Raw genomic sequence first — 57,671 nt, 5'->3', positions numbered from 1 at the left:
GAGGCGTTACCCGATGAAAAAGTAGAAGAGTTAGAGACCCTAACTAGAGATCTTAAAAGAACTTGCGAAGAAATAAGAGCTATTATAAAAACTTAACTTGTTTGATTCAATCAGAAAACCTCTGCCATCTTGACGGTGACAGAGGTTTTCGATAGAATTGGATGAATATTGTTTAAAAGGAGTCATAGCCATGCCAGTCAATTCGTTTGAAGATTATCCGATGTCCTGGAAGCCCATGCTGGATCAACAGAGTAAGCCTTTGTACCTCTCCCTGGCCCGGCAATTGGAGCAAGACATCAAAACCGGGAAGCTGTTACCGGGAACAAAGCTGCCACCGCAGCGGGAACTGGCAGACTTTTTGGATATTAATGTCAGTACCGTTTCCAAGGCCTGCAAGGTTTGTGAGTTAAAAGGCCTTCTCAGTGCGACAGTCGGGAGTGGCACCTTTGTGTCCTTCGATGCTCTGGCTAATGCATATCTGCTGCCAGATGACAAACCCCGGAATCTGATTGAGTTGGGCGCGGTTTTTCCGGATACAGCCACCTTTTCACCACTCATTGGTTGTTTGAAAGATATGCTTAACGAAGCCGATGCCGATAAGCTATTTAATTACAGTCGACCCAACGCAAATATCTGGTTGAAAGATACGGCGGTGAAGCTGATGGAAAAAGGGGGCTTTTATCCAGCACCGGCAAGCATTCTGTTCTCCAACGGTGGTCAAAACGCTGTATCTGCCATTTTGGCAGGACTTTGTCGTCATGGTGATAAAATCGGAGCTGATCCCCACACCTATTCTGGGCTTAAAACGACGGCCTCAATGTTGGGGATACAGCTGGTTCCCATTCGCCATCGTGATGGAGAAATGGATGGTGACGCACTGATGGATAGCTGTCGCAATGAAAATATTAAGGGGATTTATCTGATTCCGGATCATCACAATCCCACCACCCATACGATGTCCATTGACCGTCGTCGCACTTTGGCAGAGATTGCCAGAGACCAGAAAATTTTTATCATCGAGGATGGGGCCTATCATTTACTAGCAAAAAATACCCGACCGGCTGTGGCATCCTTCGCCCTGGAGCAGACCATTTATATCGCCAGTATGTCAAAAACCTTAGCCCCTGGTTTACGAATGGCCTATCTGTCGGTACCCCAGGCTTACCGCAAACAGATATCGAAGGCTTTGTATAACCTCAATATTTCCGTTTCGCCGTTAATGGCCGTGCTGGCGGCGCGGGTTATCGTCTCGGGACAGCTGGACCAATTTATCAAAAGCCATCAGCAAAATGCCAGACAGCGCAATCAATTGGTGAACCGCACCCTCAGCGACTATAACTGTCGCGGCGATGAAACCAGCATCTTTCGGTGGCTGGAGTTGCCGGATACGATAACCGGATCAGCTTTTGAGGCGTTGGCAATGGAGCAAGGTGTTCGGGTTTACGGTGCCGAGCGATTTACCGTTGGCAATAGTCTCCCCAGTCGGGCGGTACGGATGTCGGTCTGTGCCCCGGAAACCCTGGCTGAACTGGAACAGGGACTAATCATATTAAAAAACCTTCTGGATAATTGTAGCTAATTTGTACGCCATACATTTAATTTATTGTATGGCGTATTTTTGCGTGGTAAAATAAGGCAAAAATCACACCACAGGAAGGAAGTGTCTTATGAAGAGTTTTATTTTTGCCTTTAAACAAGCAATTCCGGTGCTGTTTCCATATTTGTTTATTGGGATCGCTTTTGGCGTTTTAATGGATGAGGCCGGTTATACCGCTGGGTGGTCATTCATCTCAGGTCTTTTTATTTATGCCGGATCGATGCAGATCGTGATGGTTTCACTGCTTACCGCCGGTGCTTCACTGAGTACCATTGCGCTGATGACTTTTTTTGTCAATGCCCGGCATATTTTTTACGGCCTTGCCTTTATTGATCGATTCAGGAAGATGGGACGAAAGTATCCATATATGGTTGTGACCTTGACCGATGAAGTTTACTCCATTTTTTGTAATATGCAATATCCAGAGGATGTGGATGCCCGACAGAGTGATTTTTATTTAACCCTGATTCTGCATCTGGTCTGGATTTTAAGCTGTGTAGCAGGTGCCCTATTTGGACAGTTGATTCCCTACGATTTAACTGGAATCGAATTTTCTGCGACGGCTTTTTTTATTACCGTTTGCATGAATCAGTGGAAATCGATGAACACGCATGGGCCCGCAATTATCGGGTTAATCAGCGCCGTGGTATTTTATTTTATTCTGGGCCCCAGTCAGTTTATTTTGCCAGCCTTAACCCTCAGCGTGCTGGTGCTGATTATGGTGAAATCGAGATTAACAGATGCGCAAAAAAAGCCACCGGTTCAAGAGTGCAAACAAGTGTCAATTGATGGGGTGGAGGAGATCACCTATGAGTATTAACTGGATCAGTACCATCGAAGCTTTGGCAATAGTGACGCTGGTAACAATTATTACCCGAGCACTACCGTTCATATTTTTTGGAGGCAAAAAAAAATTGCCAGATACGGTAAGTTATCTCGGAACGGTTTTACCTGCAGCAATCATGATTATCCTGGTGGTTTTTTGTTTGCGAAATACGATCCTGACTGCCTATCCCTATGGATTACCAGAGTTATTAAGCGTGGCAGCTGTAATTGTTGTTCATTGGCTCAGAAAAAACGTTTTTCTAAGCATTGCTGCTGGAACGGGATTGTATATGGTGTTAATTCGAACGCTGTTTTTAGTCGGCAGCTGACTGCTTGGTCACTTCGTTTTAAGGCTGATAAAGAAAAATGTGTAAATTAATCTGTATCAAGTCGTTTTAATATTTATTAACTGCTCTCGATACGATATAATAAACCTTAATTCTTGATTAGCTGAGACAGCAGAAAAGGATGCATTAGAAATAGGGGGATCAAATGAGAACAAGAATGATTTCAAGATTAGTTGCGTTATTAATGGTGTCAGGTCTGCTGTTAACAACCAGTGGCTGCGTACGTACCCATACTTTTGGTGGTGGAGTCTATACCGGAGAATGGAAAAATGGCATGCCGAATGGTTATGGTAAGTTTGAATACTCTGAGGACGTGATCTATGAAGGCGAATGGAAGGATGGCAAGCTTCATGGTCAGGGGACAGCAACTGGATATGAGGGAACAAAATTCCAGGGTGAATGGAAGTATGGCAAACTGGATGGTTACGGAACCAAGACGGATCAGGGTAATACCTATGTGGGGGAATTTAAAGAAGGCATGATGCATGGAAAAGGTACACTGACCATGGCTGACGGAACCACCTATGTGGGAACCTTTGCCAATGATCAATACGTGGGGCCGTAAGTAACCTGGACAGGGATTTAAAACAGCATGATTTTTTCATGCTGTTTTTTTTATAATCATTCTTGACAGCAGTGAAAAACTAGTGTAGACTTACTAAGTAGGAACACTATAAATTACACGCGTTAAAAACGGAACTGGTGATTAAGGTGTTTAGGTGAAAGTGCCAACTGACTAGTAATAAGGACTGATGATTATGGAAATAGTTGAACGATTGACACAATTTGGGCTGACCCGTCATGAGGCGGTGATTTATTTAACCCTGCTGGCCGAAGGCGATTTGAATGGTTACGAGGTGGCCAAGACGACTGGTATCTCACGATCCAATGCCTATACCTCGCTGGCGTCCCTGGTGGAAAAGGGGGGGGCCTATGTGATTGAAGAAGCGACCATCCGTTATACTCCGGTAGCTATATCAGAATTCTGTGACAATAAGATCCGAAAGCTCCAGGCTGCCAGGCAGGAGCTGATTGATACCATTCCCCGCAAACGGGATACGGTGGAAGGTTATATCACCATCAAAGGGGAAGGGAATATTCTTAATAAACTGCGCAATATGATTTTGGAAGCCCGTGAGCGGGTATACATTTCGGTACCAGGTCAAATTCTGGAAACCGTAACCCCGGATATAAAAGCAGCGGTTGACCGAGGCATCAAGATGGTGATCATTACCAATGGCGCCTGGGTATTGTCAGGAACGATTATTCATCGTTCTGATCAACCCCTCCAGCAGATTCGGCTGATTGCCGATTCTACCAATGTCCTCACTGGCGATATCAATAATGGCGAGTATTCCACCTGCCTTTACTCCCGAAAGCAGAATCTGGTGGATTTGTTTAAAGATGCTATGAAAAATGAAATAAAGCTGATTGAAATGACGAAAGGAAATCAATAATATGAAAAAAACGTTTGTTAACAAAGAAAAGTTAGAAGCAATTGTTAAACAATACCCAACTCCCTTCCATCTTTATGATGAAAAGGGCATCCGCGAAAATGTGCGTAAGCTACAGGAGGCATTTTCCTGGAACAAGGGTTATAAAGAGTACTTTGCAGTCAAAGCGACTCCCAACCCGACCATTTTGCAGATATTAAAAGAAGAAGGCTGTGGAGTGGACTGCTCATCTTATACAGAGCTGATGATGTCAGATACTGTTGGTTTTGCTGGTGAGGATATTATGTTTACCTCCAATGTTACGCCTCGGGAAGATTTTGTTTTAGCACGAAAGCTCAATGCCCTGATTACACTGGATGATATTACTCATATTGACTTTTTAGAAGAGGTGGCGGGACTGCCAGAAACGATCAGTTGCCGATTTAATCCCGGTGGTGATTTTGTTATCGATAACGCCATTATGGATACACCCCAAGTGGCCAAATATGGTTTCACCCGGGAACAGATGACGGAAGGATTCAAGATTTTAAAAAGTAAAGGAGTCAAGCATTTTGGAATTCATGCCTTTTTAGCCAGCAATACCATTGCCAATGAATATTATCCGGCTTTGGCCCGAATTCTGTTCCAGACTGCGGTAGAGCTGAATCAGGAAACGGGTGCTCACATTGCCTTTATCAATCTCTCTGGTGGGGTCGGGATTCCTTACCTGCCCGATCAGCAACCCACTGATATTTACGAAGTGGGCCGGGGGGTTCAAAAAGCCTTTGAAGAAATACTGGTGCCTGCTGGTATGGATGATATTGCCATTTATACCGAACTCGGCCGTTTTGTGTTGGGTCCATTTGGCCATCTGGTCACTACTGCCCTGCATGAAAAACATACCCACAAAGAATATATTGGTCTTGATGCCTGTGCTGCCAACCTGATGCGCCCGGCCATGTATGGGGCCTATCATCACATCACCGTGATGGGTAAGGAAGATGCTCCCTTGGATCACGTCTACGATGTCACGGGTGGCTTATGTGAAAACAATGATAAGTTCGCCATCGACCGCAAGCTTCCCAAAATCGATATCGGCGATCTGGTGGTTCTTCACGATACTGGGGCCCACGGTTTTGCTATGGGCTATAACTACAACGGCAAGTTGCGTTCCGCAGAAGTATTGCTAAAAGAAGATGGCAGCACCGAACTGATCCGTCGGGCTGAAACCCCAGCCGACTATTTTGCCACCTTGGATTTTTCCAAGTGGGAAAAGTAGTATCATCAGATAAAAAGTTCATGCAATCAGTATAAATCAACGAAAAATGATTGCTTAATCGGTGGTTTCTCAAACAATTCTTTAACGTGTAGGCGAACAGTCGATAGACTGTTCACCGTGCAGTGTAAGAATTGTTTCGTGTAACTGCCAATTAAGCGCATGGTAGTATTTTAATAAAGAAGACGATAACGAAAGGAAAAAATAAAATGGCATTAATTAATGAAAATTATCTGAAATTACCTGGTTCCTACCTGTTCTCTGAAATAGCCAGACGGGTGGAAGCTTACAAAACGGTTAATCCGGAGGCAAACATCATTCGATTGGGGATTGGCGATGTGACAAAACCGCTGCCTGAAGCAGTCATTACCGGCTTACATTACGCAGTTGACGAAATGGCCAGCGAAAAAACATTTAAGGGCTATGGCCCGGAACAGGGTTATGATTTTCTGTTGGAAAAAATCATCGAGTTTGATTTTAAAGCCCGGGGCGTTGATTTGGCGGTGGACGAGATTTTTGTCAGTGATGGTTCTAAAAGCGATACCGCAAATTTCCAGGAAATCTTCAGCCAGAATACCAGAATCGCTATCACTGATCCGGTATACCCGGTCTATGTGGACAGTAACGTGATGGCTGGTCGAAGTGGCACCTTGGGGGCTGATGGCAAGTGGAGCGACATGGTCTACATTCCCTGTACTGCTGAAAATGGCTTTGTTCCTCAATTGCCAACCGAAAAGGTCGATTTAATCTATCTGTGTTTTCCCAATAACCCCACTGGCACGACGATTAATAAAACGGAACTGAAAAAATGGGTGGATTATGCCAAAGCCAATCAGGCCATTATTCTGTACGATGCTGCTTATGAAGCCTATATTCAGGAAGATGATGTCCCCCATAGTATCTATGAGATCGAAGGTGCCAAAGCGGTTGCCATTGAATTCCGCAGTTTTTCTAAGAATGCCGGCTTCACTGGAACCCGTTGCTCCTATGTCGTGGTGCCCAAAGAAGTGATGGGCTATACCGAAGCCGGGGAACCAGTTGAAATCAATAAACTGTGGAACCGCCGCCACTGCACCAAATTTAATGGGGTACCTTATATTATTCAAAAAGGTGCTGAAGCGGTGTATACCGAAGCCGGTCAGGCTCAGATCAAGGCTCTCGTGGCATATTATATGAATAACGCCAAGATGATCCGGGAAGGGGTTGCCAGTACTGGCATTGAAGTTTTTGGCGGGGTCAATGCTCCCTATATTTGGCTGAAAACACCGGAAGGTATGGATTCCTGGACTTTCTTTGACAAACTCCTCACCGAGGTCAACATTGTCGGAACCCCTGGAGTGGGCTTTGGCCCCAGCGGTGAAGGCTATTTTAGGCTGACCGCTTTTGGCAGTAAAGAAAACACCGAAGAAGCAATTCGTCGCTTTACCACTGAATTTAAATTGTAAGATACTACTAAACAAAAGATGTCCGGCAACGTTGCTTGTCCGGGCATTTTTAATTGGGAACAGTTACTTAGTTCTGAGCAGTTGTTCAGCCTTAAAAAATCATTAAAAGTGTTGACACTTTTAATAAAGTTACTTACAATATTGTTAGCACTCTTTCTGAAAGAGTGCTAACAATATACAAAATGAAGAAGAGGTATGTTATGGAAAAGAAGCAGTTTAAATCTGAATCCAAGCGTCTGATGGATTTGATGATCAATTCAATTTATACCAATAAAGAAATTTTTCTACGGGAATTGATTTCAAATGCATCGGATGCCATCGACAAGGTTTACTACAAAACATTAACCGACAAAGATAAAACCTTTAATAAAGACGACTACTATATCCGGATTCATCCCGACAAGGACAACCGCACCCTGACCATTGAAGACACTGGGATCGGGATGACCGAAGCGGAATTGGACGACAATCTGGGCACCATTGCCAAAAGCGGCTCCAGCGATTTCAAAAGCGAACAGGAAATGGAAGAAGATTTTGATATCATCGGTCAGTTTGGGGTCGGTTTCTATTCGGCTTTTATGGTGGCTGATAAGGTTACTGTGGAGACCAGGGCGGTTGATTCCGAAGCGTCCTATATATGGGTTTCAGAAGGGGCTGACGGTTATACCATCGAACCGGGAACCCGTAAAACCCATGGCTCTAAAATAACCTTGCATCTTAAGGAAAATACCGAAGACAACAATTATGACGACTATCTGGAACCCTACCGAATCCGTCATCTGGTGGAGCATTACTCCAACTTTATCCGCTACCCGATTAAAATGGTAGTTGAAAACAGCCGTATTAAAGAAGAAACGAAAGACAGTGATAATCCGGAATATGAAACCTATCTATCGGATGATGTGTTAAACTCGATGATCCCGATCTGGCGCAAAAATAAAAATGAACTGACCGATGAAGATTACAACAATTTCTATCATGACAAACGATTGGGCTTTGATGCACCGCTCGCTCATGTCCACCTCAGTATTGAAGGGGCCATGAGCTATAAAGCGATTTTGTACATTCCCGGCCAGGCACCTTTTGACTATTACACCCGGGATTATGAAAAAGGTCTGGAGCTTTATTCCAACGGCGTGCTGATCATGGAAAAATGCAGTGAGCTGCTACCAGATTACTTCAGTTTTGTCAAAGGAGTCGTGGACTCTGAGGATATCTCTTTGAATATTTCCCGGGAAATGCTCCAGCAGGATCGTCAGCTGCGTCTGATCAGCCGAAAAATCGATTCCCGAATTTCAGAAGAACTGAAGAAAATGCAGGAAAACGATCGGGAAACCTATGAAAAATTCTTTAAAGCTTTTGGCAATCAGTTAAAAGTAGGAACCTATGATAAATGGGGCCAGGACAAAGAAAAACTTCAGGACTTCCTGCTCTTCTACTCATCCAAAGAAGGGAAGATGGTCACCCTCAAGGAATACGTCGAGCGGATGCCGGAAGATCAGAAATACATCTATTATGCCACCGGGTCATCGGTCAGTCAGCTTGAAAAGCTGCCCCAGGTTTCCATCATCAAGGATAAAGATTATGAGATCCTGTATTTAACCGAAACCATTGATGAGTTTGTTACCCAGACTTTAAGACAATACGGAGAAAAAGAATTCCGTTCCGTATCCAGCCAGAATCTGGGCTTGGAGGCACCGGAAGAAGATCAGAAAGACGAAACTGAGCAGACTTCCGAAGTGGATGAAAAACTGTTGGCAAAAATGAAAGAACTTATCGGTGATGAGGTGGTCAAGGTTAAAACCACCGCTCATTTAAAAGATGACGTGGCCTATCTGTCCACCGAAGGGGATCTTTCCATCGAAATGGAAATGACCTTAAACACCATGCCTCAGGGCGGCGACGTGAAAGCCAAAAAAGTATTGGAAATCAACAAAAACCATCCAGTTTATCAGAAACTCAAAACTTTCTATGAAGCCGATGAGGAACAGTTTGCCCTTTACACCGAACTGCTTTACAATCAGGCCCGCCTGATTGCCGGCTTGCCACTGGACGATGTGGTGGCCTTTACCAAAAATATCAGCAAACTGATGTAATTCTAATCACAACAATTACTGAGAAGCCAGTGCCGTTCTGGATGAATGGTGCTGGTTTTTTCTGCCATTTGACAAGTCCAGGCAATTTTGCTACACTAATAGCAGTAACGGAAAGGTATAGCAGGATGATTTTAACAATTGATGCAGCTCTGACAATGGGATTATCGATGAGACATTGTTTTGAGCCTAAAGATAAAGTGTAAAACTTTTATGCTCATCGGTCTAAGCGTTTTTTAGTGTAGCATTGCTATACTTTATTTTGCTGCGCTTAAACCGATAACCATAATGAAAAGTTTTAAGGCCATGACGCAATGCTCGTTATGGCCTTTTATAATGACAGAGAGTCAGTATAAAGGTGACTCTCTGTTTTTTTGTGAATTTTTAAAGGAGAAATTTAAATGGGATTATTGGATGTTATCAATTTATCACATTCGTTTGGTGATAAAATTTTATATCAGGAGGCTTCTTTTGAATTGTTCAAAGGCGAGCACATGGGGATTGTCGGCCGCAACGGTACTGGCAAGACGACGTTGTTAAATACCTTAATTGGCGAAATCATTCCCGATGGTGGGGAGATTCGCTGGCAGAAGGGCATTAAGGTTGGTTATCTGGATCAGCATGCCGAAATTGATCAGGACATGACGGTTTTTGACTATTTGAAAACATCGTTTCATGAACTCTACGAAACGGAAGCCCAGCTGACCAGAATTTATGAAAACATGGCCACAGACTGCAGTGAAAAAGCAATGAACCGAGCCGCAGATCTGCAAAGCCTGCTGGAAAACTCGGGATTTTATGAACTGGAAAGCCGTGTTTTAAAGATTGCTGACGGTTTGGGGATTACCGCTTTGGGGATGGACAGCATTCTGGAGAATCTCAGCGGGGGACAGCGGGCCAAGGTTATTCTGGCGAAGTTGCTACTGGAAGAACCCAATGTCCTGCTTTTAGATGAGCCCACCAACTTTCTGGATAAAGAACATGTGGAATGGCTGACCGATTATTTAAAAACCTATGAGGGAACCTTTCTGGTAATCTCTCATGACTTTGATTTTTTGGACAAGATTACCACCTGTGTTTGTGACATTGAATTCTGCACCATCAAGAAATACAGCGGCAACATTTCAAAGTTCATTGAGCTTAAAGGTCTCAGACGGGAAAGCTATATCCGGGAGTTTGAAGCTCAGAAAAAAGAAATCAAGAAATTTGAAGATTATATTTCTAAAAACAAAGCCCGGGCCGCTACCGCCAGCATGGCCAAAAGCCGACAGAAACAATTGGATAAAATCGATCGGCTACCACCACCGGAACTGGTATCCAAACCCAGTTTTCGCTTTAGCTCACTGCATATTTCTGCTCAGCGTTCTTTGAGCACCAAAGATCTGGAAATCGGCTATGATTATCCGCTGCTATCTAAACTCAGTTTCAAAATTGAGTCGGGTCAGAAAACGGTCATTACCGGGTTTAACGGGATTGGCAAATCAACCCTGCTAAAAACCCTGGTTAAACAGATTCCAGCGATTTCCGGGAAATTTAAATTTGCCGATAATATCAAAGTGGCTTATTTTGAACAGGATCTCAACTGGGAAAATCCCATACTGACCCCCATTCAGGTGGTTTCTGATGTTTACCCGAAGCTGTCTCAGAGTCAGGTGCGGCGCTATCTGGCACAGTGTGGTTTAAAAGCAAAAAGTATGCTCCAGAGTATCAACACCCTAAGCGGTGGGGAACAGTCCAAGGTGAAAATCTGTCTGTTGATGTTGACGCCGGCCAATTTTTTAATTCTTGATGAGCCGACCAATCATCTCGATGCGGATGCCAAAGAGGTGCTAAAAAAAGAACTGATTAAATGGAATGGCAGTATGATTCTGGTCTCCCATGAATCGTCGTTTTACAATGACTGGGCTGATGTGATTATTCATATTGAAGGTTAAAAGGAGTTACCTGATTTAAAATAAAATCAAATAATTAAATGAGACATTCGTGGAAATACATTTTTTACAACTACAGTAAAAACCCATCTTCAGAATGTCTACAAAAAACTGGAAGTCAATGGTAAAAATGCTGCTATCAACACGGCTTTTAAAAATGGCTTATTGATAGAAAAAAGTTATACATAGGATCAGTTACAAAAAACCGACTTAATCGAGATTAGGTCGGTTTTGACAAATGTATGAAAAATCAGTCGTAATGAATACCACCCCAGTAAATGGGACCTTTGACGATGGTTCGGGAATCCAGCTCTACGCCGTCCAGAGCCCATTTTTTGAATTCGGAAAAACCGGTACGGTCAATGATATAGCCAATGTGTTCTTTACCGCCGGGGGCTTCCCGATCGATGTAATTCGTCACAAAACCGTAGGTGTTTTTGATAATTTTGATGATCGCGTCTTCGGTGGCCCAAACCAGGAAGTCTTCGGCCAAACGAGGGTTTCGTTTGCCGGTACGTCCCATAATTACAAGTCGGTAGTAGGTTTCCGGGCTGCGGGTCCAGGCCCGGGTGGGGCAATTGATGACGCATTCGCCGCAGCCTACACATTTTTCGGTATTGCGGACAATCCGGTAATTTTCCACCGACAAGGCGTCTACCGATTTTTTCTTACAGGCTTTGACGCAGGCCTGACAACCCATGCAACGTTCTTTTTCATATTGAGGCTCGGTCATACCGATGATCCCAAAATCGTGCATCCGGGTTTTGATGCAGTCATTGGCACAGCCGGTGAAGGACACCTTGAAATGGAGATCATTGGGAAAGATTTCCTGCTCCATCTTTTTGGCAAAATTGGTGGTGTTATAGGTGGCAAAGGGGCAGACATTGCTGCCAATACAGGCCGAAATGTTGCGGGTACCGGCGGAGGTGTAGCCCTTGCCGGGGATTTCCTGATTGATATTGAGCTTTTCGATAATCGGCTGTAGCAGGGCATTAACAGCGTCTATATCCGTGTATTTAATCCCCGGGATCTCAAACCCCTGTCGGGTGGTTAAATGGATTTTGCCGTTGCCATAGGTTTCGGCAATGTTCTGAATCAGCGGCAGCAGCTCGGCGGTCAACAGTCCTCCAGGAACCCGGACTCGGGAAGCTGTTTCTCCACGAACCTTAGTGACGCGATAGGCATTCTTCTTTATCTTTTTGGTGTTCAGATCTAACATGGCGCTCCTCCTAATCCTTTAAGAATTTTCCCTTGGTGTAATTAAATACCGGGCCGTCCAGACAAATATAGGTATCGTCAATTTTGCAGTGGCCGCATTTACCGATGCCACAGCACATCTTTCGTTCCTGGGAGATCCACAGGTTTTCTTCCTTGAAGCCTTTGGCCAGTAGATCGCTGATTGTGCATTTCATCATAATAGGCGGGCCGACGACAATTCCAACGGCATCCGTCAGACCTTTGATCATCAACTCGGGAATATATTGGGTAACCAGGCCGCAGTTTCCGTCATAGTGTTCGTCCGGATAATCCACCGTCATAATGATATTAATGTTCTTCTTCCAGATTTCAAAATCTTTTTTAAAGAGCATATCCTTGGGCGATTTAAAGCCGACCAGCAGGGTAAAGCCTTTGCAGTCGTCCGGGTGGGCCGAGAAATAATCAACGATCCCTTTGACCGGGGAAAGACCGGTACCACCGGCGACCAGTAGAATTTCTTTGTCTTTGTAGTTCGCGATATCAAAGCCGTTGCCGTAGGGTCCTCGCAAAAACAGGGTGTCGCCCACATAATTCTCAAAGATCTCATCGGTCACCTTGCCGACCTTACGGATGGTCAGATCCACGGTGCCATCACCGATGCCGCTGACCGAAATCGGGGCTTCCCCGAATTTTGGCAGGGAGACTTCGAAAAACTGGCCGGGTTTGACATCACCATGGTATGTCATCCGGAAGGTATATTCAATTTTGGTATGTTTGATTACATCAGTAATTTCAGAAAGGAAAGGAATATAAGGATTCTCTGATTTACTTGTATTTAATTCAGTCAAGGCCATTTAATTTTCCTCCTTTGCGGTGTCGTTAACTAAAGCATCGAGCTTATTGATGCAATTGGCAAAAGAAATATACTCGGGACAAACATCGTCGCAGCGACCGCAGCCGATACACATGTGGGTGCCGAAGCGCCGTTTATAATCGTTGACCTTGTGCATGACCTTAAAGCGCATCCGTTGCCCCTTGTCGTTTCGAAACGCATGACCGCCGGCCATGTCGGTGTAGCCATCCACATGACAGGAAGCCCAAACCCGACGCCGTTCGCCAGCTTTGCCGTTGTCGGTGTAGAAGATATCCTGCATGGTGAAACAGGTACAGGTGGGGCAGACAAAATTACAGCGGCCGCAGGCGATGCAGCGATTACCGTAATCCTCCCAGAAGGGTGAATCAAACAGGGTCTGGGGAACGGTCTCGGGAATGGTTACCACCGTATCATTAGCGGTGACGGAATCTGGTATCACCGGAGTTTGAGTTGCACCAGCCAGGGCGGCATCCAGAACATCCCAATGACTGTCTACCAATACGGTTTCGCCAGCCACCTTTAGGTAAGCGTCATAGTCATCGCTTTGTTGTGTGCCCATGGACACACAGAAACAGTTTTCAAAGGAATTTTCACAGCCCATCAGAATAAATTTGGTGTTGTCCCGGAGCCGTTTGTAATAGGTATCCACCGCACCGTTTTCCAGATAAATGGCATCCATCCGTTTAAGACCGTGGAGATCACAGCTGCGCAAAAACACAATCGCTCCCTTTTTCGGGGCATCGGCTTCTTTCATTTCATTTTCGGTAAAGTAAAATAAGGTTTCAGAAATGGGGAGCAAGACCTCTTTAAATGAATAATTTGATTTTTCGGCAAATTCAATTTCAGAGAGATCGGTGATTTCACCGTAACGGATGGTGTCGATATGGACAAAGGTGCCATCGCCGACATACCGTTTGGGGGCATAGATAACATACTCTTTTGACAAGTCAGCGAAAATCGCATTCATTTTCGCTGTGGTTGTTTGGTAACCCATAAACAAGTCCTCCTTCACGTTTTTTGGTGTAAAGATTGAAGTCTGTCAAAAGTCCTTTTTAGGGGATTTTTGACAGACTTTTTATTGGTTTGAAGATGTTAAAAATTGGTTCTTAAATTAAGCTTGACCCAGACATTTTGCCATGTCAGCTTCTGGGGTCGAGATGGGTCCGATGTTGTAGTTTTCAACCAGGACGTTTAATACGTTTGGTGAAACAAAGGCTGGCAGTGATGGTCCCAATAAGATGTTTTTGATACCCAGGTGGAGCAGGGTCAAGAGGATACAAACCGCTTTTTGTTCGTACCAGGACAATACCATCGAGAGTGGTAGTTCATTGACGCCACAGTCGAAGGCTTCAGCCAGGGCAACGGCGACCATAATGGCAGAGTAGGCATCATTACATTGACCCATATCCATCAGTCGAGGAAGACCGCCAATGGTGCCCAGATCCAGATCGTTGAAACGGTATTTACCACAGGCCAGGGTCAGAACAACGGTATCATCCGGGGTTTGTTTAACAAAATCGGTGTAGTAGTTACGGCCAGGTTTTGCGCCGTCACAGCCACCGACCAGGAAGAAGTGTTTGATGGCACCCGCTTTAACGGCATCAATGACCTTATCCGCGACACCCAGCACCGTGCCACGGCCAAATCCGGTCAGGACTTTGGTACCGCCATTGATTCCGGTCATTGGTTTATCTTCTGGATAGCCGCCTAAGGCAAGCGCTTTGGCAATCACAGGAGCAAAGTCTTTTTCTTTGCCAACATGGATCATCCCGGGGTACTGAACCACATCGGTGGTGAAAATACGGTCAGAGTAGCTTTCTTTGACTGGCATAATACAGTTGGTAGTGAACAGAACAGGCGCCGGGACATCTGCAAATTCTTTTTGTTGATTCTGCCATGCGGTTCCGAAGTTTCCTTTTAAGTGCGCATATTTTTTGAGTTCCGGATAAGCATGGGCAGGCAGCATTTCACCATGGGTATAAATGTTAATACCTTTGCCTTCGGTTTGTTCCAGTAATAGTTTTAAGTCATGTAAATCATGACCGGTGATGATGATAAATGGACCTTTTTCGATGGTTAATGGGACTTCAGTTGGTACGGGAGTGCCGTAAGTTTCGGTATTGGCTTTGTCAAGCAGTGCCATGACTTTTAGATTGATTTCTCCGGTTTTAAGAACCAGTGGCAGTAGTGTGTCCATACCCAGATCAGAACCAACTGCGGCTAATGCTTCATAGAAGAAGGCATCAACATCCGCATCTTTATAACCGAGTATTTCAGCATGATGCGCATAGGCAGCAACCCCTTTAACACCTAACAGGATTAGCGTTTTAAGCGATCGGATGTCTTCGTTGTCATCCCAAAGCTTAGCCATGTCATAATCTTCAGCGGTTGGATCCAGATCCGCCTTCATTTTGTCGACACAGTCGACCATTGCTTTGACGCTTTCATCGTCAAAGTTGACATTGGTAACCGTGGTGAATAGGGCTTTTTTAATACAGGCATCGGTTGCGACCGTAGCCGCTGTTTTTAAAACGGCTTTGGATAGTCCAATACAGGCGCCGACTAACTTATCCTGATCGCCAGCAACAACGGGTGTTTTACCACAGACCCCGCTGACCTCACATCCTGTTCCTTTGGCCGTTTGTTCACATTGAAAACAAAACATATCTTTCATCTTTTTACCTCTCTCGTAAAATATTTTAACTTATTTATGTATCACCTGCATTTAACAGGAAATAACCCCGCAAAGACCATCGTTATCTGTTAACTACCCTTAATCTAGGTAATTCTAACAATTTTATTTCTTTTTAATAAAAAAATTGATAAACTGTATTAAACGTATTCATCTGATCAGTTTGATTGATCAGACATGATTGTTGGTGCTGTTGTTTTTTCTCTCACGTCTGATGTTGAGGTAATGATACTACATTATTTTCAAATTGTCGGTTGCAAATGCAACAAAAATAAAAAATATCCAATTTTTTTAAGAAACTATCAATTGGTGTTAAAGGCCCTGTCGATATGGCTGATTTTGAATGGTGATCGTCGAACATAAAAAAACATCGACAAGGTTGCGTTTAGCGTTTCTGATTCTTTTATTTTACAAATACTTATGATATGATTTCTTATAATAGAGAGGCAATTGAGAACCGAAACCCTTGGGTTTAACTGGACCTTGTTATCGTTTTAAAAGAAAAGAGGACAATCGATGAGTCTGAAAATGAGCAATCTGTTAGACGTGGAAAAATATCTACTGCTTGAAATGGTCTATTTTCATCTACCCCCGGCATATAAAAATACGATTACCCGAAATACGCCAATGAAGCTGGATGAATATATTGATCTCATGGATATTTGTGGTTATGCGGTTTATCCGGGCTTTGTCAGTCGATCCAAAAATGGTCGGAAGGTTGCCCGAAAGCGGCAGGCGCATTTCCGAAAAATTTACGCTGCCAGTGAAAATCTGGTCGATGTGATCGTCACCGGGTATATAAACGATAATTATGGACCGTTCGGCAACACCACCGGTAAAAATAAAACCAGCCTGGTGGGACTGGCCTTTGAAGATGGGGAAAACAACGGGGCGGTGATCTTCAGCGGCTGTGAACAGACCCAGCCGTCCAGTGTGGTTCTGGATTGGGGGGGCTGTTTCATTGCTTCCTTGGGCGTCGTGACAACTCATCATCACAAAGCGATGGCGTTTTATGATGATCACATGGCCGGGATCTTGGGTGAACGTAATATTCTGGGGCATTCCAAAGGTGGGAATCTGGCCACTTATGTCTTTATCAACCGGCTGGAAGAAAATACCAATGCCTATTGCGTCAATGCCCAGCCCTATTGCTGGTACACCATGACCGAAACCCAGAAAGAAGCATTAAAAACCGACCGGTTTGAATATATTGTTCACGCCAATGATCCGACCCGCAAGGCCAGCTATGTTTCATACATCAGCCGTACCGCCCCGCTAAACCGCTATGCCGCCCAGCGCTTTATCAATATCCATGGTTTTGAAGAGGTAAATTTTGATGAATTTGGCAATCTCGAAGGCACCCGGGTGATCCGGGAAACCAACAGCCAGCTGCGCTCCCGGATTTTTAAGGATTACAGCGCCGAAAAACGGTTGACTCATGACGAGTGCATGGCAAATTTTCAGGAAAAACTAAAAGAAGTGACCTCACTGCCCCGGCTTTTCAGCACCACTCTGGATGAGATGCTGCTGGTAACCGAAGCCCAGGCGGCGATTATCTGGTTAAAGGATCAGGACCAGAAAGGCGACTTTATTTATCCATTGATTATCAAAAGCCCCGGCGCCGAGGATTTGTATCAGCTGAAACTCCGGGAGGGATACGGCATTGCAGCCCAGTGCGTTTTTGATGGTCTGCCATTATTTATCCGGGATTCCAAACAGTATCAGCTTCATTTTGACGGTCTCGACCGGGCCATGGGTATTACCATCACCTCGGAAATCGCCGTGCCCCTGGGGGTTGACGAAACCGAAGTATTTGGAGCGTTGGAGCTGGTCAATAAAAAAAGCGGCCGCTTCACGCTGGAAGATTTTGCTCTGGTCAACGAGATGACCCTGGCAATGCTTACGGTTTTTAAAAATTCGGGGGAATCCCTGGACCGCTACCGGGATTTTTCGCTGCTGCAGATTCGAAAGAGCGGTAAGCGGCTCTTTGCCATTGAGCGGAACGGCTTTATGGAAAAGACCTTTCACATGGAAAATGAAAAGAAGGCTTTCCTTAAAAAAATCACCGGTCAGCATCTGGAACCCAATGAACGGCTGATCTTTAACCGAAAAACCTTTACCAGCGACAAGCAGGAACAGTTGCACCGGCTACGCAAGCAGGAATACGCCATTATTTTTGAAAAACCCCAGCGGCGCCATGCCAAAATCCGGGTCAGTGCGGTACTGCTCGCTTTGCTGCTCCAGGTTCGGGAGAATCGCATCAATCTGACCACGGTGGCGAAAATGATGGGACTTCAGGATCGGTTGAAGACCCGGATTGCCGATCTTAGCGATGCCGAATACATCCGGCTGGAGTATGGCATCGCCCGAATCCGGCGGCCAAAGCTGATCATTGTCAACACGCCGCCTCCGGGACTCAATCCCCAGGCTTACGGGGTATTGGCCAACCGGCTCAAAAAAGATTGTCAAAAGAAAGCGACCACGGTGATTGTTTTAAAATTGGAAAAATGTGAGGTAAAGAATGATTAATCTGGAAATTCCCGGCCACGAGCCGATTTGCGTGGAGCATGTGACCTTTGATTACAATGGCACCCTGGCGGTGGATGGCTATCTGGTGGAGGGGCTTAAAGAAAGACTGGTGGCTTTGGCCCAGCGGAGGGTGGATGTGTATATTCTGACCGCCGATACCTTTGGGTTGGTTCGGGCTCAGTGCGGCGAGCTGCCATTGACAATTGAGATTTTTGATAAAGATAATATTGCTCTGAAGAAAAAGACCTTTGTTGAAAAAATCGGCGGAGCCACCAATGTGGCCATTGGCAACGGCAATAACGATCGGGAGATGTTTTTGGAAAGCCGTTTATCGGTTGTCGTGCTGGGCAAAGAAGGCTGTTGTGTGCAGTCACTGTTGGTGGCTGATATTGCGGTTGCCAGTCCGCTGGAGGCCCTGGACTTGTTATTAAATACTGATCGGGTCGTGGCGACGCTGCGCACCTGATGTAAAGGCGCGTTGCAGTTTTGTAATGACGAATTAAAAATTTGTGCAGAGGAGAACATGTTATGAGAGAAGATTACATCACATATCAGGACAAAAAGATCTGGTATTCAGTTTACGGCGAAGCGTCGCACAAAACGCCCCTTCTGGTGGTTCACGGTGGCCCGGGATTTGTAAGCATTCCAGATGTGATAGCCGACTTTAGCGACGATCGGCCAGTCTATTTTTATGATCAGTTAGGCAGCGGAAACTCGGATCGGGCGGATGACAAAAACGATTATTCGGTGGCGTACTTTGTCGCCGAGCTCGATGCGGTGATTCAGGGGTTGGCGCTTCGTGAGGTAATTTTGCTGGGGCTGTCCTGGGGCTGTGGCCTGATCGCTGCCTATATGCTGGAGAAACAACCGCCGTTTGTTAAAGCCCTGATTCTTTCGGCACCTTATTTAAGCACTCCGCTGTGGGAGGAATGCGCCATGGAAAATATTTCCAATCTGCCGGAAGCGATTCAAAAAATCATCGTCGATGCTGAAAAAAATCAGGATTTTAATGAAGCCTATGAACAGGCCACCGAGGCTTATTATGCAAATTATCTCTGTCGCCTAAATCCCTGGCCGGATAGCGTTACGGCATCCTTTGGCAAACTGAATATGGATGTTTACTTAACCATGTGGGGCCCCAGCGAGTTCACCGTTAATGGAAAACTGAAGCATTTTGATCTGATGCCCCGGCTCCATGAAATCGAGGTACCCGTGCTGTTGACCTGTGGGGATCACGACGAGGCTGGTGTTAAAATGGTTAAAGATTTTCAGATGGCATTTCCCCTGGGATCGATGGCAGTCATTCCCAGTTCGGCCCATCTCCATCATATTGAGCAGCCGTTGATTTATAAAACGATTGTCAGTGCGTTTTTAAAGGATAAGTAATAATGGCAACCTTCAAAGCGAATCATCGGAAGAGCGCTTGTTAAAAAAATGTTGACGGTTTCATTGCCACTGTGCTATGATCTAGGCAATAAGGAGAAAAAATGAGTTGGATTGATTTTTCAGAATTTCAGGTGATCCCTTCAATTCGTCGGCTGGGTGATCTGGAACTTGCGCTAAACAGCAAGGCCCAGGTGATTTTGCTCACCGAAGCCCATATCGCCAATCTCCAGGAGCTGGTTAGACTGGTACATAGCCGGGATAAAAAGGCGCTGGTAAATCTGGAGTTGCTCGGTGGTTTCGGTAAGGATCAGGTGGGAATGAAGCTGTTAAAAAACTATTACCATGTCGACGGCGTGATGTCAACCGACAGCGGCAAGCTGGGAATGGCTAAACAATGCGGACTGGTGACTTTTCAGCGATTTTTTCTGCATGATTCACGCTCCTTTGAGACGGCCCAGAAAATCATTGATTGCTCCCGGGTTGACGGCGCAGAACTGTTACCGGCAGTGATGGCCATTGACTGTTATCAGGCGCTGTTGGCGGTGGCAAAAATCCCTTTATTGGCCGGTGGCTTTATCCGCGACCGGGAGATGATGAAAAAAATCAGAGCCAGAGGGTTCAAGGGGCTGACGGTTAGTGACAAGACCCTGTGGTAACATGGCGATAATTTTTTTTAAATAAAACAAAATAGACTGTGCAAGATGGTAAGTGTGTGAGTCCTGCTTAATAAATGCGATGTGTGTTGTCGCATTTATTAAGCAGGACTTTTTTTCGTAGCAGGGGGATTGCGGGCAGGTACGACCCGCTCCGATGAATGGTGATTGATGGCGTACCATAGCAACGAACAATGTGACATGTGATCCCGTAGCGGCGAGGTCTGACCCAGTAGTCAGTATCAAGCATATAAAATTGGCACAACGCTCACGGCAATTTTGCAATTACTTTAAAATATAAAATAAATGGAGGTTTTAAAATGGGAAAATATTTATTAGGGCTGGACAATGGCGGCACGATGATTAAAGCGGCTCTGTACGATCTGGCTGGCAATGAGGTGGCCATATCCAGTTCCAAAACGGCGATGTACCAGCCGCAGCCGGGTTTTACCGAACGGGATGTGGAAGAAATGTGGCAGGCCAATGTCACCGCCATCAAAGGGGTGATAAAAAAAGCCGGGATTAATGGCAGCGAGATCATTGGGATTTCAGCAACCGGTCATGGCAATGGCCTTTATCTGGTTCGGGCAGATGGCAGTCAAACCACCAACGGGATGATTTCAACCGACGTTCGGGGTCGGGAATACGTCATCAAATGGCAAAATGATGGCACCCATGACAAGATTTTGCCAAAGACGATGCAGAGTGTATTTGCTGGACAGCCGACCACGCTGTTGCGTTGGTTTATGGATCATAAACCTGAGGTTTTGGAGGAAACCCGCTGGATCTTTATGTGTAAGGATTATATCCGTTTCCGTTTGACCGGGGAAGTTTATGGCGAAATCGCTGATATGTCCGGCTCGAGTTTAATGAATGTCCGCGATGTCAAATACGACCGCGAGCTGCTTTCTGACATGGGTCTTGAAAGCATTTTTGATAAGCTGCCGCCGCTGCGTTATTCCGGCGAGGTCTGCGGGGCAATTACCAACGAAGTAGCGAAACTTACCGGATTGGCGGAGGGCACCCCGGTAGCCGGCGGCTGCATGGACATCCATGCCTCGGCAATGGCCGTAGGGATCACTGATACGGACAAGATGTGTGTGGTGGCCGGAACCTGGAGTATCAACGAATACATCAGCAAAACCCCGGTGGTGGACAAGGAACTGTTTATGACCTCAATCTATCCAATCCCCGGTTATTGGATGATTCTGGAAGGCAGCCCGACCTCGGCTAGTAATCTGGAGTGGTTTTTAACCGAAATTCTCCGAGACATCGATCTGAAAGAGCAGGATGTTTATGATTACTCAAACAATTGCGTAAATTGCGTGGCAGATGACGACTGTGGTGTCGTGTTTTTACCGTTTCTGTACGCAAGTAATGTCAACATCAACGCCAAGGCCTGCTTTGTTGGACTATCCAGCTATCACAACCGCGACAACATGCTCCGGGCGGTTTACGAAGGAATAGTTTTCAGCCACAAATATCACATTGAAAAATTGCTTAAATATCGGGAAGCACCCAAAAGTATCCGGATTGCCGGAGGAGTGGCCAAATCTCGCATCTGGGTGCAGATGTTTGCCGATATCCTTAAGGTGCCCATCGAAGTCACCGAATGCAGTGAGCTTGGCGCCTTGGGTGCTGCCATCTGTGCCGGTGTCGCCACTGGCGCCTACGACAGCTTTAAAACTGCTTCCGATGCGATGGTCAAGATCGCTTTTACAGCAGTTCCCAATCCCGACAAATTGGCCATGTACGACAAGAAATACAACCGCTATCTGAAGGTCATCAATGCTCTTGATGGGATTTGGGACGAGTATTAAGATCAGGAGAAAAAAATGGATTTAAAACTTAAGGGAAAAAACGCGATCATCACCGGGGCTTCCCGGGGAGTGGGCCGAGCGATTGCGTTGGGTCTGGCAGCTGAAGGAGTCAATGTGGTGGTAACTGCCCGCAGTCAATCAGAAGAGCTTCTTGAAGTGGTGGAAACGGCCCAGACGCTGGGGGTTAAAGCCTATCCATTGGCAGCAAGCATGAACAGTGCTGAGGAAGTGGTTTTGATGATGAAGGAAGCAGAGGCCCTGCTTGGTGATCTCGACATCCTCGTTAACAATGCGGGGATATGGTTGACTGGTTGGATTCAGGAGATTCCACTGGAAGACTGGGAGCAGACCCTGAATGTCAATCTGACAGCACCCTTTCTGACCTCCCAATACTTTGCCCAAACCAATCTGGTTAAAAAGCGATCCGGGCGGATCATCAATATCAATTCCCAGGCGGCTTTTAACGGTTCTACTACAGGTCATGCTCACTATGCTGCCAGTAAAGCCGGCATGGTGGCTCTGACTATTTCAATGGCCCGGGAACTGTCGGCAAAAGGGATCACCGTCAACGGGATTGCCTTGGGGGTCGTGGACACCGATATGATCCGTGATCAGCTCAAAGCTCAGCCCGGTTATTATGAAAATCGAATCCCGATTGGTCGGGTGGCTCAACCGGAGGACGTTGCCAACATTGTCGTTTTTATGGCCTCGGAGCCAGCTGCCTATCTGACTGGTACGACAATTGATGCCACCGGCGGGATGCTGATGCGGTAGCCAAAATGGTGGCGGTCAGGATCGCTTATTCTTTACGGGTATCCAAAGATCCTGTACAAACAATATGATGTAACAAGGGTCGGTACCAGTGAAGACCTTATTTTGAAGGATTAATATAAACACCTTTGTAAACTTCTTTATCTAATTTTAAGATACGATTATCGATTGCTTTGATGCTGGTTTTCGCAACAATAAGAAATTGATTCGCATAAACCAGTAGCGAAGCTCACGGTACTTATTCACACCATACACGAAAGGAAAACACATGAATCATTATGACGTGATCATCATCGGCGGCGGAATTACCGGTACCGCCATTGCCCATGAGTTGTCAAAATTTAAGCTGTCGGTGGCATTATTGGAACGGGGAACGGATATTGGGATCGGGGCCACCAAGGGAAATGGCGGCGTTGTTCACCCGGGTTACGATCCGACTCCCGGCAGTCTTAAAGCTAAAATCAATGTTCAGGGCGCTAACGCTTATCCGCAGCTGGCAAAAGAGCTCAATTTCGACATTATCAATCCGGGTATCTTTGTGCTCGGTTTTAACGAGGCTGACCGGGCGGCGCTTTCACATAAGCTGGACTTTGGCATTAAAAATGGTGTTCGGGATCTGGCCATTATCGATGCTCAAACCATCCATGCCCGTGAGCCTCATCTCTCAGAACAGGCTCGCTTTGCCCTGTATGCCCCGACGGCTACGGTGGTCGATCCGTTTGAGGTGGCGATTGCCTTTGCCGAAAACGCTGCGGAAAACGGGGTGGCCATTTTGACTGGTCAACCGGTTACGGCAATAACAAAAACGGCAACCGGGTTTGTGCTTACCACTGTCCGGGCGCAGTTTAGCTGCGGCTACATTGTTAACGCCGCTGGCAACCATGCCGATGACGTCGCCAAACTGGCCGGTATTGCTGAATACACTATGAAACCCCGCCACGGCGATCTGCTGGTGTTTGACAAGGACATGGGTAATAAGCCCCAGACGGTGATGTTTCCCTGTCCCGGTCCGGACACCAAGGGGATTGCCTGTATCCCCACAGTCCACGGCAACACTCTTGTCGGCTCGACGGCAACGATGAAAGACGATAAGGAAGCCGTCAACAATTATGCTCCGGGGATTCAGGCACTGATTGACGGCGCAAAAAAAATAGTACCGGAACTTGACACCAGAAAGATCATTCGCAGTTTTGCCGGCCTGCGGCCTGTGGTGCTTGACCACAATAATGATTTTTTTATTGCCGAATCAGTGACCGTTAAAGGTTTTATCCATGCGGCCGGGATTCAGTCGCCGGGAATTGCCTCAGCTCCGGCGATTGCCGAACTGATCCGGGATCTGCTGGATAATGCTGGACTAAAGATCCTGCCCAAGGCTAATTTCAATCCCTATCGTAAAACAAAGACGGTCTTTTCAAAATTGGGGATCGCCCAGCAAGATGAACTGATAAAAAAAAATCCCGCCTATGGTCGGATTGTCTGTCGCTGCGAAACGGTGACAGAAGGTGAGATTGTCGATGCCATTCACGGCATTATTCCGGCCCAAACCCTTGATGGGATCAAGCGCCGTACCCGGGCCGGAATGGGCCGCTGTCAGGGTGGTTTTTGCCAATACAAGATTATTGCGATTCTGAGTCGGGAACTGGGTTTGCCGAGCGAGGAAATTTTGCTTGAAGATATCGGATCAAATCTGCTGTGTGGCAGTATGAAAGGAGGGGCGCTGACATGAAAAAGCTAAACTACGATGTGGTCGTCATCGGCGGCGGTCCAGCCGGGATGGCGGCGGCTCTTAACGCTAAAGAAGCAGGTGCAACCGTAGCGATCATTGAACGCAACGACGAACTGGGTGGAATCTTAAACCAGTGTATTCATAGCGGTTTCGGACTCAGTTATTTTAAAGCTGAGCTGACCGGGCCGGAATATGCGGAACGTTTTATTAACCGGGTAAATGATACCGATATTGAGGTCTATCTCAACACCATGGTGATTGATTTAGGTCCGGGGTGCCAGATTATAGCAAGTAATCAGTCGGGTATACTGGTTATTTCAGCCGGATCCATTGTTCTGGCGATGGGCTGTCGGGAACGCACCCGGGGGGCGATTAAAATTCCCGGTTCCCGTCCGGCCGGAGTACTGACCGCCGGGCTGGCCCAGCGTTATGTCAATATTGAAAATTGTAAACCCGGGCAGCGGATCGTCATCCTTGGTTCGGGAGACATTGGTCTGATCATGGCCCGGCGGCTAACCCTCGAAGGGATGCAGGTACTCGGTGTCTATGAACTGATGCCCTACGCCAATGGTCTGTACCGTAATATCAAAAATTGTCTGGATGATTTTGATATCCCTCTACACCTGTCGACTACGGTGACCAATATTATTGGTCACCCGCATTTGGAAGCCGTTGAAGTAGCGCAGGTTGACAAAAATTTGGCGGTGATCGATGAAACCCGGGAAGTTATTCCCTGTGACACGCTGCTGCTCTCAATCGGTCTGATTCCTGAAAATGAACTGTCTCAAAGAGTTGGCATCGGCCTCAATCCCCAAACCAACGGCCCGCGGGTAGACGAGTTTCTATCCACCGATCAGCCGGGGATTTTTGCCTGCGGCAATGTTCTCCATGTTCACGATCTGGTCGATAATGTTACCCTGGAGGCCGAAGCGGCCGGGGCAGCAGCGGCGGCCTATGCCCTGGCTGAGCGATCCGGTGAGGTTGGCAATAATGCTTTATTAAAAGATACGTGCGCATTAATCCAACTGGAGGCTGGGGAAAACATCGGTTATACGGTGCCATCGATCCTGCATCAACCCTTCAAACGGGAAGCCAGGCTTTCGTTTCGTGTTAAACGACCGCTGACTCAGGCCCGGGTTGTGATTACGTCTGGCGACCAGATTCTCTATCAAGGCGAGCCCCGGGCATTTAAACCAAGCGTGATGGAAGGCTTATGGCTGGCACCGGATGATGTTAATGGCTGGCCGTCATTGGAGCGGCCAATAACGGTATCGATTCAGGAGGTGTAAAGTGAGTCAAAATCGAACGATAAATAGCACAAATGAAAAGGAGACGACTACGGTCTGCTGTACCACTTGCCCCAAAGAATGTGTCATCACGATTGTTTTAAAACAAGGCGAATTGATAGCTGTGACAGGGCAAGGCTGTAAGCGGGGAAAACAATTTGCTAAAAAGGAGATTAGCAGTCCGGAGCGGACGTTGACCAGCACGGTTATCGTAGACTGTGGGGGAACGGTGCAGTTATTACCAGTTAAAACGGCGGCATCGATTCCTAAAAATGATATGGTTCAGGTCATGAATGTCATTCGCAAAACCCGGTTAACATACCCCTGTCAGTTGGGCGATGTGGTCATTCCGAACATCTGCGGTACTGGGGTGGATTTGGTGGCATGCCGGAGTATCAGGGAGGTCAATCATGCGCGTTAATCTGACGACACTCTTAAAAAACGCCTGTCCCCGGAGTCAGGCTATTGGCGCCTTCAACACCCCCAATCTGGAAAGTGTTCAGGCGGTGATCGCTGCGGCTGAAGCGCAAAACCAGCCGGTGATCATTATGCATGCCCAGATCCATGAAAGCATGATCCCAATGGAAGTCATCGGCCCGGTGATGATCCGGCTGGCCGATCAAGCCCGGGTGGATGTCTGTGTCCATCTCGATCACGGTGAAGACTTGGGCTATCTTCTTCAAGCCATGAAAATGGGTTTCACCTCAGTGATGTACGACGGGTCACGACTGCCCTACGAAAAAAACCTGACAAACACCCGAGAAATTGTCCGGGCGGCCCATTATCTCGGGGTCTCGGTGGAAGCTGAGTTGGGTCGGGTGCTGCGTCCGGAGGGCGGGGGACTCCCTGATGCCGACGAAAAAGAGCTTACTCCGGCAGAATGCTACACCGATCCCGAGCAGGCTAAAAGCTTTGTGGATGCCACCGGAGTGGATGCCCTTGCGATTGCCTTTGGTACCGCCCATGGTCTTTATGAGGCCGAACCCTGTCTCGATTTTAAACGGATCGCCGCAATTCATCAGTGGGTCGATGTCCCATTGGTGATGCATGGCGGTTCAGGAGTCAGTGATAGCGACTTTCGCAAGGCCATCGCCGCCGGGATTACTAAAATCAATTACTTTACGTATATGTCGCTGGCTGGGGGGCAGGCTGTCAAAAATTGGTTTGCACAGCAGCCCGGCCAGACATTGCGCTTTGATGAAATTGTAGAGATTGGCCGGGCTGCCATGCAGGCCGATGTGACCCGGGCTATCAAGGTATTTCAGGGTTAACGTAATCATCTAAAGACGTTTTAGTATATAATAATAAAAAAACCATTTAGTGTGAGATTACTGTTTAAAAAACGGTAATCTCACATCAAAGGTTTTTATTGTAACGAACATTTTTGGATAGTGCATTTAAATTGTGATGGATAGCTAAGCTAAAAATATCAGAGTTTCTTTTTTCCGTTCGGATCAGCCATAAATTGATGGATATCTTCAACGTTTTTTTGCGCTAGCTCTTCGGCCTCACTGTAAATGGATTGGCCGGATTCCTCAATTTCTCTGTCTTTTTCACCTAATTCAGTAGCTTGGGTATAAACACCCTGGGCCTTAGCGGTTGATTTTTGTGAGTCTTCAGGCGATACAGCATCTTCTGGGGTATCGGTGATCTTCTTTTCCGCTTTTGGGTGGCGTCCGTTGGGATCAGCCATGAATTTGTGAATTTCTTCGACATTTTTTTTTGCGAGTTCTTCAGACTCTCCATAAATTTGGGGTTTGCCACTTTCAAGATCTTTATCTTTTTGCCCCAGTTCCTCGGCGATGCCATAAACACCTTTGTCTTCAGTTTCCACGTTTTTACCTCCTAAAAAATAATAATCAGTGAACACAATCAGTTTGATTTGGAAAAGATTTAAATCATTTTTAAGCTGACTCTATTCATTTTTTTTATTACCCTCAAAAAAAGGATTCAAGCATAATTAACAAAAATTAAACAAAAAGGCCAACCTGAAGTCGAAGTTCAGGCTGGCCAAAGAAGAAGAAAATTTATCTTAGCAAAATAACTTTTGCCAGATATCTGAATTAAACAATTGTTTCCAGTTCTGGTACAACGGGATCTGGTGTCAGTACAACCACCGGGGTTTCTGTGGTTGGAGCAGTTGTGCCATCGTCAGCTGGCGTTTCAGAGACCGGATCAATGGTGTTCTCATCAACCGGCGTTTTGGTGACTGGTTCGGTTATGCCCTCATCAACCGGGGGTTCTACGGTAGGATCGATGGTACCATCATCAATGGGAGTATCGGTAGTGGGATCAGTGTTGCCGTCATCGACCGGTGTTTCAACAGCTGGATCATCGACATCGACGATGCTGTTGTCGCTATCGTAGCTGACTTCCAGATTCAGAATTTCAGCTAGCAGATCAAGCGGAATAAAGGTGCGGCCGCAGGTGACCTGAATACGATCAGTGATATCCACAGGGCTGCCATCAATGGTGGCGGTGACGCCAGCAGCTGTGATTTCAATTACGGCCGTATCTTTGGAGATGGTCAGTGTTTTGGTCTCTTCATTAAAGATCACTTCGGCTTCCAGTTTTTCGGTGATGGCTTTTAGCGGCACCATAATGTCACTGCCTTTTAAGTAAACGGGGGCATCAAATTTAATCAGCTGATTGTTGATGGTCACACTGCCGGCATCCAGCGCTTGGGCGTCCGCCATCATCTTTTCAATCAGAGCCGAAACACTTTCAAACTGGGCCAGTTCGGTCTCACTGTACATGGTTTTCACCACCATATAGCGCTGATTGATGATCGCTTTGATTTGCGACTGAAGTCCTGACAGTTCGGACTGGAGGCTGTCCAGCTCGGCTTGCAGGGCAGCTGCACCAGCTGTGTCGCCAGCTGCCAGCAGGTCGGCCAGTTCGGCTTCGAGGGCTTCCTTTTCCGCAGCTAGAAGGCTTTTTTGCTCTTGCAGTTCTTTTTTCTGTTGGTTCAGTTCCTGCTTGAAGACCTGTTGGGGTTTGGTTGGTTTTTTACCGGGTTTGGTGACTTCGTCTGTCGTACCGTCGTCAGTGAGCTCCTCTTCAGTGGGGTTGATGAGTGGTTCGGTGACGGTGGGTTCGCTGCTGACAGGGCTGTCCGGTTCGACCGGAACAACTACCGGTTCAACAGATGGGGCTGGGGCGACAACGGTCTCTTTTTTTGGAGGCGGATTGCCATTACCTTTGTCAGCATTCTTCGGGGCCGCCAGCGCCGTGGCTGGGGCGGAAAGGGCCAGTGCCAGGACCAAAACGAGAAACAATCTTTTTTTCATAAAAGACTCCTTTCAATTGATCTCCATAAAAAAACTGTATGCCTAAAAAGGCATACAGTTAAAGACCCTGCGCCCTCTTCGGCAACCCGGCTGTCATAGCAAAATGCTTTAGACCCGTGGCTTTGCGTCCCTGACTTTCATCAGGTTTGCCATTATCGGAGATATTTGATTTTATTATAAATCAGATCGCAACCGATTGCAAGGATAATTCAAAGTATGAATATAAACCAATGGAAATGGAGCTATTTCGAACACTGGAGGTTGGATTGATCGCATTGTTTAAATGAAACTAAAAAAAACGTTTGTAATGAAATCAATAATGAAAACTGACACCGGATTGACACAGACGCATACTATGATAAGTGTATTAAAAGACCAGACGCCCCGAAGCGGTGCACCGTTTCGCTGACGCCAAAAAATCATAAGGAGATGTGAAAAATGAAATCTATATCAAAAGTATTCGTTGTTCTGCTGCTGGCAGTTAGTTTGATGGGTTCGATGGGTGCAGTGATGGCGGAAGGTAATGGTTTTGGTTCGGCTGGAGCTTTGGCTGACGACAGCCTGACCCTGGATGAAATGTTGACCTATGCGGTCCAAGATGAATACGCCGCTGAAGCCGAGTATGCCAAAATTATCGAGAATTACGGATCGGTTCGACCCTATTCCAACATCGTTAAAGCGGAAACGAAACACATTGCTTCACTACTGCCCTTATTTGAAGCCAACGGATTTGTTGTTCCGGTAAATGATGCCGCCAGTCAGCTGGTCGTACCGGCGTCCCTCAAAGAAAGCTATGCCGTAGGCGTTCAAGCTGAGATTTTAAATATTGAAATGTATAACCGATTTTTGGCCGAGACATTGCCAGATTCCGTCCGAACAACCTTTGAATCCCTGAAAAAAGCTTCGGAAAGTCATCTAGCCGCCTTTTCACGAAAAGCTGAGCGATAATTAGGAATTTCTTGTAGAAAAATGACCCCAACCGGAACAATGGTTACCAATCATTCGGGTTGGGGTCATTTTGACGGGGCAAAAATTATACTTCCGGCCGCAAAATTGTGTTGCGACCCTGTTTTTTTGCCTGATAGAGGAGCTGGTCGGCTGTTTCGATCAGCTCGCTGATACTGTTGTGATCCCACTCGATAATCCCACCGCTGATAGTCAGATCGATACGATCGTGGTAGAAACGGGTGTTTTTTATTTTATCCCGGATCCGCTGGGCAATCTGGTAGCCTTCGTCGAGGGTGGTGTCCGGCATCACAATCAGGAATTCCTCACCACCATATCGCCCCAAAAAATCGCTTTTGCGGAGGTTATCCATGATGATCTGAACGGTTTCCATCAGCACCGCATCGCCAGCCTGATGGCCAAAACGGTCATTGACGGATTTAAAATGATCAAGGTCGATCATCATCACCGAGAAGGTCGTATAGAGTAATGGGGTATTGGCATGGATGTCCTCCAGAATGCCAAAGATACAGCCCCGGTTGCAGGCACCAGTGAGGGCATCGATGGTTGATTGCGTAAGCAGAATCGACTCCTGCTTTTTCAGGAACAGGTTGGATTCTTCCAGTTTTTTTAAGATCTGCTTGGTTTTACTGATGTCTTTAGCATTTAAGATATAGCCAAGGATCAACCCGTCCTCGCTGTGATAGGCAGAAATTGAGGCGATTATGGTGGTTTTCTGATGGTTGTCTTTAGTCATTGTGCCTTCGAGATTTTCCAGGCGGGGGTTTAGAAGCAGCTTTGCCTGTAAATCACACAGGGTGTTACTGCTGTCAAAGAGGGTGTCAATCGGGGTACCGATGATTTCACCACAGGGCTTTCCCAGAAACAACCGGGTATACTGATTGATCCGGAGAATTCTTAAATCCTGATCCATAATAATCAGAATATCACCGACCGAATCGATGACGTTTTCCAGGTAGGTTTTAGTAACCAGGGTCGTATTTAACTTGGCCGACAGCTCATTAAACGACTGGGTCAACTGCCCCAGTTCATTGTTGCCGGAAACTGGCATGAAAAAATCCAGGTTGGAACCGGAGACCTCTTTGATTCGATTGGTCAGGCGGATCAGCGGCTCGGTGATGGAGCGGGTCACCAGGAAATAGATCAATAGTAGGCTAAAGATGGTGTAAGCCAGAAAGACAATCAGGGTGGCGATTCGGGTGCCGTTGATCTGGTGGATGATCGCATCATATTGATAACGGATGGCAATGACTTTCTGGGAATCGTTCATCCCACCGGGGAAGGTGTTGAGATAAATGTATTCCTGATCAAGCAGGCCCAGTTCACCGGTAACCGTCTGATCAGTGCCACTGTTAATGACGGTGTCGATGATGGCGATCCGATCCGGGTCGGTTTCGGTTTCGCCGCTGCCCAGCATGATGCGATGCTTGTCATACACAGTGATATCGGCAATAAAAGGGTTATTGTCCAGAACGGTTTTTTCCATATCGGTATAGTTTAGCTGGGTAACATACTGCGACAGTGATCCGGGCGAAATGCCTACCTCCAGGACATAACGATGATCAACAGTGGGGATATAACCCCACTTACGCAACTCCCCGGTGATTAAATCGGTGGTGACATGGGAGATTTCCGGATCATGCCCCTGGCGCAGCTCGGTGAGGGTCTTAAAAAAATCCGGCACTGTTTTAAAATCAATGCCCTTAGCGCTGGGGAAGGTAGTCCGTATGATGACGCCATTTTCATCAATAATATAAAGATCCAGATTATTATGGTAACGGGTTTTGATGGCATCCAGATCGATGGCAGATACGTCGCCCTGTTTGGCCGTGTATTCGGCATTAAACAGATTAAGACTTTCGGCCATCATTTCATCATAATAGGTGGACACCAGTTCGTAGCTTTTTTCGGTGCTGATGATGGTGTCAATGATGTTAATCCGAGTTTGGTTGATGGCTAGCTGGGTATTATTCAGAATGCCATTGCGGATGCTGTTGTAGTTGATCATCGCAAAAAGAAAATAGAGCGGTGTAATGATCGCAACCAGGACGATCATCATCGAGTATTTAATGGAAAGATTGCGAAATTTCATAAAGTCCTTCCTTTCACGATCGAAACATCCAGAGAATGCAGTAGTGCTGATTAAAAAAAGGCGGCGGCGCCAAAGCAGCCGTCGCCCTTATTGAGGGGAAAATAGAAAGTTGGCAATCATAGCGAAATCCGGGCAAACTGATCCCTGCTGGTGGTCAGATGCTGACATTTCTTTTTGTAGGGGGAATGTTTGTGATTAAATTCCCTGGCCAGGATCAGGGTATTAAGTTCATCCACACAGGTCAGAGAACCCTGATGATATTTCAGAGACTGATAAAGATTATTGCTGACCAGACAGTCGGACAGGGCCCGGTGGGCATTGGTGTTCTGAATGGCGCATTTTTCACACAGTGAGGTCAGTTGCGAATTGAGAACCGAACGCTGCCGTTCCCGGAATAATTCCCGGATATCGATAAAATCGTTGGTGAGATCATGGCCGATGTAAAGTTTACAGTGATCATACAAAAAATTGACGTCGGCATTGACCTTATGGCCAATTAAAATATTGTCACCGATAAAAGCAGTAAAGGAGTCTAGCACCTCAGCGATGGGGGCCGCATCGACAAGCATGTTATTGGTGATCCCCGTCAGGCTGGTGATATAAGAACTGATGGGGTTGCGCGGTTTAATCAGCATCTGAAAAACTGAAACGATTTTATTGTCCCGCACCTTGACGGCGCCGATTTCGATGATTTCACAGTTGTGAGGGCTGAATCCGGTGGTTTCGATGTCAATGATGACATAATTATCGGGAAAGTCAATCAGGCTGTTGCCTTTTTTTTCTCTCAGGGTTCCATATTTGTTCATTGGTATTCTCCTAACAAGTTACGCTTAACTGAATTCGTTTATTTTGTTATATTTATAACCAATCAGAGTACAAATAATCAGCACAGTCACCAAAAATTATAAAAAATTGTGAAATGATAAAAAATTTACCCGGAGGTATTGGCTAAAAAAATATTTTTGAGAAACAACAACAGGTTGGGGTATATAACGATCAAGCCGGTTGGCCTTGTCGCAGCATCAAAACTGGGGCTCGTTTACGATAACATGGAGGAAGAAAGATGGAGATTGTAATGGTACACGGATATTTTTTACGAGGTACCGGCAGTAACCTCTTCGTAGCAAATACCTGTCGGGAATTGTGTAAACTGGGGCATCAGGTAAAGCTGTTCTGTCAAGAAGAAAAGCCCCAGTTATTTGACTTTATCGAAAGCGCCTGGGAATTTGATCGCGATAACCATAATATCACAGCAGTTTTTCAGCAAGCGACCCCCTATCCGGGGAAATGTCAGTTGTATCGACCCAATCTGAATGGTTTTCTACCGGTCTATGTATTTGACTACTACCCGGGCTATGTGGTAAAAACTTATCTCGACTGTACCCCGGCAGAAATTGAGGCCTATATTGAAGATAACCGCCGGGCGCTGGATGCTGTTGTTGATCCGGGGCGGACGGCCCTAGTCTTAAGCAACCATACCATTATGCAGCCAGTCTATGTGGCCCGGAGCCGACTGAGCGACTGCCGCCACGTGATGACCGTTCATGGCAGCTGTTTGAATTTTTCGGTACGCCACAGCCTCTTGCTAAAGGATTACGCCCAGGAAGCTCTGGCCAATGCCGAGTGGGTAGTTTTTGTCAGTCATTATTCTAGACAGGAGTTTCTGGCGTTTTTTAATAATGACCCTTGTCTTTACGCAAAATCGCTGGTGATTTCGGGTGGGGTCGATCTGAAGAATTTCGTCAGCTTAAATGACAGCGGTGAAAAACAGACGGAGATCGATGGTATGCTGGCCAGTCTGGCAGCGTCCCCATTGATCACAGGGCAGCCCATAGCAGCGACGGCGCTCTGGCAGACCGATGCAGACGTAGTCAGTAAACTGGCTCGGATTGACTTTGCCGATGAAAAAATTATCTTGTATTATGGCAAGTATTTATGGACAAAAGGGATACAGCTACTGATTGCGGCGGCACCGCTGGTACTGATGAAAAATCACCGACTACGGATTATTCTAGTGGGCTTTGGGTCATCCCGGGATTATTTCGAAACCTTGGTAAAGGTTCTGGATCAGGGCGACCTGGCAGCCTTTATCACGCTAATCAGGAAACCGGAAACTGTCGATGCCACCATTTCTGCCGATACTACCGTTTATTTTGATGCATTGTTAAATAAATTGAATGACCCGGATTTTGCCAGCGCTTATCAAGCTGCCGCCACCGGAGCCATCCGTGAAGCGATTGTTTTCACCGGCTATCTCGGTCATCAACATTTAAAAAGCCTGATTGCCTGTTGCGAAATTACCGTAGCTCCATCAATTTTTCCCGAGGCATTTGGGTTGGTGGCCGTTGAAGCACTGGCATCGGGGATCATCCCGGTGCTGACCAACCACAGTGGCTTTGCCGAAATGATCAGCATCTATTGCCAGGTTTTTGGAGACATATTTGACCGGGGCGAAGCCGAGGGGGCTTTTAGGCCGCCAGCACTTAATGGTGAGCTGGTTTTTGACCTGGCAGGGTCGCTAAATTATCTGCTTAACTATTATGCGGGGCTCAGCAACAGTGCCCGACAGGAAGTCCGTAACCGGGCCCGGAAAATTTGTGCTGACCACTACACTTGGGAAGCCGTGGCACAGCGCTATCTCCTTTGTAGTAACAGCGATGTTGATCTCGGTCAGAATTGGATATCGCCAGAAGGAGAACGTGATGGAACAAAATACAACCAATGACAAGATCATGATGGTCAATGCCCAGGGAATTGTTTTGGGTGCCAGCGCCGCCTGTGCCGAATTTCTTGAGCAGAAGCTTGAGCAACTAAACGGCATTTATATTTTAGATCTGAATTTCGGCCTAACCTTAACCCAATTTTTGGCATATTTTGAAAAGATAAAAAAGGACCATCACTTTGCTTTTAAAACTTATTTTACCAATCAGGCTAACCACATGATTCACATCGATGTGCGGGGAATTTATATGGATTCTCAGGAGTTGGTGCTACTGAACATCAGTGCAGGTGTTCCGGAAGAAACAAAAAACTATTTTAGCGATCCCAAAAAGCTGCTGATGGAATTCCCGACTACTGCTGTTGAATTGAGTCTGGGGGATGTGATGGACGCCACCCTGTTCCAGAATATCATGGACTATTTTTACGAACTGACCGGGATCCCGGTGGGGATTATTGATCTGAATGGCAATATCATAGTCAAAGAAGGTTGGCAGGATATCTGTGTCAACTTTCATCGGGTTAATCCGGCTTCCTGTAAAAACTGCCTTGAAAGTGATTTTGAAATAACCAGAGGAATCGAAGTGGGGGAATACCGGAGCTATAAGTGTAAAAATAACCTTTGGGACATTGCCACCCCGATTTATCTGGGAAATCAGCGGATGGGGCATATTTACCTAGGTCAGTTTTTTTACACCGATGAATCCATCGATTATGACTATTTTCGAAATCAAGCCAGAGAATTTGGATTTGATGAGGAAGCTTATATGGCGGCATTGGAGCGGGTTCCACGCTTTAGTCATCGACAGGTGGAAACCGCTATGAAGTTTTATACCAAGATGGCCAGCTACATCTCGCAATTGAGTTTTACCAACTTCAAGATCCATGAAACCATGATTGAACTGTATAATGTCATGAATTTTCAAAATGCTCTGATGGATGCGGTACCTTCACCGATTTTTTACAAGAATAAAGATCTGGTCTATCTTGGTGGCAACAAAACTTTCGAAGAGGCGATTGGTTTAGCGCCATCGGATTACATCGGTAAAACGGTGTTTGATATTTCGCCCCGGGAATTGGCAGAGGCTTATCATCAGGCCGATGTCGAACTGTTAAAGACAAAAACACCTCAGGTTTATGATTTCCAAATCGTGTCCTCGACCGGCAAAAATAAAAGTGTTATTTTTAACAAAGCTATCTTTACTGACCAGGCTGGTGAAGTGGCGGGGATCATCGGTGTCATTCAGGACATTACCGAGATGAAACAGGCTCAGGAATATCTGCAGAAGGTGAATGAAGAAATAATTGATACCCAGAAAGAAGTCATCTATACTTTGGGTGAGATCATCGAGACACGTTCTCAGGAGGCTGCCAAACATGTGGTGCGGGTAGCGGAATATTCGCATCTGATCGGGCTTAAGTATGGCTTGAATCAGGAAGACGCTATGCTGTTAAAAATCGCGGCACCGATGCATGACATTGGCAAAATTGGGATACCGGATCATATTCTCAACAAACCGGGCTCCTTGACCCGGGAAGAGTTCGATTGTATTAAAACCCACACGACTATCGGCTATAATATTATGAAAAAATCAAGCCACAAAATTTTAAAAATAGCTGGGATCATTGCCTTAAGCCATCATGAACGCTGGGATGGCACCGGTTATCCCCAGGGAATAGCCGGGGAGCAGATCAATATGTTCAGTCGCATCGTATCGGTAGCTGATGTTTTTGATGCCGTTTCTCACAAGCGCTGCTATAAGGAGGCCTGGCCGTTAGATCAGGTACAAAACTATCTGGTGGAGCAATCCGGGAAGATGTTTGATCCTCGGGTAATCACCTTGTTTCTTGACAACTGGGACGAAATTCTAACGATACGTTCCGAGTATTCCGATACAAACTGACTTAAGCGACCTCTGCGCCCCCAAAAACCCCTTATTTGTAATTGTATTATGAATCAGAACGACAAGATAAGGAGGATGCAAGGAGTAAAGAATAACTGCTTTTATACAGATCAATGCAGTACGCTTGTGGTTTGAATGTTTTTTTTTGAATCACGAATTAGCTTTCGCTTTGATAAAGCATCCGGGAAAACCAGAAACTGATGACATTGGAAAAAATTGCAATCATTAACACGACAATCCAAAGGTTGGTATGCATTACGGGATATAAAAGCAACATCAAGCCCATGGCTGGGAAAAGCGCCAGCGCACCGATAATATCGGCTATCTGGGCCTCAAACAGATAAAAAATCAGAAACTCGAGGGGCACAGCGCCACAAACAATAACCCATCAGGGAGAATACCGGTTTGCACAACCGCAAAGATGTCCGGTTTGATGGCGTGGTTGATTTTAGAAAACAAAATGATCAGTGGGGTGGCAACCAAACAAAAAAGATTAAGGATGATTCCCCGGGCGCCGATGATGATTGTCGGGGTAATCGGGAGGATGTAAAATAGATACTTCGCTTTATGTTTTGCGTCGTTAAAGGCAAAATTCCGTAAGAGCAAATAGGATAGCATCAAAAGTCCTGCCGCGAAAACAATGACATTGGCGCGATCATTGTTAACGTTAATCTGATTAAAATACATGGGGTACAACACAATACAAAGCAGCTGTAGCCAGACAATTTGGCTTAAGGCGCTAAGCTGCGTTTTCGTGAAATAAAAAAAGTTAGAGTTGATCATTGCGGCCTCCTGGCATAATAGCTTAGAATCTCCTCGATTGAAGGGACTTCATAGACTGTTTGGCAAGGCAGTATCTTTTTTAGGTCGGTTTTATTGTCAGTCAGCCCCTCAAAGCCGTAACGGGATTGATTCAGAGGGTTCCTTTTTCCAGTGTCATATTAATCTGCTGCATGCAAAAATTATTATAGTTTTTGCATAGGTTGTTTATTTCTAAAACCACATTCACGTTTATTCCTCCCTGAGTAATACATCAATAAAGTTTTTTAAATCCTCACCTGAAATACCGACAGGTTTTGCATAGTCAAGGATAGCAGTCAGCTTTTTCTCAATTTCCATCAGTCGGGTTTCGCGCAAAAGCTCCATGTTCTGGGGGGCAACAAAAGAGCCTTTACCCATCATATTTATGGTGAATCCTTCAGCCTCGAGGCTATCATATGCTTTTCTGGTTGTAATCACGCTAACATTCAGATCCTTTGCCAAGCCTCTGACAGACGGCAGAATATCGCCTTCTTTTAGTTCACCAGCCAAGATAGCCGATTTAATTTGGTTCATGATCTGTTCGTAAATCGGTACTTCGGCAGAATTTATGATAATGATCTTCAATCTCCGATCACCTCCAGAATTAAATAGTGTGCATGCACGATAAGCGCAGTTTGGCTGATGCGCGTCGTCATGTCAATCAGATTTTAGTTAAAATGGAGAAATTTTTGTTGAAGTGATCAGTGAAAGCGGCGTTAAAAAGTAGACTTCGCTTGCAAAATCGCATTAAATATAATATTATGCATGCATGGGTAAAAAAGTTGGGGGATTTGATTCATCGTGTGAGGGAATAAATGGAATCAGTCAAGACAATCAAAGAAATGAATCATCTGATTCAAAAAAATGACATGTTGCTGATTTATTTTGGTAGCAGTACCTGTTCTGTGTGTCGGGATCTGCAGCCCAAAATTGAGGCAATGATTGACCGCTACCCAAATATCCGGGCGGTTAAGGTTGACGTGCAAAACGTGTCGGAACTGACGGCCAGCTTTCATATCTTTTCAGCGCCGGTTGTCATGCTATTTGTTCAAGGAAAAGAAACCGTCCGCGAAGCAGGTATTATTAGCGTGATTAAGCTTGAAGAAAAAATATCCAGATACGACGCGCTTTTTTATGGAGAACCTAAAAATTAGATTTGCTACATTACAATTATTTTTGTTTAGCCGTCGTGTATCCGAGTTAAAAAGCAGCCAGTGAAACTAAAGAAATTTAGAAATGAAGTACCTTCAAAGAATATTCTGTTGACTGAAAGGTCTTACCGTTGGTAGGAATGATGAGGTAAAAAAAATGAAAGTAGAAATCTGGTCAGACTATGGATGTCCCTTTTGTTATATTGGGGAAAAAAAGCTTAGCTTGGCCCTTGAGAAAACAGGGATGACAGAAGACGTTGAGATCGTCTTTATTGCGTTTGAATTAGATCCGAACGCTAAGAAGCGCTATGATGAGAACATTCATCAACTGCTTGCTAAAAAATATGGGATGAGTATTGAGCAGGCAATTGCCGCGAATACGAATGTCTTCAATGTTGCCAAAGAAGTTGGTCTGGATTTCAATTTTGATAGACTGCAACCGACCAATACCTTTGATGCCCATCGTTTATCCCATTATGCCAAGGTTCAGGGCAAACAGAAGGCCTTTACCGAAGCGGTGATGAAAAGCTACTTTACTGACGGGTTGAACATTTCAGATTTTGACGTGCTTGCGGCCATTGCAGGTGAAGTGGGATTGGATCAAGTCGAAGCACGACGCATTTTAGAATCATCGGCTTATGAAAAAGAAGTCCGGGAAGATGAGGCCAATGCCCGTTCACGCCATATTAATGGGGTACCGTATTTCTTATTTAATGGTAAAGAGGCCGTCAGTGGCGCACAACCAGTGGATACGTTTGTGGCTGTGATTGAAGGTCTATAAGCTCATTCTGACTCATTAGATTTGGTTTAATCCATACCTTTTTGTTTTCTGGCGGATTGAATTTTATTGCTTTCAGACCATACTGACTGTTTGTTCAGTTTCTCCAAGTCATAAGCCAGATAATTTTAGGTAGCAACGTTTTTCCATCAGAGCGCCCTTGTTTAAAATAGTTTGAACTTGTTTACTTGCCAATGTCGAACGACTAATACACCCCCGGCTGATAATCAGCCAGGGGTGTTTAAACTGCAAGGGGATGAAATCAAGATAATGACACAGATCGTTAATCCATATCAGGCCAGGACATCCATATTCACTCGATTGGTTGTACCGGAATCTTGATTGTTCTGATATTGTTGAAACAGAGATAGTAACGATTGGTTGGTCTGGGTGCTTTGACTCAACGCGTTCTCATCAAGGATGCTTAAGCTACCCATTGATTCCCGGATCTCAAGGTAGTTTTGTGAAATACCGCCATTTGGCATGTTGGCTGAAACGGGGACAAGATCCAGAATTTCCTGGAGATCAAAGCCATTTTCTTCAACGGCATCGGCTAAGGCACTACCGGCCGGAATACCGGCGTCGCGCAAAGCCGAAATGATGGTGGTGGCATCATTTTCATCGAGTGAGTCAGCGTCATACTCTTCCAGAAGTGAACTGATTAAATCTTCCTGTTCTGTTGTCAGTGTGGTCGAATCAGTGGATGATTCGCTCCCTTCGGGTGGCGGTGGTGGTGGCGGCCCTTTTGGTGGTGGCATTTTACCATCGATCGGGGTGGTTTCGCTGCTCTCGCTGGTCTCGCTGGCAGCTGTCTGTTGAGCCTGGTATGCCTGCCAGATGCCAGAAGCACTACCACTTTGACTAATTGAATTGATCATAGTTGGTTCTCCTTTCGTAAAATTATCAGCAGGTAAGAGAAACTGCCTTTGGGATGAGGTTGTTGAACGATTAAAGACACCTGTCCGAATGGACACTGAATCCGCAACTGCTGACTGGGAATTACTTTGATAACGATGCAATGCCTCCAAATAACACTGATGGCTTGGCAAAAAGCAAACAGTCCGAAGCATCAAGCACGTGTCAGAAAAGTGTCCCGATTATTTATAGCGAATGGAACTTGAATGGAGCTTGAAAAAAAGTCTTCACGGGAAACGATCGATCCCATGAAGACTTTTTATAACGCAGGTTGAATATTAAAAACCTTTTATTGAATTGATGTAAGAGGTTACAGTTTAAATAAGTCGGTGCTGAGATATTTTTCGCCCCGATCCGGAAAGATGACCACAATCAGGCCGGAATCGATTTTTTTAGCCACCTCGGTGGCAGCATACATGGCAGCACCACTGCTCATACCTACAAAAATCCCTTCTTTTTTGACAATCTGACGGGCAAAATCAAAGGCAATTTCTGATTCGACCATAATATGCTCATCAATGGCATCAGGTTGATAGAGAGCTGGGACGATGGCTTCTTCCATGTTTTTAAGGCCCTGAATATAATGACCAAGCACTGGTTGAGCCTCGACAATTTTGACCTCGGGGTTATGATGGCGCAGGCCCATGCCTACCCCCATAATGGTGCCGGAGGTGCCTAAGGAAGAAACCAGATGGGTCACCTTACCTTCGGTCTGGGCCCAGATTTCTTCGGCGGTGGTGGAGTAGTGGGCCAGCTTATTGTATTTATTACTGAATTGATCAGGATTAAAATAGCGATCCGGGTATTTAGCAATCAGCTCCCGAACCTTGCGGATAGCGCCATCTGTGCCCTCGCTGGGGGAGGTTAACGTCACGGTAGCTCCGAAAGCCTGGATCATTTTTCGGCGTTCGATGGAAACGGCTTCGCTCATGACGATTTCCAGCTGGTAGCCCTTGACAGCGGCGATCATCGCCAGACCAATGCCGGTGTTGCCGCTGGTGGGCTCAATAATAATCTTATCTCTGGTTAAAATTCCTTCGGCCTCGGCCTGTTCCACCATTTTCAGAGCAATCCGATCCTTGATGCTGCCGGTGGGGTTGACACCCTCGTATTTGGCCAGCATTTCCACCTGAGGGTTGGGGTTTAAATGATTAATCCGAACCATCGGCGTATGGCCAATGGTTTCCAAAATATTATTATAAATGCGTGTTTTCAATTTTTTATCCTTTCTGTAATTAATCGCAGTCACGACTTATTATAGTATAAAATTTATCATAAAAACAATCATTTATAAAAAAAGCTGTCAAGAGTCAGTTAATCAGTTGGGGCAGTGGCAGCGACACAGATAACAAAAAACCACCGGGGTTTATGGTAAACCCGGGCGGTTAAATCGTTTAGAGGAGGGTATCCTCCTTGGGAGCAAAATTGGTGTCCATCGTCCAGGTGACGGCGGTACCGCCAGTAAGCTTAAAAACTGCAAAGGTCTGATAAAAATCTGACAGTTCACCGCTTTCTTTCCAGGGTTTTAAAAAAGCCCGGCTGGGATGGCTGGCAATTTCGTCTTTGAGGTTGTTGTCATCGACAATTTCCAATTGGCCTCGCACCCGCAGTTGGCAGTCACTTGGACTGAGGGGGGTGTTGCCCCGGGGTCAGACCTTAGGCCTCGCCACTGGTCAGGGCTTCGTTACAAGCTTCAATCTGACTTTTAAGCCGCTTGATATCGGTGTCAAATTCTTCCATCTGCATCGATATTTTACTGCTGGAAACATGCATGCCGGATTGTTTAAAGATAAAGCTGCGTTCATTTTCAACATCCTGTAATTCTTCCTTCAGGTATGCCAACCGATTTTTTAATTCGTCATTGGTCATTGTGGTAAAGTCTTCCATCTTGTTTCTCCTGTTCATTGATTATTCCAGGCCATTGCAAGAGCAATGACGGTGTTGAATCAGTATAGCACGAACGGTTATTAAAGGCAATTGATTATTGGGTGATGGAATCATGTGATCAGACTATTAAGACACGGATTGACAATCAACTGGTAATCGATTAAACTGTAGTCATGTGAACAAGTTATGCATCTTTGTTGAGTAATGTTATTAGTGCAATGTAGTTTTGGGTAAGAGAGCTGAAAGACTGGGCTAGTCAGACAGCAGATCCAATTGCCCTAGCACCCCGAAAAAAATCAGAAAGGAACAGGCTGATGCTTGCCGCCGTCAAGATCAGCCCGGTGAATTATGAATGAAACGATAAATAAAGAATTGATCCCTTTCCAGAAACACTTTGACGCTTATATTGCGGCGTATTTGACAGAACGTGATCTAAAAAAAACAGCAACCTTGTTTGCCAAATCATTTTTTGGTTTTGGTACCGGTCTGGAGGAACGAACCTATACCAAGGCTGAAGCGATGCTTTTGTACCAGCAGGATATTGAATCGGCCCCCAACCCGATTACGGTGAACTTCCATCAAAAGCAATTCCTGTTGCTGGATGCCGACAACGCCCTGGCAGCAGCGGAACTGGATATGAAAACCGTGATTCTAGAACAGCAGATTAAATTCAACAATTTACGGCTGTTGTTGGTGATGCATCGTTACCAGGATACGGTCGCAATTGTTGGGATGCACCTTTCGTTTCCCACCGATGTCCATGGTGATGATGAGTCCTTTCCGTTAAAAGAACTGGAAGAACGGGCTCATCTGCTTCGGGAAATGGTGGAAAAGCGCACCAAAAGTTTAAAACAGGCCTATGACGAACTAAGCGATCTGATCAACCGGGATCGCCTGACGAAGGTAGCCTCCCGGCATTATTTTGAAGAAGCCCTGCTAAACGAACAGCGGCGTTTTAAAAACTTTCAAAGAGATTACGCTCTGATTTTGCTGGACATTGATGACTTTAAACAGATTAATGACACAAACGGTCATTTGATTGGGGATGATATATTAAAAACAGTGGCCGTCACCATTTCAAATACTGCCAGAAAAACCGATATTGTGGCCCGTTGGGGTGGCGATGAGTTTGTCATCCTATTGCCGGAAACTGGCGTAGATACCGCCTATAAGCTGGCTGAAGCGATGCGACTGGCAGTTCAGAATGGGGATTATCCCATTGCTCTGACAATTACTTTAAGCATCGGTATTGCCGGTTCCCAGGCAGATGATTACACCCGCAATGTCTTTCAACTGGTGGACGATGCCATGTATCGGGCAAAAAAAACGGGTAAGAATCAAATCGTTTGCGTCTGAGTGCTATATCGGTTTAAAACCCAAACAAACCCTCTGGGATCATTCCAGTGGGTTTGTTTGAGTGTGAGACCGGTAGCATTCTTCGTGCGGTTCGTGCTCTTTAAAATCGCTGATTTGCGTATATTCAGAGTGATTGGGTATAAAAAATACAAAGACACGGTCATCAGAGTGGGAAGCGTCACGCAGATCATAATGAGCGCCGACAGAAACAGAAAGGGTGGACAAAATGAATTCGGAACAAGAATCCAAAGCACCGATCTATTTAGGCGAATTCAGGGATGAACGGTTAGAACAGGAATTTTTTCAGGCAGAAATTGTGGCTCATTTCAATTGGATTCGTCTGGGTATTCTGGTGGCGGCATTTTTTTTTCTGGTACTGTTGCTGCCGGTGTATAATCGGATTGTCGATCCCCATGATTTTCGTATTGCTGCCAGTATGATTGTAGTGGTGACCGTGGCGCTGTTGTTTTTGTTTTTCAAGGTCTCCATGGCAACCGTAGGTACCTTACTGAGCTACTGGTTTACGGGATACGAAATTGGCATTGGTCTGGCGCTGCTTTATCTGCTCACCAACCTGATGCCAGTGGCTCAGTTGTTTCAGGTGCTCAGCTTGATTGTGATGATCCTAATGGTTTTTCTGATTAATAGCCGATGGCTGCTGGCTGTTTTTACCACGCTTTTGTTGGGTGTCAGTTATTTTGTGATGGTGGTGGTAAAAAGTGGCCTGAGTGCCGATGTATGGGTCGCTGGTCTAGGAGTACTGCTGACAATTATTATCAGCAGTCTGGCTTCTTACCGTAGCAACTACTACAAGCGCGTTCACTATCTCAATCTACTCGAGTTGATTCGAATGGCTGAATTTGACACTCTGACCGGAATCTATAATAAAGCAAAATTCAATAAAGATTATGACGGACTGACCGAACGGGCCCGTCGTCAACAGGGACATTTATCGGTGGTGATGTTTGACGTTGATAATTTTAAAGAAATCAATACACAACATGGTCATCTGGTGGGGGATGCCATTCTATTGGAGCTGGCCAATTTCATCCAGCAGCATATTCGTAGCTCGGATATTTTTGTGCGTTGGGGCGGCGATAAATTTATTCTGACGTTCCCCGACATCTCTTTGCCTCTGGCGGCCGAAATTGCAGAAAAATTGCGAGTACTCATTGGCGACCATGATTTTGCCGAGGTCGGTCATCTGTCCTGCAGTTTTGGAGTAGCCGCCTTTGAAGAAGGGGATCAACTGGATAGTCTCGTCCGTCGGGCCGACCAGCGTTTGGATATGGCTAAAACCCAGGGCAAAAATAAAGTTGTTCAGGGCTGAACTAGGCTATGTATGGGCAGATCAGTCAGAACCAGTGGTTCTTGGCTCAGTTGATCCCCGGTCGCTACATTTTAAAGAGTGGTCCTTTGATGGCAACCCCAGCGACTTTAGCCAGTCGTTCGATGCCTTCCATGGCAAGGCTAACGGTGCTTTCCACATGGATGAAATCAGTGGCACTACGGTCATAAAGAATATTAGCCTGAGCCGGGAATTCATCATCGCCATCCCAGAACAGAAATTTTAGGGGAATGCTGTCGAACGACTTGACCAGCCCACCGGCATCTGAATGGGACAGTCGGGTACCACCCAGTATTTCATAAGCCTGGGACAAGGTCTCAGTCTGACCGGAAAAGGTCATTGCCAGGGGCTCCAGAACATTTTTCTCAAAGGCTATGGCAAATGGGGAGGCCCCGGATAATTCCCGGAACGGCACCCATTGATCGGTGAAACGGGCCTGTGGGGTAGAAAACCACAGAAAGGTATAAATGTTTAATTGACTGATGATCTCCGCTGGCGAAGAATCGTCAAGGTTGACAATAACACCGGTTTTGGTATCCATCCCAAATTTTCGATCAAATAGTTTCACCGTCAGATAGTTTTCTTCACACTGAAGTTCCGGCAGTTTGTCAAGCAGCTCCGGGATATTCATCTCCAGAATCTTTTGCCGCCAGGTCTCACAGGCTTTCAGGTAATTATTTGTGGTATCATTTAACATCGATGACTCCTTTTAAAATTTACTCCGGTACCATGGCTTATACGCTTTTGCCAGGGTACCAGCTTCAGTTTAACAGGATGGCGGGATTAACACAACCAAAAGTATCGGATTTACTTTTTGCTGTATCAGCGAATCATTGCAAAGTGAACCCTGAATAAAGGATTGCTGAACAAACTGACAAGCACATGGTCACAAAGCTGTTCTTTCTGTCTGAGAGGACGGCTTTGTTTTGGCACCATGTGATAAAGATTGAATTTGTCGGTTTTATCAGTTAAACTTAACTGGGAAAAACACGAAACTCAGATACAGGAGACAAAATGGAAAGAAACAACACACCAAGTAATACCATAAAAAATAATATCAACGATACCGCCCTGATCTTTGAAGGTGGGGGCATGCGGGCCAGCTATACTGCAGGTTTTTTAAACACACTGTTGGAAAATCAGCTTCACTTTGACTATGTGGCCGGGATCTCGGCAGGTTCCAGTCATTGTGTCAATTATTTATCCCGGGATCCGGAACGGGCCCGGCGTTCTTTTGTTGAAATTGCCCTGGATCCCAAGTTTGGCGGCTGGAAATCGTTTATAAAAGGTGAGGGGTTTTTCAGATCTCGCTATCTTTATGAAGAAACCTCCCTGCCGGGGGGCACCTTGCCGCTGGATTTTGACACCTTTATGGCCAATCCAGCGCAGTTGCGGATCGGGCTGTTTGAACGTCGCCTGGGCAAGGTGTTCTATTACCGTAAGGAAGACATCACCGCAATGGAAGACCTGATGAAAATCGTTCGGGGATCTTCATCCCTGCCGATTTTTATGCCGCCTACCAATTACGATGGCCGCTCCTTTGTCGATGGCGGATTAGGTGGCGGGATTGCGTTAGACATAGCCAAACAGGACGGCTATCAGAAATTCTTTGTGGTGCTGACTCGGGAAAAGGGCTACCGGAAATCACCGTTTAAATTTAAACACTCGATTAAAGCCTACTATCGCAATTATCCCAAGGTGGCCAGGGCAATGCTTAACCGTCATGTAATTTATAACAAAACATTGGATGAGCTGGAAGCCTTGGAGCGCCAAGGCAAGGCTTTCCTGGTATACCCCGAGACCATGCCGGTGTCCAACCGAGAGGTCAACTTTGACAAATTGTATGACAGCTACCAAAAGGGCTATGCCCAGGGCCAGCGGGATCTTCCCAAATGGCTGCGCTTTCTGGGAATGGCTAAAAACCCCGCATCCTAAAAGCATTGGATCAACAGAAAACCTGACGACCGCCCTTGTTTTAAGGGCTTGGTTGGGGTAAAATGAAACGATCCGACTCGTTGGCAATGACCGATTCGGATTACCCGAATAATTGCGAAATGAAAAAAAACGAACTTTAATTACCACAAAGGAGTGTAAACCTTGATCGATAAAACCTTTAAAGATAGAAAAAAAACCATGCTCTATACCCTGGGGGTATTTCTGATCCTTAGTTTGGGTTATTTTCTGATCACCCTGGTGATTCAACTCAATGCGGATACCGTCCAGAAGAATAAACTGATGGCCCAGCAGGAACAACTGGTGGCAGTCGAAAAGACGATTATCTCCAATAAGGTCAATCGTTTGGCCACCGATTTGCTTTATGTCACTGATGCACTGGCGCTGGGGGACAACGGCAGGGGAGATTACTCGGATGCCGAGGATCACTGGTTGGCTTTTGCCAACCGCAAAATGATCTATGACCAGATCCGCTTTCTTGACGTTGATGGTAACGAGGTGATCCGGGTCAATTACGATGAAAATGGCGCGACTCTGACTGACAGCGACGAGCTCCAGAATAAGGCCGACCGTTATTATTTTACGGAAGGCATAAATCTGGCCGAAAACCAGATTTATGTGTCACCGATGGATTTAAATAAGGAAAACGATCAGATTGAGCAGCCGATTAAACCGATGATCCGACTGGCAACCCCTTACTATGGTGCCAGAGGTCAGCTGCTGGGGCTGGTGGTGTTGAATTATTCGGCCGCTGACCTGCTGGCTCAGGTGGAAAAAATAGCCACGGCCAGCCAGGGCCAGGTTTTTATGCTCAATGCCGATGGCTATTGGCTGTATAATAGCGCTGAGCCGGACAAAGCCTGGGGCTTTATGTATGACAACCGCCTCAGTGAGAGTTTTAAAAACGATTTTCCGGAGGTTTGGTCGACGATCCAGAGCCAAAAAAATGGTACGCTGACCACTGACGCCGGGGTGTTTGCCTATACCAATATTCTTACCGCCACCGAACTGGAATTGGATTTGAACCATACCCTGGCGCCGGGCCTGGGAGACTGGACAATGGTCTCCTTTATTCCAGCAACGACTCCGGAAGGCCAGCTACTGAACCGAAATCTTGGTGCAACGATGCTGTTGGTACTGCGCAATAATCTCTTTGCCTATCTGCTGATCTTGATGGTGGCAGTGTTTACCGGTGCGCTTCTGACGATTAATCAGGTAAAGAATGACGAAATTAAATATTATTCGGAGTACGACGCTATGACCGGGGTGTTTAACCGTCGCACTGGCTTTGAAAAATTGAAGCAGCTGTACAAAAATCTCGAGAGAAACGAAAGGGTGGTATCGGTCTGTTTTATTGACATCAATGGTCTCAAGGACGTCAATGATTATCTCGGGCATGATGCCGGTGATGAATTGATTGTCGCAGTGACCAGGGGTATCCAAAACAACATCCGCAAAAATGACTTCCTGGCCCGATTGGGTGGGGACGAGTTTTTGATTATTTTTGAAGGGCTCAATGAAGCAGAGGCCGAAGCAGCGTGGCAGCGGATAGTTGCCGAATATGAACAAATCAATGCCAATGAAAACCGCCGCTATCTGATTAGCGCCAGCCATGGAATTGAAACCATTAGTGGCAGCTCCAATGAATACATCGATTCGATTATCAACCAGGCCGATGAAAAAATGTATCGGGAAAAGAAAATACTGAAAAAGAATTTGAAAATCATCCGGGATTATGTCCCCGAAGACGAAGCAGGGTCGCTGGAATGATGCTGTCCATCCGATCCGTTTAGGTGATATTGAAAGAAACCTTAAGAATTTGAACTGGTAAAGGTTTGCAGATAAATTACTACTACTTAACAATTATTTACTGTGCTATACTGGGTGAAAACTTTGAGACAACACAGGAGGGTAAAAAAATGGGTAAGGTAAGTATTATTACTAGCAGCAATGCACGGGATTTTCACCGAAAACTCAGTGAGGCGTTTGAAAGAGGCGGCAAACTAGTGGGTGGGATTAAGTCCATTCCCAAAGGTGATGAATCCCGGATGGATTGTGAATACGATTATGTGACCTTTGTTAGTTATGAACAGGCCAGTTAATTAAATTAAACAAAAAAAGTTCATTGTAAATGCAGTGGACTTTTTTTATTGGTTTTGCTCCAATTGTATGGAAATCGGGATGCATTAACTGGGTGTCAGTTCTCAATCCAACCACCCTCAGCGCCGGTTTCGGCGCTTTTTTTGGTCTTTACGGAATCCGGCGGCTGTCATATAATATGATTAATAGTACTGGTGCCACACATTCTTGTGATTCCCTATAAGCGGAACATAAAAATCTGTGGGATGTTCTGTAGTTTTTACTTTTAGCTGATCCAGAATAGGATGCTGCTGATGTACTAACTCGGAGTGGCGCTCAAACGGTTATGCGCCAAAAGCTGAATGATCACAGAGTAAATGGAGAATTTTATGAAAAAACGCTTAGTAAAGCAATTACTGCTGTTGGTGGCCCTCACTGTATTGGCCGGTCTGTTGCCGTCCGCCATGCTGGCGATGACCGCCCCCCGGGTACTATACCGAACGCATGTTCAAAATGACGGCTGGCAGGATTTTGTCAGTGATGGCACCCTTAGTGGCACCGCCGGCCGTAGCCTGCGGTTGGAAGGAATTGAAATCAAACTGGAAGCTGCGGACTATGACCTCGGGGTCCGCTATCAGACCCACATCCAAAATATTGGCTGGGAAGCGGATACGGAGCGAGGCTTTAAGAATGACGGCTCGATGAGCGGTACCGAAGGACTTAGCTACCGTCTGGAGGCCATCCAAATCAGTCTAACTGGGGGTGCTGCTGATGACTTTGATATCTACTATCAGGTACACGCCCAAAATATCGGCTGGTTGGGCTGGGCCAAAAACGGTGAAAGCGCTGGTACCGCTGGTTATTCCTATCGGTTGGAAGGAATCCATATTGTTATTCTACCCAAGGGCAGCAGCCCGCCAACTGGTATCGTGGATCAGCTGATGCCTTTTATCGAACGCCAGTCAGTACCCGGAAATCTGCTAATCCAGACCACCGCCAGTGACTTTAACGGCAATGCTCTTGGTCTGGATCGGGTTGAGATTGCGCCCAGTTCCGGTGACGGGGCCATTGTCCTCATGGCTGGGAATCAGGCTGGGGTCTATACCTCCAATGTCTTTAATACCAGCCCTTTTACCAAGGTGGTGTTGTCCTGGAATGTTGATACGCCAGCGGGCACCCTGATTCAGGTGGAAGCCCGGGTTTGCGAGAATGCAGTTGATGCCAACGGTCAGTCCACCGAAAACTGGTCTGACTGGCTCTCCTGGGGACACTGGGGAACCAGTATCAACCGAGCCTCCGGCATCGGAACGACCGATAGCCCGCTGGCCAAACTGGACGTCGATACGCTGGTGGTTAAAAATGGTAAAACCGCCAACAAGATTCAATACCGGGTGATTCTTCACTCCGGCAGCCCCGGCGCCAGTCCGACCTTGCGACTGGTAGCTCTGGCTCTGAGAAATCAGAACCCCGGTCAAGAGATTACCAAGGTTTTTTATGACACGCCCGATCTGACCAATTTGGCAGTGCTCAATGTACCCCAACTCTCTCAGATGATTCGGGATCCGGCCATTGCTGATTCCATCTGCAGTCCTACCAGTGTAGCAATGATGCTTGCTTATAATGGCACGGCGGTGACCCCAGAAACGGCGGCCTGGGGGGCCTATGATTATGGCTATCAGGATTTTGGCAACTGGCCTTTTAACACTGCCTATGCGGCCAGTCTCGGGCATCTGGCCTATGTCGATTATACAACAATTGAAGGGCTCAAACGAGAGATTGCCGGAGGGCATCCAGTGGCGGTGGCGGTAGCCTATAAAAATAGTGCATCTGTCAGCGGCAATCTGCCGGTGGTCGATGGCGCCCCAATTCGCCAGACTCCGGGTCACTTGATTGTGGTTTGTGGTTTCGCCCGAGAAAACGGCACTGATTATATCATTATCAATGATCCGGCAGCGTCCAGTAATGCTTCTGTTCGGGTTAAATACCGACTTGATCAGTTTGCCGCTGCCTGGGCCGAATCCGGTAATATTGCCTACATTATTCACTAAAAGGAGATAGAACTCATGACAATGCAAAAAAAGAACACCCCACCCTCTATCGATGCCTGGCTGAAAGAAGCCAAACTTGACCCGCAAGCCCGGCAGGAGGGGATGTATCTGGTTCATAACGGCACGGTTCGCCAGACTCCCAAGGCGCAGGTGCGTCAAGGGCTCGATGACGGCTCTCAGATCACCGGTATGTCCTTTAGCTACGACGAAAAAAAAGTGGCCGATGCCATTGCTGCCACCAAAGTGCGAGAGGGCATCTTTCATGTTCGGGTATGGTTGGCTGATGGGGAACTAGCGGTTGGCGACGACATCATGGTCGTGCTGATCGGTGGCGATATCCGGCCCCGGGTCATCGATGCCCTACAGTTTTTGGTTGAAACCATCAAGACCACCTGTGTCACCGAGATTGAGAAAAAGACCGTGATCAACAGTTAGCGAAACGGCCAGAAAAAGTTATTATTTTGTCGCAAAAATATATTTTGTGACAAAATTGAGCCCAAAACAAAAGCCAGCGGTGACGCTGGCTTTTTAAATGGAAAGCTATTTATTAGAGTGAAGCGGCCTTGGCCTGCTCAAATTCATCCTGAATTTCCTGAGATGGTTCTTTGGTCAGCAGGGAAACCACCACGATAAAGAGGCAGGAGGTCAGGAAGGCGGGCAGCAGTTCATAGATCCCGAAGACGCCACCCATTGGTTTAATCAATAACCGCCAGATAAAGACCATCCCGCCACCGGCAAGCATTCCGGCAATGGCGCCTTCGCGGCTGGTCCGTTTCCAGAACAACGAGAAAAGCATTAGCGGACCGAAGGTTGCCCCAAAACCGGCCCAGGCAAAGGCGACAATTGTAAAGATGACACTGGTTTCATCAAGTGCCAGTAGGACACCAATGATTGAAATAGCAATCAGGGTCAGATGGGACACTCGCATGATCTGTTTTTCGGTAGCATCTTTTTTGAGGATGCCCTCATAAATGTTTTTAGAAAACGCCGAAGCCGCAATCAACAGATAGGAATCCGAGGAACTCATGGTTGCCGCAAGAATTCCGGCCATTACAAAACCGGCCAGTAATGGTGGCAACAGATTAGTAGACAAGACGATAAAGATACTTTCCGCCTGGCTGGCTGTGAGCAGTTCGGTGGGGAAAAGAACCCGACCGATCAGACCGATGATAACGGCGGCAAACAGTGAAATGACACACCATGTCGTAGCAATCTGTCGAGCTTTTGGAATTTCAGCAGCATCGCGGATGGCAATAAACCGCAGTAGAACCTGAGGCATTCCGAAATATCCCAGACCCCAGGACATTGTTGAGATGATCGTTAAAAAGGTGTAGGGTAAGGCAGGTCCAAAAACTGGGTTGCCGGCCAGAACCTGTTGGGTACCGTCTACAACGGTGGGGTTGGCAATGCCAAAGAAATCAAAGAAACCGGGAATCCGTTGGATGTTCTCCATTACCCCGCTGACACCGCCAGCTGCTGTCACGCCGAGGATCAGTACCAGTGCCAGGGCAATAAACATGATGATCCCCTGCAGAAAGTCAGAAACACTTTCCGCCAAAAAACCGCCCAGTAAGGTATATAAAATAACAAAACATGCACCGGCGATCATGACGACCTGGTATTGAATGCCAAACAGTGAATTAAACAACTTGCCGACGGTAACAAAACAGCTGGCGGCATAAACAGTAAAGAAAACCAGAATAAAAACTGAGGCAATCAGCATGATGACCTTGCTTTTTTCTTTGAAACGGTTGCTGAAATATTCGGGTATGGTAATTGCGTCCCCCGCAATGGCCGAATAATTTCTCAATCGTTTAGCAGTAATCTTCCAGTTCAGGTAGGTGCCCAGGGCCAGGCCTAAAGCGGTCCAGAAGGCATCACTAAAGCCACACCAGTATGCCACCCCCGGTAATCCCATGAGCAGCCAGCCGCTCATGTCGGATGCCTCTGCACTCATTGCCGCTACCCAGGGACCCAGGGAACGGCCGCCGATAAAATAATTGTCACTGTTCTCGTTGGCGATCTTTAAAAAATAGACGCCGATTCCGAGTATTGCCACAATGTAGATAATCATGGCAATCAGTATTTGGATGTTATCAGTACTCATTCTTTTCCTCCTCAAATAAATTCCAATGTATTATAGCACAGAATGAATTTATATACAAAGAAATGGATGAAAAAAACTGATGGCAGCGAAGCAATACGGCCCGTATAATTTAATGAGAGCATCAGGATTTTCTTGAGAAAAAACGGATCATGCGGTAAGATAATATAAAAAAAGGGATGAAGGAGATTGGCTTGAATTTACTGCTTATTATCTTAATGCTACTGCTGTGCTTACTGATTTCAGATGTGATTAGTCATTTTATCCCGTTTATTCCCACCGCCCTGATCCAGATTGGCTTGGGCCTGGGAATTGCCTTTATCATGCATAGCCGAGCCATTGAACTCGAAACAGAATGGTTTTTGATTCTGTTTGTGGCCCCACTTTTATATGATGATGGCCGCCATTTCTCCCGGGAAAATCTCTGGAAAATGCGGGAACCGATTTTTGGTAATGCCATTATTCTGGTGCTGCTGACCACCATTCTGGGTGGTTATTTTATTCATTGGCTGATGCCCTATATGCCACTGGCAGCGGCTTTTGCCCTGGCGGCAGTGCTTTCGCCCACCGATCCGGTGGCAGTCAATGGGATTGCCAAACGGGTGCATATTCCCCAAAAGGTGCTGACCCTGGTGCGGGGAGAATCGCTGATCAACGATGCCTCAGGCTTGGTCGCCTTTAACTATGCCATTGCGGCAGTGGTTACCGGTTATTTTTCGCTGCAGGACGCAGCGCTCAACTTCACCTATATGTTTATTGTTGGCGCTGTTCTGGGATTGACGCTGGGTCTGGTAATTGATTGGATTGGCTTTATTCTCCGAAAAAAGGGGATTCGGGATGCCACCTTCCACAGCCTGTTGCAGATTTTAACCCCTTTTATCATTTATATCGTCACGGAAGAATTATTACATGCTTCCGGGGTCATTGCTGTGGTCGTGGCGGGAATCGCTCACGCCGCCATCACCGAACACACGTCGACAATGCTGGCCAAAGAAAAGGTGATTTCTGAAAATGTCTGGTCGGTGCTGTTGTTTGTCCTCAATGGGGTGGTTTTTATTCTTCTGGGCTTAAACATCCCCTTATCAATGGGGGCGGCGGTGGCCAGTGAGGACATCAACACCGGGCTGGCCATTGCCGGGGTTCTGGTGATTTGGTTGGGAATTTTTGGCATTCGCTTTGTGTATTCCTATCTCTCCATGGCAGTCCAATATTGGTTTGCAAAACGTAAGGGGGCCGAGCTTCCCAGTGTTAAAACCAGTCTGTTAATCAGCCTCACCGGGGTTCGAGGGGCGGTGACGATGGTCGCAGTATTGTCGGTGCCGACGTTGCTGGCCAGTGGTGAAGACTTTCCCCAGCGATCACTGATTTTGTTTATCGCCACTGGCGTAATCCTGGTGACCTTGCTAGCGGCTACCCTGTTTTTACCACTACTTTGTAAAACTGCCAAGGAGCCGCTCACTGTTCCCCGGGAACTGGACTTCAATGCCGCCATGATGCGAATATTTTTGGTGACAATCAAGCGGATCAGACAGGAAATCACACCGGAAAACGAGTTTGTTGCCGATGAACTGATTGGCGAATACAAACAGATGGTCAAGCGGATTCAAAATGAAGAAAACTCTCCCGAAACCCAGGCGTATTTGAAAAAGCTCAACGAAATGAAGTACAAGGGACTTCGGGCTGAAGCTGACTATCTCCGTAACGCCCGGGAAAATAATCGCATTGATCCGATTATCTACGAAAAATTTGAAGCCACTCTGGATCGCCGGGAGGAAGCCCTGTCCAGTGATGTCCGTTTTAGCGTACGGTATTTTCTGGCCAAAACCCTGCGGCTCTGGCATCAGTTCCGTCGTCATTTCAAACAGGAACCGGAAAAACTAAAGGCGACCATCAATACGGTCAAGGAACTCCAGATCAATGCGTTTGAGGCCGCGATTGCCAGTCTCTTGCTGGAGCAGCAACAGGCGCAAAACCAGGCCGATGGTGAGATTATTGCCGCCGTCATTCTGGGCTATCAGGGAATGATTCGGCGGCTGGGTCGGGAGCGCGCAGAAGGCAAAGAAGTAAATGAAGTACTAAAAGAAGAATTACGGATTAAAGCGATGGATAGCGAACGTCAGGAAATTCAGCGGATGTATGAGTCGGGTGAGATCACCATCGAGCAATCGAGGAAGCTGCGTCGTCACATCAACTACATCGAAAGTGCGACCCTGGAAGAATCCGAAGAATAAACAATCACCTCAAAAACCGGTTCTCGTAGCGAGCCGTTTTTTTATTGCCCAAAATAGTGGGCGATCGATTTTAAGAATAACTGCGCCACTGATGTAAAAAAAAGCGAAGCCTGTTCTCAGTGAAAACCGCTTCGCTTTTTTATTTGGTATTATGTTGATCAAATCTCAAACAACACGCACCGCAGGTAGATCAGATAGACTGGTAATTATTGATGCCGTCCTAATTAATAAATCCGGCACTCAGATGGCACTGGTAAATCACGTTATGGCCAGCGGTAGTCGGATGGGGATCCAGATTACCGGTGTACCAGTTGAAATTGACCAGGGGTTCACTGCCTTCATAGGTTGCAAAGGCGGTGTAGACATCAGCTACTTTGTAACCGGCACCGGGGGTCGTGATGGCGGTATTGATGGACTGGATGGCTGGATCAAATACGGCGTAGAGGGGATCCTGGGGTGAAATCGGATCGTATAGGGTTGTCACGACAATATCCGCCTCAGGAGCCAGCGTTTTGATGGTTCCGATAATCTGCGGCCAATCACTGCCAAACTGGGTGACACTGGCGGTGACCGCAGTCTGGATCCCGGGGAGGGCAGCGGTGATGATATCCGCAGCTCCGGGTTGCGCTAAAGCGGTGGCGAGATCAGCGGCGAAAGTTGGTGAGCTGGGATCCAGCTGGAAAGCGACGGCCAAACCGGCGATCACGGGTCCGAGAATATTATTTCCACCAATACTGAGGGTAACGACCTTAGCCTGACGTAGTGACGCAATCGTGGTCGGATCGTTCTGGAGCTGGTTCAACAGCTGGCTGGAGGTATAACCGGGTACCCCCAGATTGACCAGCTGTAGATTTTCATTTCCGGTCTGACTGGTTAAATGGTTATAGAACAGATTAACATAACCGGAACCCGGCGTAGCACTCATCCCATAGGCTATGGAATCGCCCAGGGCAGTGTAGTTTTCGGTTTTAACAATTTTTATCTGGATCGATTCCAGCCGCAGGCTTTCACCGGTGGTTCCCAGCTGTGCGCCGTTTTTAACCCAGCCCCAGGACGAATCGACTACCGGGATATCGCCTTTGTTCTGGACGTGGCCCCGGTAATAAACATCATAGCCATCAAGGCCCGTCAAGTTGATTTTAATCGCTTCAATCCGCAGTCCCTGGGCGGTCGTTCCGGCATAAGCACCGTTGGCCACGGGGCCCAGCCAACCTTTATTCTGGACATGAACATCATAGCTGATGCCAGCACCGGCCGGGACATCTCCGGTGAGCTCAATTCGGAGGCCTTCCAGACGGAGTCCTTCGCCCCGGGAGCCCAGTTCATCGGGACCCGTAACAAAGCTGCCAACCGGCAGCGGTACATCGCCCTTATTCTGAACATGGCCGCGATACTGAACACCAATGTCTGCCGTGGCTTGGGTATCAATGGCAGCACCATCGTTTGAATCATTACTGTTAACGTCCACCGCCGCAAAAACCCCGGTGGTAAAAATCATCGACAGCATCAACACAAGAATCACAAGACGGCCGGTAAGGGATTTGAACATACTTTTTTTCATTTTAGATCCTTTCTTTGAATAGACTTTGTTAAGATCTCATCATTGGAAGATCCACGACAGATCTTTGCAAACGTAGGTTATCGCACTAAATCTGGTAATCATAGCTGATCGTATCGCCGTCATCACCGATAAAGACTACATAGGAACCGGCGGTCACAGCCGTTCCCTCGGGGCCGTTAAGCAGGCTGTCATAATGCCCTTCAAGGGTTGGGCTCAGCACCACAAGCCGTCCCTCACGGGGTTTGATCAGGCCGTCTGATGGTAGCTTGCGACAGACATTCTGTGCTCCAATGGTGATCACTTCGCCAGTTTGTAGCTCTGGTACGGTGGCGGTATTGATCAGTTTAAAGCTGCCCACATCGAGCAGGGTCTGGCCCTGTTCCTCAATCAGTTTAAACTCCATGGTATCCCGGGTATATTTCAGATTGGGCAGGGTGGTGCGTTCATCAATGAGCTGATTGATCAGATAGTATCCGTTACCGCCAAACAGCACATCGCCGGGAAATTCATCCATCATCCAGGTTGAACCGGCCAGAAAAACCGCATCCTCTGGCAGGGTATTGATGGTGATCCATTGTTTATTGGCAAACTGGTCCGGGCTGATGCCG

General features: G+C 46.4%; 52 protein-coding genes and 1 riboswitch (2 of these 53 only partly in view). Of the genes, 33 read left to right on the top strand and 19 right to left on the bottom strand.

The annotated features are described in order from the left end of the window. The 10 genes from Q7P33_RS04730 to Q7P33_RS04685 all read left to right on the top strand — a co-directional run. Window positions 1–96, top strand: the 3' end of a protein-coding gene (locus tag Q7P33_RS04730) for an MBL fold metallo-hydrolase RNA specificity domain-containing protein (RefSeq protein WP_303867845.1). The gene continues 1,542 nt to the left of window position 1, outside the view; the window shows 96 of its 1,638 coding nt (coding positions 1,543–1,638); the start codon falls outside the window, past its left edge; it ends in the stop codon at window positions 94–96. A gap of 94 nt (window positions 97–190) precedes the next feature. Then, window positions 191–1,579 carry a PLP-dependent aminotransferase family protein gene (locus tag Q7P33_RS04725; RefSeq protein ID WP_303867842.1) on the top strand — a complete coding sequence of 463 codons (1,389 nt, stop codon included), beginning with the start codon at window positions 191–193 and terminating at the stop codon, window positions 1,577–1,579. Between the two features lie 88 nt (window positions 1,580–1,667). Next, window positions 1,668–2,417, top strand: coding sequence for an AzlC family ABC transporter permease (locus Q7P33_RS04720; RefSeq protein ID WP_303867840.1), 750 nt, complete (start codon window positions 1,668–1,670; stop codon window positions 2,415–2,417). Beyond that, entirely contained in the window at window positions 2,407–2,751 is a 345-nt protein-coding gene (locus tag Q7P33_RS04715; protein ID WP_303867838.1) for a branched-chain amino acid transporter permease, read from the top strand. The genes Q7P33_RS04720 and Q7P33_RS04715 overlap by 11 nt, the downstream gene beginning before the upstream one ends. A 163-nt stretch (window positions 2,752–2,914) precedes the next feature. Then, a complete protein-coding gene (locus Q7P33_RS04710; protein WP_303867835.1) occupies window positions 2,915–3,334 on the top strand; it encodes an MORN repeat-containing protein in 420 nt (139 codons plus the stop codon). 193 nt (window positions 3,335–3,527) lie between these two features. Further along, window positions 3,528–4,226 (top strand): TrmB family transcriptional regulator, encoded by a 699-nt coding sequence (locus Q7P33_RS04705; protein WP_303867833.1) that lies wholly within the window; start codon window positions 3,528–3,530, stop codon window positions 4,224–4,226. A gap of 1 nt (window position 4,227) precedes the next feature. Beyond that, window positions 4,228–5,481 carry a diaminopimelate decarboxylase gene (locus Q7P33_RS04700; RefSeq protein ID WP_303867831.1) on the top strand — a complete coding sequence of 418 codons (1,254 nt, stop codon included), beginning with the start codon at window positions 4,228–4,230 and terminating at the stop codon, window positions 5,479–5,481. Window positions 5,482–5,687: 206 nt separating this feature from the next. After that, window positions 5,688–6,923, top strand: a complete 1,236-nt coding sequence (locus tag Q7P33_RS04695; protein WP_303867828.1) for an LL-diaminopimelate aminotransferase — start codon at window positions 5,688–5,690, stop codon at window positions 6,921–6,923. A gap of 200 nt (window positions 6,924–7,123) precedes the next feature. Then, entirely contained in the window at window positions 7,124–9,019 is a 1,896-nt protein-coding gene (gene htpG / locus Q7P33_RS04690; protein WP_303867826.1) for a molecular chaperone HtpG, read from the top strand. A gap of 398 nt (window positions 9,020–9,417) precedes the next feature. Beyond that, complete coding sequence (locus tag Q7P33_RS04685) at window positions 9,418–10,950, top strand: ABC-F family ATP-binding cassette domain-containing protein (protein WP_303867824.1); 1,533 nt, start codon at window positions 9,418–9,420, stop codon at window positions 10,948–10,950. 247 nt (window positions 10,951–11,197) lie between these two features. On the opposite strand, the gene asrC is transcribed toward Q7P33_RS04685, so the two are convergent. From asrC to hcp, 4 genes are all read right to left on the bottom strand, one after another. Then, window positions 11,198–12,166 carry a sulfite reductase subunit C gene (gene asrC, locus Q7P33_RS04680; RefSeq protein ID WP_303867822.1) on the bottom strand — a complete coding sequence of 323 codons (969 nt, stop codon included), beginning with the start codon at window positions 12,164–12,166 and terminating at the stop codon, window positions 11,198–11,200. 10 nt (window positions 12,167–12,176) lie between these two features. Beyond that, complete coding sequence (asrB, locus tag Q7P33_RS04675) at window positions 12,177–12,998, bottom strand: anaerobic sulfite reductase subunit AsrB (RefSeq protein WP_303867820.1); 822 nt, start codon at window positions 12,996–12,998, stop codon at window positions 12,177–12,179. Next, window positions 12,999–14,012, bottom strand: a complete 1,014-nt coding sequence (asrA, locus tag Q7P33_RS04670; RefSeq protein ID WP_303867817.1) for an anaerobic sulfite reductase subunit AsrA — start codon at window positions 14,010–14,012, stop codon at window positions 12,999–13,001. Window positions 14,013–14,129: 117 nt separating this feature from the next. Then, the gene (gene hcp / locus Q7P33_RS04665) at window positions 14,130–15,692 is read right to left on the bottom strand and encodes a hydroxylamine reductase (RefSeq protein ID WP_303867815.1); all 1,563 of its coding nucleotides are present in this window, start codon (window positions 15,690–15,692) and stop codon (window positions 14,130–14,132) included. 534 nt (window positions 15,693–16,226) lie between these two features. Here hcp and Q7P33_RS04660 point away from each other — a divergent pair. The 10 genes from Q7P33_RS04660 (at window position 16,227) to Q7P33_RS04615 (ending at window position 27,152) form a co-directional block, all read left to right on the top strand. Continuing rightward, a complete protein-coding gene (locus tag Q7P33_RS04660) occupies window positions 16,227–18,239 on the top strand; it encodes a GAF domain-containing protein (protein ID WP_303867813.1) in 2,013 nt (670 codons plus the stop codon). Beyond that, window positions 18,232–18,705 carry an HAD family hydrolase gene (locus Q7P33_RS04655; RefSeq protein ID WP_303867811.1) on the top strand — a complete coding sequence of 158 codons (474 nt, stop codon included), beginning with the start codon at window positions 18,232–18,234 and terminating at the stop codon, window positions 18,703–18,705. Before Q7P33_RS04660 ends, Q7P33_RS04655 begins: the two co-directional genes overlap by 8 nt. A 62-nt stretch (window positions 18,706–18,767) precedes the next feature. After that, window positions 18,768–19,625: a proline iminopeptidase-family hydrolase gene (locus Q7P33_RS04650; RefSeq protein ID WP_303867809.1), complete on the top strand. Its 858-nt coding sequence runs from the start codon at window positions 18,768–18,770 to the stop codon at window positions 19,623–19,625. 101 nt (window positions 19,626–19,726) lie between these two features. Further along, window positions 19,727–20,281 (top strand): glycerol-3-phosphate responsive antiterminator, encoded by a 555-nt coding sequence (locus Q7P33_RS04645; RefSeq protein ID WP_303867807.1) that lies wholly within the window; start codon window positions 19,727–19,729, stop codon window positions 20,279–20,281. A 317-nt stretch (window positions 20,282–20,598) separates the two neighbouring features. Next, on the top strand, window positions 20,599–22,098 hold the full coding sequence (locus tag Q7P33_RS04640) for an FGGY-family carbohydrate kinase (RefSeq protein WP_303867805.1): 1,500 nt from the start codon (window positions 20,599–20,601) through the stop codon (window positions 22,096–22,098). Window positions 22,099–22,113: 15 nt separating this feature from the next. Further along, window positions 22,114–22,872, top strand: coding sequence for an SDR family NAD(P)-dependent oxidoreductase (locus tag Q7P33_RS04635; RefSeq protein WP_303867803.1), 759 nt, complete (start codon window positions 22,114–22,116; stop codon window positions 22,870–22,872). 265 nt (window positions 22,873–23,137) lie between these two features. Then, a complete protein-coding gene (locus Q7P33_RS04630) occupies window positions 23,138–24,595 on the top strand; it encodes an NAD(P)/FAD-dependent oxidoreductase (RefSeq protein ID WP_303867800.1) in 1,458 nt (485 codons plus the stop codon). Then, complete coding sequence (locus Q7P33_RS04625; RefSeq protein WP_303867798.1) at window positions 24,592–25,884, top strand: NAD(P)/FAD-dependent oxidoreductase; 1,293 nt, start codon at window positions 24,592–24,594, stop codon at window positions 25,882–25,884. The genes Q7P33_RS04630 and Q7P33_RS04625 overlap by 4 nt, the downstream gene beginning before the upstream one ends. 1 nt (window position 25,885) lies before the next feature. After that, window positions 25,886–26,302 (top strand): DUF1667 domain-containing protein, encoded by a 417-nt coding sequence (locus Q7P33_RS04620; protein WP_303867795.1) that lies wholly within the window; start codon window positions 25,886–25,888, stop codon window positions 26,300–26,302. Next, complete coding sequence (locus tag Q7P33_RS04615; RefSeq protein WP_303867794.1) at window positions 26,292–27,152, top strand: class II fructose-bisphosphate aldolase; 861 nt, start codon at window positions 26,292–26,294, stop codon at window positions 27,150–27,152. Before Q7P33_RS04620 ends, Q7P33_RS04615 begins: the two co-directional genes overlap by 11 nt. 158 nt (window positions 27,153–27,310) lie before the next feature. Here Q7P33_RS04615 and Q7P33_RS04610 read toward each other — a convergent pair whose 3' ends face one another. Both Q7P33_RS04610 and Q7P33_RS04605 read right to left on the bottom strand, forming a co-directional pair. Then, entirely contained in the window at window positions 27,311–27,715 is a 405-nt protein-coding gene (locus Q7P33_RS04610) for a hypothetical protein (protein WP_303867791.1), read from the bottom strand. Between the two features lie 229 nt (window positions 27,716–27,944). Then, window positions 27,945–29,171 carry a copper amine oxidase N-terminal domain-containing protein gene (locus Q7P33_RS04605; RefSeq protein WP_303867785.1) on the bottom strand — a complete coding sequence of 409 codons (1,227 nt, stop codon included), beginning with the start codon at window positions 29,169–29,171 and terminating at the stop codon, window positions 27,945–27,947. Window positions 29,172–29,248: 77 nt separating this feature from the next. Beyond that, a riboswitch (cyclic di-GMP riboswitch) is annotated at window positions 29,249–29,332 on the bottom strand. A 277-nt stretch (window positions 29,333–29,609) separates the two neighbouring features. Here Q7P33_RS04605 and Q7P33_RS04600 point away from each other — a divergent pair. Next, entirely contained in the window at window positions 29,610–30,119 is a 510-nt protein-coding gene (locus tag Q7P33_RS04600; protein WP_303867782.1) for a hypothetical protein, read from the top strand. 85 nt (window positions 30,120–30,204) lie between these two features. Here the strand turns inward: Q7P33_RS04600 and Q7P33_RS04595 are convergent, their stop codons facing one another. Next, the gene (locus Q7P33_RS04595) at window positions 30,205–32,229 is read right to left on the bottom strand and encodes a diguanylate cyclase (RefSeq protein WP_303867780.1); all 2,025 of its coding nucleotides are present in this window, start codon (window positions 32,227–32,229) and stop codon (window positions 30,205–30,207) included. A 116-nt stretch (window positions 32,230–32,345) separates the two neighbouring features. Beyond that, window positions 32,346–33,035 (bottom strand): PolC-type DNA polymerase III, encoded by a 690-nt coding sequence (locus tag Q7P33_RS04590; RefSeq protein ID WP_303867777.1) that lies wholly within the window; start codon window positions 33,033–33,035, stop codon window positions 32,346–32,348. Between the two features lie 257 nt (window positions 33,036–33,292). Between Q7P33_RS04590 and Q7P33_RS04585 the strand changes: the two genes are divergently transcribed. Beyond that, window positions 33,293–34,954 carry a glycosyltransferase family 4 protein gene (locus Q7P33_RS04585; protein WP_303867774.1) on the top strand — a complete coding sequence of 554 codons (1,662 nt, stop codon included), beginning with the start codon at window positions 33,293–33,295 and terminating at the stop codon, window positions 34,952–34,954. Next, entirely contained in the window at window positions 34,932–36,851 is a 1,920-nt protein-coding gene (locus tag Q7P33_RS04580; RefSeq protein WP_303867772.1) for a PocR ligand-binding domain-containing protein, read from the top strand. Before Q7P33_RS04585 ends, Q7P33_RS04580 begins: the two co-directional genes overlap by 23 nt. 157 nt (window positions 36,852–37,008) lie before the next feature. Here the strand turns inward: Q7P33_RS04580 and Q7P33_RS04575 are convergent, their stop codons facing one another. From Q7P33_RS04575 to Q7P33_RS04565, 3 genes are all read right to left on the bottom strand, one after another. Next, window positions 37,009–37,218 (bottom strand): hypothetical protein, encoded by a 210-nt coding sequence (locus Q7P33_RS04575; protein ID WP_303867770.1) that lies wholly within the window; start codon window positions 37,216–37,218, stop codon window positions 37,009–37,011. Next, on the bottom strand, window positions 37,200–37,634 hold the full coding sequence (locus Q7P33_RS04570; RefSeq protein WP_303867767.1) for an ABC-2 transporter permease: 435 nt from the start codon (window positions 37,632–37,634) through the stop codon (window positions 37,200–37,202). Before Q7P33_RS04570 ends, Q7P33_RS04575 begins: the two co-directional genes overlap by 19 nt. Before the next feature lie 228 nt (window positions 37,635–37,862). Beyond that, window positions 37,863–38,237: a GntR family transcriptional regulator gene (locus Q7P33_RS04565; RefSeq protein ID WP_303867765.1), complete on the bottom strand. Its 375-nt coding sequence runs from the start codon at window positions 38,235–38,237 to the stop codon at window positions 37,863–37,865. Window positions 38,238–38,467: 230 nt separating this feature from the next. Here Q7P33_RS04565 and Q7P33_RS04560 point away from each other — a divergent pair, with 230 nt between their 5' ends. Together Q7P33_RS04560 and Q7P33_RS04555 are read left to right on the top strand one after the other, a co-directional pair. Next, window positions 38,468–38,806, top strand: a complete 339-nt coding sequence (locus Q7P33_RS04560) for a thioredoxin family protein (protein WP_303867762.1) — start codon at window positions 38,468–38,470, stop codon at window positions 38,804–38,806. Window positions 38,807–38,960: 154 nt separating this feature from the next. Continuing rightward, window positions 38,961–39,584 carry a DsbA family oxidoreductase gene (locus Q7P33_RS04555; protein ID WP_303867759.1) on the top strand — a complete coding sequence of 208 codons (624 nt, stop codon included), beginning with the start codon at window positions 38,961–38,963 and terminating at the stop codon, window positions 39,582–39,584. Between the two features lie 290 nt (window positions 39,585–39,874). Here the strand turns inward: Q7P33_RS04555 and Q7P33_RS04550 are convergent, their stop codons facing one another. From Q7P33_RS04550 to Q7P33_RS04535, 4 genes are all read right to left on the bottom strand, one after another. Continuing rightward, window positions 39,875–40,459, bottom strand: coding sequence for a hypothetical protein (locus Q7P33_RS04550; protein ID WP_303867758.1), 585 nt, complete (start codon window positions 40,457–40,459; stop codon window positions 39,875–39,877). Between the two features lie 347 nt (window positions 40,460–40,806). Further along, complete coding sequence (locus tag Q7P33_RS04545) at window positions 40,807–41,700, bottom strand: PLP-dependent cysteine synthase family protein (RefSeq protein ID WP_303867880.1); 894 nt, start codon at window positions 41,698–41,700, stop codon at window positions 40,807–40,809. 190 nt (window positions 41,701–41,890) lie between these two features. Then, the gene (locus Q7P33_RS04540; RefSeq protein ID WP_303867756.1) at window positions 41,891–42,088 is read right to left on the bottom strand and encodes a hypothetical protein; all 198 of its coding nucleotides are present in this window, start codon (window positions 42,086–42,088) and stop codon (window positions 41,891–41,893) included. Between the two features lie 64 nt (window positions 42,089–42,152). Next, a complete protein-coding gene (locus tag Q7P33_RS04535) occupies window positions 42,153–42,383 on the bottom strand; it encodes a hypothetical protein (RefSeq protein WP_303867754.1) in 231 nt (76 codons plus the stop codon). 348 nt (window positions 42,384–42,731) lie between these two features. On the opposite strand from Q7P33_RS04535, the gene Q7P33_RS04530 reads away from it, so the two are divergent. Both Q7P33_RS04530 and Q7P33_RS04525 read left to right on the top strand, forming a co-directional pair. After that, window positions 42,732–43,739: a GGDEF domain-containing protein gene (locus Q7P33_RS04530; RefSeq protein ID WP_303867752.1), complete on the top strand. Its 1,008-nt coding sequence runs from the start codon at window positions 42,732–42,734 to the stop codon at window positions 43,737–43,739. A 226-nt stretch (window positions 43,740–43,965) separates the two neighbouring features. Next, window positions 43,966–45,069 carry a GGDEF domain-containing protein gene (locus Q7P33_RS04525; protein ID WP_303867749.1) on the top strand — a complete coding sequence of 368 codons (1,104 nt, stop codon included), beginning with the start codon at window positions 43,966–43,968 and terminating at the stop codon, window positions 45,067–45,069. 64 nt (window positions 45,070–45,133) lie between these two features. On the opposite strand, the gene Q7P33_RS04520 is transcribed toward Q7P33_RS04525, so the two are convergent. Further along, the gene (locus tag Q7P33_RS04520) at window positions 45,134–45,784 is read right to left on the bottom strand and encodes a DUF3786 domain-containing protein (RefSeq protein ID WP_303867748.1); all 651 of its coding nucleotides are present in this window, start codon (window positions 45,782–45,784) and stop codon (window positions 45,134–45,136) included. A gap of 317 nt (window positions 45,785–46,101) precedes the next feature. On the opposite strand from Q7P33_RS04520, the gene Q7P33_RS04515 reads away from it, so the two are divergent. From Q7P33_RS04515 to Q7P33_RS04495, 5 genes are all read left to right on the top strand, one after another. Beyond that, entirely contained in the window at window positions 46,102–47,022 is a 921-nt protein-coding gene (locus Q7P33_RS04515) for a patatin family protein (RefSeq protein WP_303867744.1), read from the top strand. Window positions 47,023–47,184: 162 nt separating this feature from the next. Then, window positions 47,185–48,810, top strand: a complete 1,626-nt coding sequence (locus Q7P33_RS04510) for a sensor domain-containing diguanylate cyclase (protein ID WP_303867742.1) — start codon at window positions 47,185–47,187, stop codon at window positions 48,808–48,810. Window positions 48,811–48,959: 149 nt separating this feature from the next. After that, window positions 48,960–49,142, top strand: coding sequence for a hypothetical protein (locus Q7P33_RS04505; RefSeq protein ID WP_303867740.1), 183 nt, complete (start codon window positions 48,960–48,962; stop codon window positions 49,140–49,142). Window positions 49,143–49,508: 366 nt separating this feature from the next. Further along, window positions 49,509–51,167, top strand: a complete 1,659-nt coding sequence (locus Q7P33_RS04500) for a C39 family peptidase (protein WP_303867737.1) — start codon at window positions 49,509–49,511, stop codon at window positions 51,165–51,167. Window positions 51,168–51,182: 15 nt separating this feature from the next. Further along, window positions 51,183–51,602, top strand: coding sequence for a molybdenum cofactor biosynthesis protein MoaE (locus Q7P33_RS04495; protein WP_303867734.1), 420 nt, complete (start codon window positions 51,183–51,185; stop codon window positions 51,600–51,602). Between the two features lie 112 nt (window positions 51,603–51,714). Here the strand turns inward: Q7P33_RS04495 and putP are convergent, their stop codons facing one another. Continuing rightward, window positions 51,715–53,274 (bottom strand): sodium/proline symporter PutP, encoded by a 1,560-nt coding sequence (putP, locus tag Q7P33_RS04490; protein ID WP_303867732.1) that lies wholly within the window; start codon window positions 53,272–53,274, stop codon window positions 51,715–51,717. A 191-nt stretch (window positions 53,275–53,465) separates the two neighbouring features. On the opposite strand from putP, the gene Q7P33_RS04485 reads away from it, so the two are divergent. Further along, window positions 53,466–55,502, top strand: a complete 2,037-nt coding sequence (locus Q7P33_RS04485) for a Na+/H+ antiporter (protein WP_303867729.1) — start codon at window positions 53,466–53,468, stop codon at window positions 55,500–55,502. 220 nt (window positions 55,503–55,722) lie between these two features. Here the strand turns inward: Q7P33_RS04485 and Q7P33_RS04480 are convergent, their stop codons facing one another. Both Q7P33_RS04480 and Q7P33_RS04475 read right to left on the bottom strand, forming a co-directional pair. Beyond that, a complete protein-coding gene (locus Q7P33_RS04480) occupies window positions 55,723–57,063 on the bottom strand; it encodes a GDSL-type esterase/lipase family protein (protein ID WP_303867725.1) in 1,341 nt (446 codons plus the stop codon). Between the two features lie 85 nt (window positions 57,064–57,148). Next, window positions 57,149–57,671: the end of a serine hydrolase gene (locus Q7P33_RS04475; protein WP_303867723.1), read on the bottom strand. Its footprint extends 1,469 nt past the window's final position; 523 of the gene's 1,992 nt are visible here — the last part of the coding sequence; the start codon falls outside the window, past its right edge — the gene reads right to left on this strand; the stop codon is at window positions 57,149–57,151.

The sequence above is a fragment of the Acetobacterium wieringae genome, from assembly GCF_026646375.1.
GTDB lineage: Bacteria > Bacillota > Clostridia > Eubacteriales > Eubacteriaceae > Acetobacterium > Acetobacterium wieringae_A.
The sequence above is the reverse complement of the archived record's forward strand: the minus strand, read 5'-3'. Positions and strand labels throughout refer to the sequence as shown.

What these genes read in the sequence shown, in the direction of transcription:
- Q7P33_RS04705 (WP_303867833.1), top strand. Translation starts at nt 3,528, where the DNA reads ATGGAAATAGTTGAACGATTGACACAATTTGGGCTGACCCGTCATGAG.
- putP (WP_303867732.1), bottom strand. Translation starts at nt 53,274, where the DNA reads ATGAGTACTGATAACATCCAAATACTGATTGCCATGATTATCTACATT.
- Q7P33_RS04710 (WP_303867835.1), top strand. Translation starts at nt 2,915, where the DNA reads ATGAGAACAAGAATGATTTCAAGATTAGTTGCGTTATTAATGGTGTCA.
- Q7P33_RS04590 (WP_303867777.1), bottom strand. Translation starts at nt 33,035, where the DNA reads ATGAACAAATATGGAACCCTGAGAGAAAAAAAAGGCAACAGCCTGATT.
- Q7P33_RS04720 (WP_303867840.1), top strand. Translation starts at nt 1,668, where the DNA reads ATGAAGAGTTTTATTTTTGCCTTTAAACAAGCAATTCCGGTGCTGTTT.
- Q7P33_RS04650 (WP_303867809.1), top strand. Translation starts at nt 18,768, where the DNA reads ATGAGAGAAGATTACATCACATATCAGGACAAAAAGATCTGGTATTCA.
- Q7P33_RS04560 (WP_303867762.1), top strand. Translation starts at nt 38,468, where the DNA reads ATGGAATCAGTCAAGACAATCAAAGAAATGAATCATCTGATTCAAAAA.
- Q7P33_RS04480 (WP_303867725.1), bottom strand. Translation starts at nt 57,063, where the DNA reads ATGAAAAAAAGTATGTTCAAATCCCTTACCGGCCGTCTTGTGATTCTT.
- Q7P33_RS04525 (WP_303867749.1), top strand. Translation starts at nt 43,966, where the DNA reads ATGAATTCGGAACAAGAATCCAAAGCACCGATCTATTTAGGCGAATTC.
- Q7P33_RS04625 (WP_303867798.1), top strand. Translation starts at nt 24,592, where the DNA reads ATGAAAAAGCTAAACTACGATGTGGTCGTCATCGGCGGCGGTCCAGCC.
- Q7P33_RS04715 (WP_303867838.1), top strand. Translation starts at nt 2,407, where the DNA reads ATGAGTATTAACTGGATCAGTACCATCGAAGCTTTGGCAATAGTGACG.
- Q7P33_RS04595 (WP_303867780.1), bottom strand. Translation starts at nt 32,229, where the DNA reads ATGAAATTTCGCAATCTTTCCATTAAATACTCGATGATGATCGTCCTG.
- Q7P33_RS04600 (WP_303867782.1), top strand. Translation starts at nt 29,610, where the DNA reads ATGAAATCTATATCAAAAGTATTCGTTGTTCTGCTGCTGGCAGTTAGT.
- Q7P33_RS04635 (WP_303867803.1), top strand. Translation starts at nt 22,114, where the DNA reads ATGGATTTAAAACTTAAGGGAAAAAACGCGATCATCACCGGGGCTTCC.
- Q7P33_RS04530 (WP_303867752.1), top strand. Translation starts at nt 42,732, where the DNA reads ATGAATGAAACGATAAATAAAGAATTGATCCCTTTCCAGAAACACTTT.
- Q7P33_RS04505 (WP_303867740.1), top strand. Translation starts at nt 48,960, where the DNA reads ATGGGTAAGGTAAGTATTATTACTAGCAGCAATGCACGGGATTTTCAC.
- Q7P33_RS04555 (WP_303867759.1), top strand. Translation starts at nt 38,961, where the DNA reads ATGAAAGTAGAAATCTGGTCAGACTATGGATGTCCCTTTTGTTATATT.
- Q7P33_RS04655 (WP_303867811.1), top strand. Translation starts at nt 18,232, where the DNA reads ATGATTAATCTGGAAATTCCCGGCCACGAGCCGATTTGCGTGGAGCAT.
- Q7P33_RS04660 (WP_303867813.1), top strand. Translation starts at nt 16,227, where the DNA reads ATGAGTCTGAAAATGAGCAATCTGTTAGACGTGGAAAAATATCTACTG.
- Q7P33_RS04515 (WP_303867744.1), top strand. Translation starts at nt 46,102, where the DNA reads ATGGAAAGAAACAACACACCAAGTAATACCATAAAAAATAATATCAAC.
- Q7P33_RS04495 (WP_303867734.1), top strand. Translation starts at nt 51,183, where the DNA reads ATGACAATGCAAAAAAAGAACACCCCACCCTCTATCGATGCCTGGCTG.
- Q7P33_RS04630 (WP_303867800.1), top strand. Translation starts at nt 23,138, where the DNA reads ATGAATCATTATGACGTGATCATCATCGGCGGCGGAATTACCGGTACC.
- Q7P33_RS04605 (WP_303867785.1), bottom strand. Translation starts at nt 29,171, where the DNA reads ATGAAAAAAAGATTGTTTCTCGTTTTGGTCCTGGCACTGGCCCTTTCC.
- Q7P33_RS04725 (WP_303867842.1), top strand. Translation starts at nt 191, where the DNA reads ATGCCAGTCAATTCGTTTGAAGATTATCCGATGTCCTGGAAGCCCATG.
- Q7P33_RS04570 (WP_303867767.1), bottom strand. Translation starts at nt 37,634, where the DNA reads ATGATCAACTCTAACTTTTTTTATTTCACGAAAACGCAGCTTAGCGCC.
- Q7P33_RS04580 (WP_303867772.1), top strand. Translation starts at nt 34,932, where the DNA reads ATGGAACAAAATACAACCAATGACAAGATCATGATGGTCAATGCCCAG.
- htpG (WP_303867826.1), top strand. Translation starts at nt 7,124, where the DNA reads ATGGAAAAGAAGCAGTTTAAATCTGAATCCAAGCGTCTGATGGATTTG.
- asrA (WP_303867817.1), bottom strand. Translation starts at nt 14,012, where the DNA reads ATGGGTTACCAAACAACCACAGCGAAAATGAATGCGATTTTCGCTGAC.
- Q7P33_RS04685 (WP_303867824.1), top strand. Translation starts at nt 9,418, where the DNA reads ATGGGATTATTGGATGTTATCAATTTATCACATTCGTTTGGTGATAAA.
- Q7P33_RS04500 (WP_303867737.1), top strand. Translation starts at nt 49,509, where the DNA reads ATGAAAAAACGCTTAGTAAAGCAATTACTGCTGTTGGTGGCCCTCACT.
- Q7P33_RS04520 (WP_303867748.1), bottom strand. Translation starts at nt 45,784, where the DNA reads ATGTTAAATGATACCACAAATAATTACCTGAAAGCCTGTGAGACCTGG.
- Q7P33_RS04700 (WP_303867831.1), top strand. Translation starts at nt 4,228, where the DNA reads ATGAAAAAAACGTTTGTTAACAAAGAAAAGTTAGAAGCAATTGTTAAA.
- Q7P33_RS04615 (WP_303867794.1), top strand. Translation starts at nt 26,292, where the DNA reads ATGCGCGTTAATCTGACGACACTCTTAAAAAACGCCTGTCCCCGGAGT.
- asrB (WP_303867820.1), bottom strand. Translation starts at nt 12,998, where the DNA reads ATGGCCTTGACTGAATTAAATACAAGTAAATCAGAGAATCCTTATATT.
- Q7P33_RS04645 (WP_303867807.1), top strand. Translation starts at nt 19,727, where the DNA reads ATGAGTTGGATTGATTTTTCAGAATTTCAGGTGATCCCTTCAATTCGT.
- Q7P33_RS04535 (WP_303867754.1), bottom strand. Translation starts at nt 42,383, where the DNA reads ATGGAAGACTTTACCACAATGACCAATGACGAATTAAAAAATCGGTTG.
- Q7P33_RS04640 (WP_303867805.1), top strand. Translation starts at nt 20,599, where the DNA reads ATGGGAAAATATTTATTAGGGCTGGACAATGGCGGCACGATGATTAAA.
- asrC (WP_303867822.1), bottom strand. Translation starts at nt 12,166, where the DNA reads ATGTTAGATCTGAACACCAAAAAGATAAAGAAGAATGCCTATCGCGTC.
- Q7P33_RS04695 (WP_303867828.1), top strand. Translation starts at nt 5,688, where the DNA reads ATGGCATTAATTAATGAAAATTATCTGAAATTACCTGGTTCCTACCTG.
- Q7P33_RS04550 (WP_303867758.1), bottom strand. Translation starts at nt 40,459, where the DNA reads ATGATCAATTCAATTAGTCAAAGTGGTAGTGCTTCTGGCATCTGGCAG.
- Q7P33_RS04585 (WP_303867774.1), top strand. Translation starts at nt 33,293, where the DNA reads ATGGAGATTGTAATGGTACACGGATATTTTTTACGAGGTACCGGCAGT.
- hcp (WP_303867815.1), bottom strand. Translation starts at nt 15,692, where the DNA reads ATGAAAGATATGTTTTGTTTTCAATGTGAACAAACGGCCAAAGGAACA.